This window comes from Streptomyces sp. NBC_01017, from assembly GCF_045162795.1.
GTDB lineage: Bacteria > Actinomycetota > Actinomycetes > Streptomycetales > Streptomycetaceae > Streptomyces > Streptomyces machairae.
Genome location: NZ_CP108683.1, coordinates 10,185,265 through 10,242,935, shown reverse-complemented (window position 1 = coordinate 10,242,935; position 57,671 = coordinate 10,185,265). Strand labels below are relative to the sequence as shown.

The 57,671-nt window shown below is 69.6% G+C and carries 42 protein-coding genes and 3 pseudogenes (2 of these 45 only partly in view); 26 read left to right on the top strand and 19 right to left on the bottom strand.

Annotation, left to right across the window (positions count from 1 at the left end; all coding sequences use genetic code 11):
- From OG331_RS46755 to OG331_RS46740, 4 genes and pseudogenes are all read left to right on the top strand, one after another.
- Positions 1-240 carry the 3' portion of a TraR/DksA family transcriptional regulator gene (locus OG331_RS46755; protein ID WP_406209166.1) on the top strand. It extends 135 nt beyond the left edge of the window, so only the last 240 of its 375 coding nucleotides appear in the window; its start codon lies beyond the left edge, outside the window; it ends in the stop codon at positions 238-240.
- A pseudogene (locus OG331_RS46750) lies at positions 237-776 on the top strand (rod shape-determining protein); the annotation flags it as partial. The gene OG331_RS46755 and the pseudogene OG331_RS46750, both read left to right, overlap by 4 nt.
- Before the next feature lie 83 nt (positions 777-859).
- Positions 860-1,237, top strand: coding sequence for a PadR family transcriptional regulator (locus OG331_RS46745; RefSeq protein ID WP_406209164.1), 378 nt, complete (start codon positions 860-862; stop codon positions 1,235-1,237).
- A 17-nt stretch (positions 1,238-1,254) separates the two neighbouring features.
- Entirely contained in the window at positions 1,255-1,821 is a 567-nt protein-coding gene (locus OG331_RS46740; protein WP_406209161.1) for a hypothetical protein, read from the top strand.
- Between the two features lie 15 nt (positions 1,822-1,836).
- On the opposite strand, the pseudogene OG331_RS46735 reads toward OG331_RS46740, so the two are convergent.
- Positions 1,837-2,371: pseudogene (locus tag OG331_RS46735) on the bottom strand (IS5 family transposase).
- 268 nt (positions 2,372-2,639) lie between these two features.
- On the opposite strand from OG331_RS46735, the gene OG331_RS46730 reads away from it, so the two are divergent.
- The 4 genes and pseudogenes from OG331_RS46730 to OG331_RS46715 all read left to right on the top strand — a co-directional run bounded on the left by OG331_RS46730 (position 2,640) and on the right by OG331_RS46715 (position 5,006).
- Positions 2,640-3,413, top strand: coding sequence for a maleylpyruvate isomerase N-terminal domain-containing protein (locus OG331_RS46730; protein ID WP_406209159.1), 774 nt, complete (start codon positions 2,640-2,642; stop codon positions 3,411-3,413).
- Positions 3,414-3,506: 93 nt separating this feature from the next.
- Positions 3,507-3,791 (top strand): annotated as a pseudogene (locus OG331_RS46725) (transposase); the annotation flags it as partial.
- 83 nt (positions 3,792-3,874) lie between these two features.
- Entirely contained in the window at positions 3,875-4,036 is a 162-nt protein-coding gene (locus tag OG331_RS46720; RefSeq protein ID WP_406210946.1) for a hypothetical protein, read from the top strand.
- Positions 4,037-4,274: 238 nt separating this feature from the next.
- Entirely contained in the window at positions 4,275-5,006 is a 732-nt protein-coding gene (locus tag OG331_RS46715; protein ID WP_406209156.1) for a dienelactone hydrolase family protein, read from the top strand.
- A gap of 368 nt (positions 5,007-5,374) precedes the next feature.
- Here the strand turns inward: OG331_RS46715 and OG331_RS46710 are convergent, their stop codons facing one another.
- Positions 5,375-5,665, bottom strand: a complete 291-nt coding sequence (locus OG331_RS46710; protein WP_406209154.1) for an Atu4866 domain-containing protein — start codon at positions 5,663-5,665, stop codon at positions 5,375-5,377.
- Positions 5,666-6,015: 350 nt separating this feature from the next.
- On the opposite strand from OG331_RS46710, the gene OG331_RS46705 reads away from it, so the two are divergent.
- From OG331_RS46705 to OG331_RS46685, 5 genes are all read left to right on the top strand, one after another.
- Entirely contained in the window at positions 6,016-6,771 is a 756-nt protein-coding gene (locus OG331_RS46705; RefSeq protein WP_406209151.1) for an Atu4866 domain-containing protein, read from the top strand.
- A 113-nt stretch (positions 6,772-6,884) separates the two neighbouring features.
- The gene (locus tag OG331_RS46700) at positions 6,885-8,276 is read left to right on the top strand and encodes an amidohydrolase family protein (protein ID WP_406209149.1); all 1,392 of its coding nucleotides are present in this window, start codon (positions 6,885-6,887) and stop codon (positions 8,274-8,276) included.
- An 84-nt stretch (positions 8,277-8,360) separates the two neighbouring features.
- A complete protein-coding gene (locus OG331_RS46695) occupies positions 8,361-9,185 on the top strand; it encodes a helix-turn-helix transcriptional regulator (protein WP_406209146.1) in 825 nt (274 codons plus the stop codon).
- 81 nt (positions 9,186-9,266) lie between these two features.
- Positions 9,267-10,082 carry an SAM-dependent methyltransferase gene (locus OG331_RS46690; RefSeq protein WP_406209143.1) on the top strand — a complete coding sequence of 272 codons (816 nt, stop codon included), beginning with the start codon at positions 9,267-9,269 and terminating at the stop codon, positions 10,080-10,082.
- 304 nt (positions 10,083-10,386) lie between these two features.
- A complete protein-coding gene (locus tag OG331_RS46685) occupies positions 10,387-11,889 on the top strand; it encodes a SpoIIE family protein phosphatase (RefSeq protein WP_406209140.1) in 1,503 nt (500 codons plus the stop codon).
- Here the strand turns inward: OG331_RS46685 and OG331_RS46680 are convergent.
- The 3 genes from OG331_RS46680 to OG331_RS46670 form a co-directional block, all read right to left on the bottom strand.
- The gene (locus OG331_RS46680; protein ID WP_406209137.1) at positions 11,868-12,383 is read right to left on the bottom strand and encodes a hypothetical protein; all 516 of its coding nucleotides are present in this window, start codon (positions 12,381-12,383) and stop codon (positions 11,868-11,870) included. The two genes, OG331_RS46685 and OG331_RS46680, sit on opposite strands and share 22 nt — an antisense overlap.
- Positions 12,384-12,577: 194 nt before the next feature.
- A complete protein-coding gene (locus OG331_RS46675; protein WP_406209135.1) occupies positions 12,578-13,705 on the bottom strand; it encodes a hypothetical protein in 1,128 nt (375 codons plus the stop codon).
- A gap of 96 nt (positions 13,706-13,801) precedes the next feature.
- Positions 13,802-14,659 (bottom strand): calcium-binding protein, encoded by an 858-nt coding sequence (locus tag OG331_RS46670; RefSeq protein ID WP_406209132.1) that lies wholly within the window; start codon positions 14,657-14,659, stop codon positions 13,802-13,804.
- A gap of 441 nt (positions 14,660-15,100) precedes the next feature.
- Here OG331_RS46670 and OG331_RS46665 point away from each other — a divergent pair, with 441 nt between their 5' ends.
- A complete protein-coding gene (locus OG331_RS46665; RefSeq protein WP_406209129.1) occupies positions 15,101-18,376 on the top strand; it encodes a LamG-like jellyroll fold domain-containing protein in 3,276 nt (1,091 codons plus the stop codon).
- A gap of 64 nt (positions 18,377-18,440) precedes the next feature.
- On the opposite strand, the gene OG331_RS46660 is transcribed toward OG331_RS46665, so the two are convergent.
- The 7 genes from OG331_RS46660 to OG331_RS46630 all read right to left on the bottom strand — a co-directional run bounded on the left by OG331_RS46660 (position 18,441) and on the right by OG331_RS46630 (position 26,345).
- Entirely contained in the window at positions 18,441-18,686 is a 246-nt protein-coding gene (locus tag OG331_RS46660; RefSeq protein ID WP_406210799.1) for an AbfB domain-containing protein, read from the bottom strand.
- Positions 18,659-19,882 carry an RNA-guided endonuclease InsQ/TnpB family protein gene (locus OG331_RS46655; RefSeq protein ID WP_406209126.1) on the bottom strand — a complete coding sequence of 408 codons (1,224 nt, stop codon included), beginning with the start codon at positions 19,880-19,882 and terminating at the stop codon, positions 18,659-18,661. The genes OG331_RS46660 and OG331_RS46655 overlap by 28 nt, the downstream gene beginning before the upstream one ends.
- A gap of 99 nt (positions 19,883-19,981) precedes the next feature.
- The gene (locus tag OG331_RS46650; RefSeq protein ID WP_406209123.1) at positions 19,982-21,016 is read right to left on the bottom strand and encodes an ABC transporter permease; all 1,035 of its coding nucleotides are present in this window, start codon (positions 21,014-21,016) and stop codon (positions 19,982-19,984) included.
- Positions 21,013-21,975: an ABC transporter permease gene (locus OG331_RS46645; RefSeq protein ID WP_406209120.1), complete on the bottom strand. Its 963-nt coding sequence runs from the start codon at positions 21,973-21,975 to the stop codon at positions 21,013-21,015. Before OG331_RS46645 ends, OG331_RS46650 begins: the two co-directional genes overlap by 4 nt.
- Complete coding sequence (locus OG331_RS46640; protein ID WP_406209117.1) at positions 21,968-23,527, bottom strand: sugar ABC transporter ATP-binding protein; 1,560 nt, start codon at positions 23,525-23,527, stop codon at positions 21,968-21,970. The genes OG331_RS46645 and OG331_RS46640 overlap by 8 nt, the downstream gene beginning before the upstream one ends.
- 77 nt (positions 23,528-23,604) lie before the next feature.
- Complete coding sequence (locus OG331_RS46635; RefSeq protein ID WP_406209114.1) at positions 23,605-24,699, bottom strand: ABC transporter substrate-binding protein; 1,095 nt, start codon at positions 24,697-24,699, stop codon at positions 23,605-23,607.
- 614 nt (positions 24,700-25,313) lie between these two features.
- Positions 25,314-26,345, bottom strand: a complete 1,032-nt coding sequence (locus OG331_RS46630; protein WP_406209112.1) for a LacI family DNA-binding transcriptional regulator — start codon at positions 26,343-26,345, stop codon at positions 25,314-25,316.
- A gap of 330 nt (positions 26,346-26,675) precedes the next feature.
- Here OG331_RS46630 and OG331_RS46625 point away from each other — a divergent pair, with 330 nt between their 5' ends.
- Positions 26,676-26,972 (top strand): hypothetical protein, encoded by a 297-nt coding sequence (locus OG331_RS46625; protein ID WP_406209109.1) that lies wholly within the window; start codon positions 26,676-26,678, stop codon positions 26,970-26,972.
- A 169-nt stretch (positions 26,973-27,141) separates the two neighbouring features.
- A complete protein-coding gene (uppS, locus tag OG331_RS46620; protein WP_406209106.1) occupies positions 27,142-28,911 on the top strand; it encodes a polyprenyl diphosphate synthase in 1,770 nt (589 codons plus the stop codon).
- 29 nt (positions 28,912-28,940) lie between these two features.
- Here the strand turns inward: uppS and OG331_RS46615 are convergent, their stop codons facing one another.
- On the bottom strand, positions 28,941-29,645 hold the full coding sequence (locus OG331_RS46615; protein WP_406210796.1) for a nucleotidyltransferase domain-containing protein: 705 nt from the start codon (positions 29,643-29,645) through the stop codon (positions 28,941-28,943).
- A gap of 296 nt (positions 29,646-29,941) precedes the next feature.
- Between OG331_RS46615 and OG331_RS46610 the strand changes: the two genes are divergently transcribed.
- From OG331_RS46610 to OG331_RS46585, 6 genes are all read left to right on the top strand, one after another.
- On the top strand, positions 29,942-32,809 hold the full coding sequence (locus tag OG331_RS46610; RefSeq protein ID WP_406209103.1) for a carbohydrate-binding protein: 2,868 nt from the start codon (positions 29,942-29,944) through the stop codon (positions 32,807-32,809).
- 14 nt (positions 32,810-32,823) lie between these two features.
- Positions 32,824-34,956, top strand: a complete 2,133-nt coding sequence (locus OG331_RS46605) for a ThuA domain-containing protein (protein ID WP_406210793.1) — start codon at positions 32,824-32,826, stop codon at positions 34,954-34,956.
- A 336-nt stretch (positions 34,957-35,292) separates the two neighbouring features.
- On the top strand, positions 35,293-36,633 hold the full coding sequence (locus OG331_RS46600; RefSeq protein WP_406209100.1) for an MFS transporter: 1,341 nt from the start codon (positions 35,293-35,295) through the stop codon (positions 36,631-36,633).
- A gap of 206 nt (positions 36,634-36,839) precedes the next feature.
- Positions 36,840-38,501, top strand: a complete 1,662-nt coding sequence (locus OG331_RS46595; RefSeq protein ID WP_406209098.1) for an IclR family transcriptional regulator C-terminal domain-containing protein — start codon at positions 36,840-36,842, stop codon at positions 38,499-38,501.
- 153 nt (positions 38,502-38,654) lie between these two features.
- Entirely contained in the window at positions 38,655-40,136 is a 1,482-nt protein-coding gene (locus OG331_RS46590; protein WP_406209095.1) for a S1 RNA-binding domain-containing protein, read from the top strand.
- A 53-nt stretch (positions 40,137-40,189) separates the two neighbouring features.
- A complete protein-coding gene (locus OG331_RS46585) occupies positions 40,190-40,573 on the top strand; it encodes a VOC family protein (RefSeq protein WP_406209092.1) in 384 nt (127 codons plus the stop codon).
- Positions 40,574-40,824: 251 nt separating this feature from the next.
- On the opposite strand, the gene OG331_RS46580 is transcribed toward OG331_RS46585, so the two are convergent.
- Together OG331_RS46580 and OG331_RS46575 are read right to left on the bottom strand one after the other, a co-directional pair.
- Positions 40,825-41,568 carry a class I SAM-dependent methyltransferase gene (locus tag OG331_RS46580; protein WP_406209089.1) on the bottom strand — a complete coding sequence of 248 codons (744 nt, stop codon included), beginning with the start codon at positions 41,566-41,568 and terminating at the stop codon, positions 40,825-40,827.
- A gap of 618 nt (positions 41,569-42,186) precedes the next feature.
- On the bottom strand, positions 42,187-42,417 hold the full coding sequence (locus OG331_RS46575) for a hypothetical protein (protein WP_406209087.1): 231 nt from the start codon (positions 42,415-42,417) through the stop codon (positions 42,187-42,189).
- Between the two features lie 320 nt (positions 42,418-42,737).
- Between OG331_RS46575 and OG331_RS46570 the strand changes: the two genes are divergently transcribed.
- The 3 genes from OG331_RS46570 to OG331_RS46560 all read left to right on the top strand — a co-directional run bounded on the left by OG331_RS46570 (position 42,738) and on the right by OG331_RS46560 (position 50,225).
- Positions 42,738-47,009 (top strand): HAMP domain-containing protein, encoded by a 4,272-nt coding sequence (locus OG331_RS46570; protein WP_406209084.1) that lies wholly within the window; start codon positions 42,738-42,740, stop codon positions 47,007-47,009.
- A 76-nt stretch (positions 47,010-47,085) separates the two neighbouring features.
- Positions 47,086-49,506, top strand: coding sequence for a SpoIIE family protein phosphatase (locus tag OG331_RS46565; RefSeq protein WP_406209081.1), 2,421 nt, complete (start codon positions 47,086-47,088; stop codon positions 49,504-49,506).
- A 146-nt stretch (positions 49,507-49,652) separates the two neighbouring features.
- The gene (locus OG331_RS46560) at positions 49,653-50,225 is read left to right on the top strand and encodes a hypothetical protein (RefSeq protein WP_406209078.1); all 573 of its coding nucleotides are present in this window, start codon (positions 49,653-49,655) and stop codon (positions 50,223-50,225) included.
- A gap of 44 nt (positions 50,226-50,269) precedes the next feature.
- Here OG331_RS46560 and OG331_RS46555 read toward each other — a convergent pair whose 3' ends face one another.
- Positions 50,270-52,390 carry a SpoIIE family protein phosphatase gene (locus OG331_RS46555; protein ID WP_406209075.1) on the bottom strand — a complete coding sequence of 707 codons (2,121 nt, stop codon included), beginning with the start codon at positions 52,388-52,390 and terminating at the stop codon, positions 50,270-50,272.
- Between the two features lie 116 nt (positions 52,391-52,506).
- On the opposite strand from OG331_RS46555, the gene OG331_RS46550 reads away from it, so the two are divergent.
- Positions 52,507-53,139 (top strand): hypothetical protein, encoded by a 633-nt coding sequence (locus OG331_RS46550; protein ID WP_406209072.1) that lies wholly within the window; start codon positions 52,507-52,509, stop codon positions 53,137-53,139.
- 7 nt (positions 53,140-53,146) lie between these two features.
- On the opposite strand, the gene OG331_RS46545 is transcribed toward OG331_RS46550, so the two are convergent.
- The 3 genes from OG331_RS46545 to OG331_RS46535 all read right to left on the bottom strand — a co-directional run.
- Positions 53,147-55,390 (bottom strand): S9 family peptidase, encoded by a 2,244-nt coding sequence (locus tag OG331_RS46545; RefSeq protein WP_406209069.1) that lies wholly within the window; start codon positions 55,388-55,390, stop codon positions 53,147-53,149.
- Positions 55,363-57,147: an N-acetylglutaminylglutamine amidotransferase gene (locus tag OG331_RS46540; RefSeq protein WP_406209066.1), complete on the bottom strand. Its 1,785-nt coding sequence runs from the start codon at positions 57,145-57,147 to the stop codon at positions 55,363-55,365. The genes OG331_RS46545 and OG331_RS46540 overlap by 28 nt, the downstream gene beginning before the upstream one ends.
- Positions 57,148-57,342: 195 nt before the next feature.
- A protein-coding gene (locus tag OG331_RS46535; protein WP_406210790.1) for a glutamate--cysteine ligase crosses the window boundary here: on the bottom strand, positions 57,343-57,671 show its 3' portion. It continues 853 nt past the right edge of the window; 329 of the gene's 1,182 nt are visible here — the last part of the coding sequence; the start codon falls outside the window, past its right edge; its stop codon occupies positions 57,343-57,345.

Here is a 57,671-nt window from a genome sequence, read left to right as displayed (position 1 = left end):
AGCCGCACCGAGGCGCTGCTCGACCGGCGGGCCGCTTCTCAGCTCGAAGTGCACGTCAAGCTCGCCGCCTCCGCCCGCATGGTGCTCGCCGACGTGGAAGCGGCCCTGACGCGCATGGATCAGGGCCGCTACGGCCCCTGCCACCTGTGCCGCAGGCCCATTGCCCGCGAGCGTCTGATGATCGTGCCGCAGGCCCGCTACTGCGCCCGCTGCCAGCAGGTCAGAGAGGCCGGACGATGACGACACCAGCCCGACCCCGTACCGCGACCGCCCCGAACCGTACCTGGCCCTTGTACCGCCAGTGTTCCGGCATCGCCCTCGACCTCGGCAGCGCCCGAACGCGCGCCTGGGTGTCGCACGCCGAACAATCCTCGACGTGCCCACGGTGACCTTGCCCGTCGACGGCACGATCCACCCCATCCTGCGCGGCACCATCGTCGACACCCCGCCACCGCCCGGATGCTCGACCGCCTGCTCGGCCACCTCCTGCCGCGATTCGGCAGTCGCCTGATCGTCCTGACCACGCCCGTCCAGGGTGGAGTCACCTCCCGGAGGGATGCCGCACCGCACTGGAGCCCCTGCGGCCGCACACCGTGCTGACCGTCCGCTCCGCACGAGCCGTGGCCACGGCCGCCGGTGCCGATCTGACCCGGCCGCTGCTCGTGGTGGACATCGGCGCCGACATCACCGAGGTCGTCCTGCTCGCCGACGGCACCGTGACCGATGCCCGCCACGCCGTCCTGGGCACCAGCGACCTGGACAGTCTCACCCCGCCCACACACGACGTACCGTGCGATCTCATTGCCATGCACTACAAGTATCTTGCGACGCATGGCAATGGCTGACTATCTTGTACCGCATGACAAAGGGGCGGCCCGCCGGCGGTGACCAGCGTCGTAGCCAGATGCTGCGTGGAGTGCTCGATCTGTGCCTGCTGTCGCTGATCGCCGAACGGCCGCGCTACGGCTTTGAGTTCGTGACGGCACTCACCGACAGCGGGCTCGATCTCGTGAGCGAAGGCAGTATCTATCCGTTGCTCGCCCGGATGGAGCGGGAGGGGCTCATCTCCTCGTACAGCGCCCCGTCGGCCAGCGGTGGCGCCCCACGCAAGTACTACCGCCTGACCGAAGCGGGACGTACCGAACTGACCAGTGGCCGGGCCGTGTGGCACGCCTTCAGCGGGCGTGTGGGGCGGATCCTGACCGACACCGAACCCACGGGGGGAAGCGCACCATGACGGAGGACCAGCGAACCATGACGAACCAGCAGGTACTCGCGGTCTGCCGCAGCAACTGGGAGTACCGGGGCATCGACGACGGATCCGTCAGGGAGATGCTCGACGAGCTCTCCGCGCATCTGGAGGACGCGGCGGCCGCAGGGCGCACGCCTCAGGACGTCGTGGGCGACGACGTCAAGGAGTTCGCCGCGTCCTGGGCGCGGGCCCGAACTCCCTTCCCCCGACGGCTGTTGCGCACGGCGGCGATGGTCTGCTTCGTGATCGGCTGGCTGCTGCTGGCCACGTGCCTGGTCCGGTGGACCACCGAACGGGTCGTGAGCATTGACGAGGTCGCTTTCTGGGCCGTCGTCGCAGCGGTCACGGTCGCCTGGGAACTGCGGCGCGGCCGCCTGGGGCTCGGTAGGAATCTTGCGGTCGCCCTGGTCGCCGGCTTGGGCGCAGTGCTGCTCTCCCAGTGGCTGGTCGGCGACGGGGCGCTGTTCACATTGCCACTGTGGGTCGCCCCGGCGCTGCTCCTTCCCGGACTGCCGTACGCCGTCGCCGATGCGCGGGGCAAAAGGAACACCGCACCCGGCGCCTCCTAGGGGCTGTCCTGGCGATCATGAGCGGAGCCAGATGACGAGTGCTGCGGCGGTGACGGTGCCGAGGTGGACGTAGGCGCGTTTGTCGTAGCTGGTCACCCCCACGCGGAACTGTTTCAGCTCGTTGATCGCCCGCTCGACAGTGTTGCGCTTGGCGTACCGCTCCTTTTCGAAGCCGGGCAGTCCTGACTGCCTGGGAGGAGCCCCCTTTGACGCGCGGGGGCGGCGAGTGTCGGGCACCGGCCGCGTGCTGGTGAGCGCGCACGGAGGTGGAGTCCACGGACACGTCCCAGTGGATGTCCCCGGCCGCGTCCGCCTCGGCCTGCACCCGCTGGAGCAGCCGCTCCCACGTTCCATCCGCCGACCAACGCCAATGCCGCTCGTGAACGGTCTTCCAGGGACCGTAGCGCTCCGGCAGGTCACGCCACTGCACACCGGTGCGGATCCGGAAAAGCACCCCGTTCAGCACCTGGCGGTGATCCCGCCACTGGCCACACCGCCCGTTGCTCACCGGGAGGAACGGCGCAAGCGGCTCCCACTGAGCATCCGTCAGATCACCCCTATGCCCCGCAGTCCTATCAACGGCTCAACCTGATCGCCAGGCCACGGCCTAGCTCTCGTTTCGCTCCTCTGGCGCCGGCGCCGCCGGGCCGCACACACTACTCAGGCCGCTGTATGTCCAGTGGCGGTCGAAGTCGCCGTTGGCTAGCAGTGCGCGGATTTTCAGGACGGCTTCGGCGCCGGCGCCCCGCCCGGCCGTTGACGCGTTCGTCCGACAAATTCGCTACCCGGCGGCCGGAGCGCCGTGGTACACAGCCGCAGTGCAAAACATCTTGGAGTTCCCCGAGGTCCTGCGGCTGATCGAAGACCGCTCGGCCGCGTTCCGCGCTGCGATCGCGTCCGCCCCCGACCTTGACATCCAGGTCCCGACCTGCCCGGACTGGACGCTGCGCGAACTGGCGCAGCACCTCGGTGACGGCCGCCGCCGCCAGGCCGCCATCGTCGCGGCGGGCCCGGGGGCTGAGCCCCCGGCGAGGACGGACCCGAAGGGCGCCCCGACCGCGCCCCGCGACCGCGAAGCCCTGGACGCCTGGCTCGCCGAGTCGACGGACCTCATGCTCGACGCGATGCGCGAGGCCGGCCCGGACCGCGGCTGCTGGACCTGGTGGGGCCGCTCGCAGGCCCCGGAGACCAGCGGAGCCGTGGCCCGGCACCAGATCCAGGAGATCGCCGTCCACACCTACGACGCCCAGCTCACCCAGGGCGCCGCACAGCCGCTGCCGACGGACGTCGCGGTCGAGGGCGTCGACGAGTTCCTGACGACCGTCTCGGCGACGACCGTCCCCTGGCCGTTCAAGCCGGCAACCATCGACCTGCACACGACCGAGGGCCGCTCCTGGCGCCTGACCCTCAACGCCGACGGCGTCCGCTGCGACGACCTCGCCGCCGACGCGGAGCCGGGCGACATGGCGATGCGAGGCGCAGCGAGCGAACTCGTCCTCTACTTCTACGAGCGCGTCCCGCTCGACGGCCTGGAGACCACCGGCGACACCGAGCCGATGGAGCAGCTCGCAGACTGGGACCCGAACGCGTAGAACGCGCACTTGTGACGCATCTGTCGGTGGTGCACGCGCTCCTGCGGGCGCCACTGGGCCCGGGGTTGCGGACATCGCGCGGCTGCGGGCAGGTTGCGGGCCTGCTGTTCAAGGGCGAAAGGCGCACCTGCGGGCGGCTGCCGCTGCACTGGGGGACACTGCGCGGCGCCGGTGCTGCTGTTCAAGGGCGAAGGGCTCTCGGTCGTCCTGACGCCCGGTCAGCGGGCCGACTGCACCCAGTTCGAGGCTGTCATGGAACGGATCCGGGTGTCCCGCCTGGCCATCGGCCGGCCTCGCACGACACCCGACAGCGTCAGCGCCGACAAGGGCCACAGCAACCGTCACACCCGCGCCTACCTGCGTGGACACGGTATCCGGCACGTCATCCCGGACGCGAACCGACCAAGCGGGTCGGCCGTCTGCGGCGCGGGAGCACCGGTGGCCGGCTACCCGGCTTCGACATGGAGCGGTACGCCAAGCGCAACACTGTCGAGCGGGCGATCAACAAGCCGAAACAGTTCCGCGCGGTCGCGACCAGCTACGACAAACGCGCCTACTTCCACCTCGGCACCGTCACCGCCGCAGCACTCGTCGCCGTGACCACACAGGCCCGAAGCCCTTGACTACACGACCTTGACCTCAAGGCGAGTGACCCCGTGATACCCGGCAACGGAGCCTCCGCGAAAACCCGTTGGTGGACCACGGCGCCCACCGCTACTTTTCCGGAGGCCGTGCGAGAGAACGAGGAGGTGGTACCCGTGAACGCAGTATCGACATGGGTGCTCCCCTCCGGGGTCACGGTCGGGCGATAGGCAGGTCGTCCGGGAGCGCCGTTCAAGCGCACTCCCGAAAGGCACGACCATGCAATTCACTTCCGAACAGCGCCTCGACGACGGCGTCCTCGAGCGCGAATTCACCCTCGGCGAGATCCCCGGCACCCTGTGGACACCGGAATCTGCCGCACCGGCCACACCGGTCCCTTTGATCCTGATGGCCCACAACAACGGCCTGCCCCGGCGGCAATCGCGGCTGGTGGCCCGGGCCCGGCACTCCGCGGCGTACGGCTACGCGGTGGCCACCATCGACGCCGCCGGGTGCGGTGACCGGCCCCGTTCCGCCGCCGACGAGAAGGCCCGCGCCGACCTCCGCCGGGCGATGCAAACCGGCGAGCCGGTCGACGAGATCTTCGAGTCCGTCGTCGGCCCGCTGGTCGCACATGCGGTCCCGGATTGGCAGACCACCCTGGACGCCCTCCTTTCGCTGCCCGAGATCGGCGGCCCGGTCGGGTACTCGGGGTGGACCGCCGTCGGCATTCGGCTGGCGGTGGTCGAGCCGCGTATCGCAGCCGCCGGTTTCTTCGCCGGGGGCTATGTGCCCACCGCTCAGCGCGAGGAGGCCCGACAGGTCACCATTCCGCTGCTGTTCCTGCTGCAGTGGGACGACGAAGGGAACCCCCGGCAGCGGGCCCTGGACCTGTTCGAGGCTTTCGGAGCCAAGGAGAAGACACTGCACGCCAATTTGGGCGGGCACACGGGTACCCCGTGGTTCGAGGTGGACGACGGGAACCGGTTCTTCGGCCGGCACCTGAAGTGAGGCCGGGCGGTCAGGCCGGTAGCCGTGGGTAGGGCGAACCGGCCCGCCAAGGGCCCCATTTGACCGTCGACTGCTTCCTCCAACGGGCGGGATCCATGGCCGTGATCCGCTTGAGGCCACGGTGGGCATCCGATGCCGCCGCTCCTCAAGCGGATCCCTCTCGGTCACAAGCGGACGACCATGAGGGCAATGTCGTCGGGAGCGCCCCTTGCAACGCCGAGGCGGGTCAACAGTTCGTCGGCGACCTGGTCACGGGCGCGAGAGCTGACCTGGGCCAGGGCCGTCGTCAGGCGGGGCCGCCGGCGTCCGGAGTCGCCGCAGTCGGACGCGTCCCGAGGCCAGTGCGGTTTCCAGCCTGTGGATCCTGGCTACGGTCGAGGTGCCCGCCGGGTCTGCTCGTCGCCCTCGCGGTAGAGCACCAGGTGCTCATGGAAGAGGACGCCGTCGCGGACGTCGCCGGTGGCGGTGAAGCCGGTGTCGTCGACGTAGTCGATGTGGTTGCCGGTGACCGTATAGCTGCCGGTGTAGGCGCTGCGGCGGTTGCCGCGGGCTTCGTCGTAGCGGCCGTCGGGCAGGAGTTCCTGGCGGATGAAGCCGTCCGCTGTCACCCACATCCCGACGTAGGGGTGAGGGTCGCGGGGTGTGTCGGTGCTGGTCATGACTCTACGGTCACCGGGGCGGCCGGCGGCAACCAGGCCGCAGTCTCCCCAGGTGGGAGCTTCCTGGGTGTCGCGCACCCAGGATCCTGAACGACGAGTCCCACGGTCCGGCCGGTCCGGTGCGGTGCGGCAGTGGCGTGGGCCGAGGCCCATGCCCCATTTTCGCGGGCGGGGACGGATCGTGGGTGCCCGACACCCAGGTACAGCGCGGCCTGGTTCCGGATCCACCGCGCGCCGAACCTGGTGGTCGGGCGGCCCCCGCAGCTGCCGAACTCTCGCCTCGGACCTGCACCGGCGCTCATCTCGCGCAGCGGGGAAACCGACGCGGCGACCCCACTGAGGAGCAGGCGATGAGCACCACCGATACCGACAACGTGAGCTGGAACTCCGAGTCCCTCAAGGAGATCCTGTCGAATGACAAGGGGCGTCCCGTCCTCTTCGCCCACGCCCGCATCCTGACGATGGACCCGCTGATCGGAACCATGAGCGGCGCCGACCTCCTGTTCGTCGGCTCCCTGCTCGTGGGGGTCGGCCCGGGCATCATCACCGCGGCGGGGGACGACGACGCCATCGTCGTCGACTGCACCGGCCTGACCATCGCGCCAGCCGTCGTGGACACCGTCGCACTGTCCGGTGGCCGCGGCCACCGCTCCGAGTACGTCGCGACACTGGCCCCGGGCAACACCCCCGACTTTCTGGTGCTGCCAGACGAACTCGCCGCCGACGTGCCGAGCGCGGTGGCCACCCTCATGACCCGGCCCGGGCAGGTCCGCGCACTCGTCGCAGCCGGCCGCCCTGTCCTGTGGGCCGGCACCGACGTTCCGGGTCGGGCCACCGCCCCCGAGGCGGGCATCCCGGCCGCCGCGGACCTGACCGGCAGCCCGCGCGTAGGCGTCTGGATCGACAGGAACGACTTCCTGCACCAGGAACTCACTGCCGACGGCCGCTACGACGAGACCCGGGGCGGGCGCCCGCACGCCTACCAGGGCCGGTACTGGATCGACGGCGACCGCATCGACTACCTGGACAACCTCGGCTTCTGGGCCTACGGCGAGTTCCAGGGCGCCGAACTGCACCACGCGGGCTATGTCATGAAGCTCGGCTGACCCTCCCCCCTCCCTCTCCATCCCACGGCCCACGGCCCACGGCGCCCACGGCGCCCACGGCGCCCACGGCCCAACCTCACGGCCCCGTCCGCCGTACCAAAGGAAGACCTCTCATGAACGTCAACGACACCACCAGCGCCGCCGTCCTCGAAGAGCTCCGGCGCCGGCCGGCCGACCGGCGGCGCATCCTCTTCACCGGCGCGACCATCGTCACCATGGACCCTGACCTCGGCGTCATCAACGGCGGCGACCTGCTCGTCGAGGGCGACACGATCACCGCCGTCGGCCGTCACCTCGACGCGGACGGTGCCGTGGTCGTCGACGCCACCGGCACGATCCTCACCCCCGGATTCGTCGACACCCACCGCCACGCCTGGCAGGCCCAGCTGCGTCGGATCATGCCGGACGTCGACGACCTCGGCGGCTACGTCATGTCCACCCTGGCCGGATACGCCACCGTCTACCGGCCCGAGGACATGTACATCGGTACCCGGCTGGCCGCCCTGACCGCGATCGACAGCGGCATCACGACGATGCTCGACTTCTCCCACAACTCCCGCACCCGCGAGCACTCCGACGCCGCCATCGAGGCCCTCGTCGACACCGGCATCCGCGGCGTGCACGCCGCCATGGGGCCGCACTTCGGCGAGTGGGACCGGCAGTGGCCCGGCGACCTGACCCGCCTCAAGGACCAGTACTTCCGCAGCAGCGAGCAGTTGCTCACGCTGCGCCTGGCGACGCTGGCCACCGACGAGATCGCCGGCCCGGTTCTCGCCTACGGCCCCGAACTCGCGCGCGTTGCAGAGGAGTTGGGCATCGGCGTGAGCGTGGATGCCGTCTTCGGCACGTCCTCCTCCGAGGCGGTCCTGCGCTGGGCCAAGGACGGCATCCTCAGCCCCGACGTCACGCTCATCCACTCCACGGGACTGACCTCCGAGGCGTGGAAAGCCATGGGAGGGACTGGTACCACGGTCGCCCTCGCCCCCACCTCCGACGCCCAGATCGGACTGGAGACCGCGATACCGGCCGTCGACGAGGCCCTCGCCGTCGGCATCCGCCCCGGACTGAGCATCGACGTCGAAGTCGCCCTGGCCAGCGACATGTTCACGCAGATGCGGGCACTGCACGCCATCCAGCGGATGCGCGCGGTCCACGCCGCCTACGGCACCGACAATCAGCTCTTGCGCATCACCACTCACGACGTCCTGGACTTCGCCACCCTCCAGGGCGCCCACACCAACGGCCTGGCCGGCGTCACCGGCTCGCTCACTCCGGGCAAGAAGGCCGACCTGCTGGTCATCCAGGCCGAGGACCTCAACAACATGCCGCTCAACGACCCGATCGGCACGATCGTGCTGGGCTCCGACGCCCGCAACATCAGCGCCGTTCTCATCAACGGCGAGCCCCGTAAGTGGGACGGACACGTCCTCGACATCGACCTGAACGCCCTGCGCAATGAGGTGCACGCCTCACGCGAGTACGTACTGAACGCCTCGGCCACCTGAACATCCCCGCCGCCCCGGCATTGCCTCCATCGTTCCCCTACGACTGCTTGTTCTGGTCGGCCGCAAAACGCCTAGTCTTGCCCCATGAGCAGTGGGACACCTTTGGGTGCTTTCCTCAGAGCCCGCCGAGAAGCCATCAAGCCACACGATGTCGGTCTTCCCGAACACGGGCGACGCCGGGTGCCGGGACTGCGCAGAGAGGAAGTCGCGCAGCTCGCCGGGGTCAGCGCCGACTACTACATCAGGCTGGAACAGGGGCGCGAGAACGGCCCGTCCCCGCAGGTCCTCGATGCCGTGGCACGGGCCCTGAAACTGAATGCAGAAGCCACCGACCATCTCAACCGCCTCTGCCTCACCGCCTCGCAGCGACCACGCGACTGGGGCGAGACGGACGTCAGCGAGCAGTTGTTGCAGCTGATGAACGGATGGGAGCACACTCCGGCCTTCGTCATCGGCCCGGCCCTCGACGTCATGGCGGCCAACTCTCTCGCCACAGCCCTCCACAGCGGGTTCGAGAAGTTCGACAACCTCGCCCGCATGATGTTCGTCGACCCCGCAGGACGCGAGTTCTACCAGGAATGGGAGCGAGCCGCGCACTCCTGCGTGGGTGAAATCAGGGCCGCGTACGGACACGACCCCGGATCGCCCCGCATCGCCGACGTCGTAGCGGAACTGTCCTCCCAGAGCGTGGAGTTCGCCGAAATCTGGCGGATGCACGACGTGAAGGCGAAGGCCCAAGAGGGCAAGCACCTCAAACACCCCGATGTCGGAGATCTGCACATCAAGTTCGCGACTTTCACCGTCAACGGGGCCTCGCACCAGCAACTGGTCGTTTATCAGGCCGAACCGGCCGGCCCGACAGCGGCAGCCTTCGAGACGCTGAGGGCCATGGCCACCGGGAAAGTGTGAACTGCTGCGGATACACAGGGCGTTCGGACGTAGGTTGTGCCGTGAAACATCCACACTGCGGTTCAAGAACGGACACGACTTATGACCGACCCCGTGACGACGCCGGAACCGGCGAACCATCAGAAGATCGACACTTCGGTTCCGCACTCCGCCCGCATCTGGAACTACTGGCTCGGCGGCAAGGACAACTACCCCGTCGACGAAGAAGCAGGCGACGCGTACACCGCGGTCTTCCCCGGCATCGTCACCATCGCCCGCTCCAGCCGCGCCTTCCTGCGCCGCAACATCACGTATCTCGTCTCCGAGGCGGGCATCCGGCAATTCCTGGACATAGGCACCGGTCTTCCAACCGCCCAGAACACCCATGAGGTCGCCCAGCAGCTGGCCCCCGAGACACGGATCGTTTACGTCGACAACGATCCGATGGTGCTCGCCCACGCTCGCGCCCTGCTCTACTCCACCCACGAGGGTGCGACCGCCTACATCGACGCCAACGTGACGGACCCGGACCGCATCCTGGCAGCCGCCGCCGAGACACTGGACTTCGGCCGCCCCACCGCGCTCATCCTCAGCAACATCCTGGGCCACGTCCCCGACTACGATCAGGCCCGCTCCATCGTCACCCGGCTGATGAGCGCCCTGCCCTCGGGCAGCTACCTCTCCATCAACGACGGATCGCGCGGCATCGACCCGGTCTTCGAGCAGGCCCAGGACGCCTACAACAGCAGCGGCGCCGTCCCTTACAACCTGCGCACGGTCGATGAGATCACCACGTTCTTCGACGGTCTGGACCTCATCGCACCTGGCGTCGTCTCGGTGACGCAGTGGCGACCGGAGCCGGGTTCGCCCACCGGGGAGGTCGTCGCCGAGCACGGCGGTCTTGCCCGGAAGGCGTAGGACCGGGCGTCTGCCGGCAGCTCCGAGAAGGTCGTCCGCGTTGGCATGCCGCTGCCCACGAAGACCGGTCGTCCGATCCGTCGATCCTTCCGGCGGGCCTGCCCCCGGCGAAGTGCAGGCCCGCCGCCGTGACCAGCGCCGCCGACGAACCCGGCGAGATGAGCGTCCGGCACGCTCTGCTCCTCGTCGGTGCTGGCGTGCACGCGTCGGCCGCGGTGGAGGACGATGGGAGGGCAGGCACTTGCGCCGGAACACTTCCGACCAGCGGCACGGCAGCCCGATGCGGCGGGGAAGGAGGTCGGGTATGGGGCCGACCGAACCCTTCCGGGGTGATCCCGGCACGTCGGGTGTGGTTGCGTCCCGGCCGGGCGGCCTGCTGGATGTGCTGAACGTGGCAGCAGTCCTCCTCAACGCCGAGGGCAGGATCGATCTCTGGAGCCCGCAGGCCGAGATCCTCTTCGGCTACACCGCCGAGGAGGCACTGGGCCAGTACGCGGCCCGGCTGTTGATCGACAGAGAGCACCTCGACACGGTGCTGGCACTGTTCGCCCAGGTCATGGAGGACGGCGAGAGCTGGGCCGGGATCTTTCCCGTGCGGCACAAGGACGGCAGCAGGCGCTTGGTGGAGTTCCGCAACATGCGGTTGCAGGACGAACACCGTGAGTACTGGGCTCTGGGTCTGGCCACGGACCAGGCAACGCTACGGCAGATGGAGCGGAACCTGGCGCTGTCCGCCCAGCTGGTGTCCCAGTCACCGATCGGGCTCGGCATGCTGGACACCGATCTTCGGTATATCTCCGTCAACCCCGCGGAGGAACGGATGAACGGCGTGCCGGCCACCGAGCACATCGGCCGCCACGTCCACGAGGTGGTGCCCTACCTGGACGACTCCTTCGAAGGTGTCATGCGTGAAGTCCTCGCCTCCGGGACACCGATTGTCGACCACTACATCGTCGGCCGCACGGCGGCCGACCCGGACAACGATCACGCCTGGTCGATCTCGTTCTACCGGCTCGAATCCCCCAACGGAAAAGTGCTGGGCGTGGCCACCTCCAGCGTCGATGTCACCGACCGACACCGCGCCGTGGAAGAACAGCGGCGGACCGCCCTCACTCTCCAACGCAGCCTGCTGCCCCACCCCCCTCCGCAGCGGCCTGGTCTCGATGTCGCCTTCCGCTACCGCCCCGCCCAGGCCACCATCGAGATCGGCGGCGACTGGTTCGACGTCATCCCCCTGAACGGCGACAAGACCGCTCTCGTCGTCGGCGACGTCATGGGCAGCGGCGTCACAGCCGCCGCCAGCATGGGACAGCTGCGCACCGCGACCAGAACACTGGCCGACCTCGATCTACCCCCCGACCAGGTCCTCCACCACCTCGACCACATCACGGACGACCTCGGCACCATAGCGACCTGCGTCTACGCCGTCTTCGACCCCCACACCGCGCAATGCCGCGTCGCCCTCGCCGGACACCTACCGCCCGTACTCCTCCGCCCGGACGCCACACGTGAGCTACTCGACCTGCCCACTGGCGCGCCTTTGGGCGGCTGCGGTATCTCCTTCGACTCCACCTCGATCGACTTCGGGCCCGGCAACCAACTCGTCCTGTACACCGACGGCCTCATCGAGACCCGCGACCAGCCGATCGACGCACGCCTGGACGCCCTCCTCGCCGTCCTGGACGACCCCGACCGCTCCATCGACGCCACCTGCGACGTTCTCCTGCACACCCTGCGTGACGATCACGACCACGACGACGTAGCCCTGCTGATCGCTCGGGCAGGTCAGCAGCCGCCGCAGTTGTAGTAGAGGACGTCCCAGTGGTTGCCCTCGTCGGCGTAGATGTTGCCCGAGCCGGAACGCCACTGGGGAGCCCCGTCGCCGCGCGGGCCGATGTAGGTGAAGTTGTTCTTGATGTAGTTCCCGAGACAGGCGTACTTGCCGAAGTCGAGCTTGTAGCCGTTCCAGTGCGAGTACGTGCCGGAGGCGTGTCCGGTCTCGGTGCCGCCCGTGATGTTCAGGGCACAGCCGCTGGCACGCTTGAGCGTCTGTGCGCCTTGGGCGGTGGCGAGGTTGAGCTGCTCGAAGGACGTACAGGTGGGGTTGTTGCGGTTGGAGCAGTTCCCGGACGACGACCAGGTGATGCCGACCTGCTGGAACATGGAGGTCGCGGTGGCGTGACTGATCTTGGTGACGGCGAACGCTTCGCCGGCGGTGCCAATGACGACGGCGCCGGGGGCGATGACGAGGGCGAGAGCGGTCAGGACCGAGCGAAGCTTCAAGGCCTGGGTGACCTTCATACGGGGACCTTCCTGCGGTGGGCCACGGTTCCTGTGGGGCGGCTGTGCAGGTGGTGCAGGAAGAATGGTGCCCGCGGTCTACGCGCGTTGGCCAGAGGACAAAGCGGAACACGTGGCCTCATGCCACCGGTACCCCGGCCATGTGAGCGGCACCCACACGACCTCCCGCGGCTCGGCGAACGTCGCCATCCGCGCTATGTGTGGCGCCGCCAAGCACGGCCGCCGTCACGAGAGATCCACAGCCCTTCGCCCTTCACCAGGCTGTACGTCGCTGTCGTCGCGTCCGCGATGCCGTAGAGCGTGTTGCCGTGGACGGTGAGCGACGTGAATGCGGTCGGCGTCTTCAGTTGGTGGAAGGCGCTGTTGGTGTGGTCGTCGGCGAGCCAGTAGCGGCCGCCCTCCTCGCCGAGGAGGAGTCGCCCGTCGTCGAGGACCTCAAGGTCCAATGCCTCCGGGCCGCGCTTCAGGTCCCTCCAGGCAACGCCGCCGCCGAGTACCGTCCGCCAGTGCGTGCCGCTGTCCGTCGTCACCAGCAGACCGCCCACACTCTCGCCCCGGGTGAGGGACAGCGCGGCGGTGCCATCGCGCGCGACGAGGACGCCACCCGCGTAGGGCTTCGGGACCGCCGTGGAGCCCTGGGTGCGGCCGTCGCGCTGCCACAGGACGCGGTCGGGGTCCTCGGTCAGTGACTGGTCCAGGCTCCAGATCGTGCCCCGCTCGTCGACGGCGAGGCGGACGGCGTCTTGCGGCACGCCGGCCGGTGGCGCCACCGTGCGCGTGGCGGGGCGGTAGATGAGGGTCGGTTCGAGTTCGGCGAGCAGGACGTCACCGGGGCGGCTGCGCAACGGGGTCCCGGTGATGACGACCTTCTGCCGCTTGCCGCGTACGTCGAGGGCGTAGGCTCCCCCGGCTCCTTCACCCGGCGGCACCCGCACGAAGCCGCCGGGCACTCCCTTGTACGCGGCCCGTGCCGCCTCCGCGTCGGTGTGTTCCGCGTGCTGGGCGACCGTAGCGCCGTTCGGGCCGATGATGCGCCACGCGGACGCGGCCGGCCCTTCGTCGTCCTCGACATTGCCGGCGTCGTACGTCAGAAGCAGCGAGCCGTCGCCCGCGCGGACCACTGCGGTGGGTGCGCCGGCCATCTCGATGACGTCGGCCGGGCGCGGGCGAGGATCTTCGATGACGCGCTTGTACTTCGCCTCACGGTCCCCCGAGGACGCGTCATCGGGTCCCCCCGGTCCGCAGGCGGTCAGCGCCAGCACCGCACCGGCCGCGGCCACGAGCCCGACCGCCCGTCTCCCGGGTTTCCTCAGCGACGACATTCGCACATCCTCACATGCCGCAGCAGTGGCCCGAGCGGGAACCATTCGGCGCGTCGGCGCCCGGTCGGCGCAGAGAGGTGTGACGTCGTAAGCGGATCAGGGGCGTACATCGACGTAGTCACCGGTGGCCTTGGCCGGGCCGGTGGTGGTCGTGCCGGTGAAGTTCCAACGCCAGTAGCCGTCCTCGACCGCCTTGACCGTGGCGCGCAGTGTGCCGGTGCTGCTGCTCCTTACGGCGACCACCGTGGTGTAGGTGCTGCTGCCCTTCGGGCGGAATTGCAGTTGCACGGTCCGACCCGCGTATCCGGCATACCGATAGGTGTCCCAGTTGGCCCGCACGAGCTTGCCGGTGACGGTGATACGCGCGCCCTTGGTCACCGGCTCCGGGGCCGCGTTGACGGTGAGCTGCGCCGCACGCTTGAGGCTGAACGACCCCACGCGCGGGGCGAAGACGGATTCGCCGTCGTTGGCGTCGGCCAAGGCGTCGACAGACCACGTTCCCGCGTTGGCGTTGGCCAGGTCCACCGGATCGTCGCTGCCTGGAGCAGGGTGGGCGTTGACGGTGAACGCCGTCGTACAGGCCGTCGCACTCTCGCAGAACGCGTCGGTGGTGTAGAAGCCGCCATGCGGTCCTTTCAGATCCACGTCTACGAAGGACAGGCCCGAGTCGTCCGATCCGCCGACCGTGACCGGGAACACCACGTCGTGCGTGATACCCACGACGACGTCCCGTCCGGAGTTGACGGTGGCACCGCTGACCACCGGTTCACCGGCCGCGGCATCGGCCGGGGCGCCAACACCAGCCAGCAGAACGACGACGGCCCCCAGCACGACACCGCGGCCCACCCCGCGACCGACGGGCCTGCCCTGCGGGGCGCGTGCGCCGGCGGTGGGCGCAGCGATGTCGTGCCCGCCGCTCGGTCTGTCGCCGAGCGGTGCGGCGTAGCGGCTCATGAACCCTCCCAGAGGTGACAGGCCCTGCTGCCATCCACCGGAAGGGGAACGGTAGTTGGCAGAGGATGCCGGAGACGGGAAGTCCGTCACTCCCTACGACTGCCGAGACGGCCCGATCGTTGCCCCGGAGGTGAGGGGCACCTCGTGCGACCTGGAAACAGCTCTCCAGCCGCATCGTTACGAGTCGCCAGCAGGTCAACGCCAAGGAGGGCCCAGTGCCACAAGTCGCCTGCCGCAGAAGCCTGGTGAGGGTGAGCGACACAGTGGTGCGCGAGGTCTGGACAGAGGTCGAGGGCCGTGTTGTCATTTCGGCTGTCGCAAGAATTTCCAACGTTGAAAGAGCTGCCCGACCGCGTCCGTACCGGTCTTCCGTCATTCCTGCGGCCTGGTCTTTCCATGTGACCGGCCCCGGTCCGCGGCCTCTGTGCGAGGAAAGGTTCGATGACAAGACAACACATCCGCCCACGGGCCAGACTCTGGGCGCTGCTGGCTACGGCCGCTCTCGTTGTGCCCCCGAGCGGTCTGGCCGCCACCGCGTCGGCAGTTGAGCCGACCGGCAGCGCCTCAGTGCGTTCCACCGAAGCAGCCGACGTCGAGGTGCACGGCCTGAAGGGCGAGTACTTCAGCATGTCGGCCCCGGGCGCACGGGACTTCGCCGAACTCGGTGGCACGCTGCTCGATCCGCAGATCAACTTCTCGGGCCTGACCAGCACCTTCCAAGAGCTGACCGGCAAGACGGCGCACACGACCGCCCGTTGGACGGGCCAGATCGAGGCACCGGCCACCGGCGAGTACACCTTCTACGCCATCGGCGACAACGGCTTCCGGCTCTACATCGACGGCGAGCCTGTCATCGACCACTGGGAGCCGGACTGGGACAAGGAGCAGACCAGCTCCGCGATCCGGCTCACCGGCGGCGAGAAGCACGACTTCCGTCTGGAGATGTTCCAGGACTTCGGCGGCTCCAACATGTTCCTGCGTTGGGCCGGCCCGGGCCTGTCCAAGCAGCTCGTGCCGATGTCGGCGTTCACTCCGCCCGAGGGCTTCGAGGTCTACCCGGTGGAGATGTCCGTGGCCGCGGACGGACGCCGGCTGCGGGCCCGGTTCGAGGGCAGGGTCGGCGACCTTCGGGCCGTGCAGGACCATCTGAAGGTCGAGGCCGACACCACGGCCATGCCCCTGAAGTCGGTCACCGTCGATCCCGGGGACCGCAACTCCCTGCTCGTGACGCTCGCCGAACCCGTGCAGAAGAACCAGCAGGTGCGGGTCACCTACGACGGCGAGGGCGGCCTGACGTCGGGCGGCGAAACCGTACCGAAGGTCATCCGCTATGCCGACAACGCCTCCACCCACCGGCTGACCACCAAGTGGGGCGACAGAGTCGACGAGAAGAACCCGCTGCCGGAGTATCCGCGTCCGCAGCAGGTGCGCTCCAAGTGGAAGAATCTCAACGGCCCTTGGCAGTTCAGCGGCGCCGAGGCGGGCGAGCAGCCGGTGTTCGGCAAGGACCTCGACGAGAAGATCGTCGTTCCGTACCCGGTGGAGTCGCAGCTCTCCGGGCTGGAGCGGCACGAGGACCACATGTTCTACCGCAGGCTGGTGAACGTCCCCAAGGACTGGAAGGTCGGCAAGGACGGCAAGGACAACCGGCTGAAGCTGAACTTCGGGGCCGTGGACTACCAGGCCCGCGTCTTCGTCAACGGCACCAAGGTCGCCGAACACACCGGTGGCTACGACGCCTTCAGCGCCGACATCACCGACGCGCTGAAGGGCAACGGGCCGCAGGAGGTCGTGGTCGCGGTCACCGACACCGGGGGCGCCGACCAGCCGATGGGCAAGCAGTCCACCAACCCGGGCGGCATCTTCTACACCCAGTCGTCGGGCATCTGGCAGACCGTCTGGATGGAGCCGGTCGCCGTCGCAGCGATCGATAACGTTGTCTCCACCCCCGACATCGACACGAGCAGCCTCGCGGTGACGGTCGAGTCCGGCAAGGCGTCCGCCGGGGCCCGGGTCGAGGCGGTCGCCCGCGACAAGCGCGGCAAGGTCGTCGGCAAGGTGAGCGGGCCGGCGAACAAGAAGCTGCGCCTGCCGGTCTCGAACCAGCGCCTGTGGAGCCCGGACGACCCCTACCTCTACGACCTCGACGTAAAGCTCACCGACGGCAGATCCACCGACAAGGTCGGCAGCTACTTCGGCATGCGCGAGACAGGCGTCGCGAAGGTGGGCGGTTTCCAGAAGCTCGTGCTCAACGGGAAACCGGTCTTCTCCCTGGCCACCCTCGACCAGGGCTTCTGGCCCGACGGCCTGTACACCGCGCCCAGTGACGAGGCCCTCGCGTTCGACCTGAAGGCACACAAGGAGCTCGGCTTCAACGCCGTGCGCAAGCACATCAAGGTGGAGCCCGCGCGCTGGTTCTACCACGCGGACCGGCTCGGCCTGCTGGTCTGGCAGGACTTCGTCTCCGGCAACATCACGAACGAGACCGGGCAGCGTGCTTTCGTCGACCAGGGCCGGGAGATGATGCGCGAGCACCACAACGCGCCTTCCGTGATCGGCTGGATCGTCTTCAACGAGGGCTGGGGCGAGTGGGACCGCACCGAGACCGGCAGGATCGCCGAGTCCGTGAAGGCGGCCGACCCGTCCCGTGTCGTCAACGCCCACAGCGGTGTCAACTGCTGCAACTCCAAGGGTGATTCGGGCAAGGGCGACATCATCGACCACCACGACTACAACAACGAGGACCCGCCGTTCCCCGACGACAAGCGGGCCGCGATGGACGGTGAGCACGGCGGCTTCACCCTGCGCACCCCCGGGCACATGTGGCCGGGCGCTCCGACGGTGATCTACAGCGGTGTCGACGACAAGGAGGCATTGACCCGCAAGTACGTCGAGAACACCGAGAAGTTCTATCTCGACCAGGCCGGAGCAGAGCTGTCCGGTTCGGTCTACACGCAGATCTCCGACCTGGAGAACGAGCTCAACGGCTTGTACACGTACGACCGTCGGGAGATCAAGGTCGACCCGGTCCGGGTCCGTGAGGTCAACCGCAAGGTCATCGCGGCCGGTGCCGCCGCGGGCGAACGGCAGACGCTCAAGGGCGGCGGGCACTGGGCCCTCGACGAGGGCACCGGGGGCTCGGCGAAGGACGCCGGTCCGAACGCCAAGGCCATGACGCTCAGCGAGGGCACCACCTGGACGCCCGGTGTCAGCGGCAGCGCGCTGAAGTTCGACGGCAACGGCCAGCACGCCGAGACCGATGGACCGGTGCTCGACACCACCGGAAGCTACTCGGTGTCCGCGTGGGTCCGGCTGGACGAAATCCCCGGCAACTACGCCACCGCGGTCAGCCAGGACACCCGGCGCCAGGCCAGCCCGTTCTACCTCCAGTACGGACAGGGCGCGTTCGCCTTCAGCACCCCGAGCGAGAGCCGTGCCCGCCTGGTCACCACCCCGGAGAAGGGCCGCTGGTACCACCTGGTCGGCGTCCGCGACAGCGCCGACAACACGATCAAGCTGTACGTCGACGGAAAGCCGGCGGCGAGCGCCACCGGCGGTGCGGCCTATCCGAGCACCGGCGCCCTGGCCGTCGGCCGCGCCCAGTGGGGCGGCAACGACACCGACTTCTGGAACGGCGCGGTCGACGAGGTTCACGCCTACGACAAGGCCCTCACCGCCGAGGAGGTGAGCGCGCTCTACACGGACGAGAAGCCGTAGCAGAAGCGGCACCGAACGGGCCCGGGCGGGGACACCACTCCCCCGCCGGGGCTCAATCGGTTCGCTATCCTCCGGTCACGGCGGCCATCGGGCCTCCACGGTCCGTGTGGCCTCCGTGAAGGGGGTGGGGTTGTCCCAGGTTGGGTACCACCCGGGTGGCGAGCCGCAACTCGACGTTGTAGTGACGCAGGTACCCGCCGGGGTAGTTGCGCGACTCGAAGCTTTGACTTGCTCCCCAGGCTGAAGCCCAGGGATTCTGGCCTTCCCTCCCCTGCCGTGCCGCTAGGCGGAACGCGCTTGGGAAGGGTATCCCTGGCTTCCTGCTTCATTGCGCTGTGCCAGAACGGATTCTGGTCTTATCGGCGCTCCACAGGCTGATACCGCCAGTCCGGCGGCCTTTTTGACGTTGCGTGCGGAGTTGATGTCCCGGTCGAGGAGAGCTCCGCAAGCGGGGCAGGTCCATTCCAGGATGTGGAGGGGCTTGGGTCCATCCACATGATCACAGTACGAGCAGGTCTGACTGGTCGGCACGAACCGGCCGACCTTGATCAGCGTGCGTCCGTACCGGTCAGCCTTGTAGACGAGCATGGCCACGAACTGTGACCAGCCCGCATCGTGCACACTCTTAGCCAGTCTCGTGCGTGCCAGTCCGCTCACCGCCAGGTCTTCCACGCCGATGGCTTGGTTCTCGCGAATCAGCTTGGTGGAGAGCTGGTGGTGAAATTCGCGGCGCGCGTCGGCAACTTGGGCATGCGCGCGGGCGACCTTCACGCGTGCCTTCTGCCGGTTCTTGGACCCCTTCTGCTTGCGGGACAACTCCCGCTGGGTCTTCTTCAGCTTCTTCTCCGCGCGGCGCAAGAATCGCGGAGAGTCGATCTTCGTGCCGTCGTCGAGGATCGCGAAGTGCCTCAGACCCAGGTCGATGCCGACCCGCTGGTGGCTGTCGGGCGTCTTGGCGGCGTCGGCAGCCTGGTCGGTGTCAATGACAAAAGATGCGAAGTATCTCCCGGCCCCGTCCTTGATCACGGTAACGGAGGTAGGGGTGGTGGGCAGGGCCCGCGACCACTTCACCTTGACAGTCCCGATCTTCGGCAGGCTCAATCGCCTGCCGTCGGTGACCGACCAGCGGGCGTTGGCAGTGAACCGGATTGACTGCCGGGCATCCTTCCGGGACTTGAACCTCGGCGCCCCCAGTTTGGGACCCTTGCGGTCGCCCTTGAGGGAGGCGAAGAAGTTCTTGTAGGCCGTCTCGGCATCACGCAGAGACTGCTGGAGCACGACCGCGGAGACCTCGCCCAGCCAGGAGCGGGCCTCGGTCTGCTTGGCCTGCGTGATAAGGCGCGTGGACAACTCCCCGGCTTTCGGGAACGGGCGTCCCGCTGCTCTGGCCTCCTCGCGGGCCCGCACGGCGTCGTTGAACACGACGCGCGCACACCCGAATGCCCGCGCCAACGCGCCGCGTTGGGTGTGATTCGGGTACAGGCGAAAGCTGTACCGAAGCTGCATGAAAGCCACCGTACACACGTGGGCTACAGCAGAGATGCCGGAGACCAGAACTGGTCGGCGGCCGGGCCGTGGAGGCTCGGCCGCCGGGGCCGGGGCTTGTCACATGAGTTGCCGTCTGCGGCCGAGCCACGTCTGGGCGATGACGACGACGGCGAGGAAGCCGCCACTGACGACCTGTTGGTACGAGGAGTCGAGGGAGCCGATCTGGTTGATGACGTTCTGGATGACCTTCAGCAGCAGCACGCCGACGAGTGAGCCGCTGACGTAACCGAGGCCGCCGGACAGCAGGGTCCCGCCGATGACCACGGCGGAGATGGCCTCCAGTTCCATGCCGTTGCCGAGGATGGTGACGCCGGAGGCCAGCCAGGCGGCGTTGAGTGCGCCGGCCAGGCCGGCGAGGAGGCCCGAGAGGGTGTAGACGAGGATCTTCGTGCGGGCCACGGGGGCGCCCATCAGGGCTGCCGCGTCCTCGTTGCCGCCGACCGCGTAGACGTGCTGTCCGAAGCGGGTGCGGCGCAGGACCACGGCGCCCACGACGAACAACGCCAAGGTGATCCACACCGGGTTGCCGAGGCCCAGGGTGGTGCCCTGGCCCAGTTCGGCGAGGAACGAGCCCTTGCCGATGAGGAAGGTGTCCGCGCCTTCGTCGGTGATGGCGAGCAGCAGGCCGCGCGCGCCCAGCATGGCGGCGAGCGTGACGATGAACGGGGCGAGGCGGGAACGGGCGACCAGCAGGCCGTTGACGACACCGATCAGCCCGCACACCGCCAGCGGCAGCAGCAGGGCCACCAGAGTGCCGTGCCGTGACCCCCAGGCCGCGAGAACGCCGCCGAGGGCGAACAGGGAGCCGACGGACAGGTCGATGCCACCGGTGATGATCACGAAGGTCATACCGAGGGCGACGATCGCCAGGAAGGCCGAACTGGTCGCCATGTTGCCGATGTTGTCGCCGGTGGCGAAGGCGTCGAAGGAGAACGACGCCACCAGGGAGACCAGTACCAGCACGGCAAGCGCGCCGTGCTGCTGGATCAGGGCGCTCAGCCTCTCGGAGCGCGCGGAGCCGACCGGTTCGGTCTCCCCCGTCGGCTCATTGCTCGCGGTGGTCACGGGTGCGTCCGCTTTCGTGACGGTCATCGCTTCCCCCGTCCCCGTGCCGCGTAGACCGCGGCGACGATCACTATGGCCTGGGCGATCTGGGTCCAGGAGGGCGGCAGATCGTGCTTGATGAGGGTGGCGGTGAGCAGTTGGATGAGTACGGCTCCCGCCACGGTGCCGGCGATGTTGACCCGGCCGCCGGTCAGCGGAGTGCCACCGACGACGACGGCCGTGATCGCCGAGAGCTCCATCAGGTTGCCGAGCGAGGTCGGGTCGCTGGCCTGGAGGCGGGCGGTCGCCAGCACCCCTGCCACGGCGGCGAGCAGCGCGCACACGACGTACACGGTGATCAGCACGCGTCGCACCGGCAGCCCGGCGAGCTGCGCGGCCGGGCGGCTGTCACCGATGGCGAGCAGTTGGCGTCCGAAGGTGGTGCGGCGCACCACGAAGGCCACCAGCAGGGCCAGGACGGCGGCGATCAGGATCAGGTAGGGGATGCCGAGGATGTCGCCGGAACCCAGGGAGGCCAGGGAGGGGTTGCGCAGGTCCTCCAGCTGGGGCAGCAGCACCAGGGCGAGGCCCCGGCCGCCGACCATGAGCGCCAGGGTCGCCACGATGGGCTGTACGCCGACGAGCGCGACCAGCGCACCGTTGGCCAGTCCGACCCCGGCGGCGAAGAGCGCGACCACGAGCAGCGCGGGCAGCAGTCCGTAGCCGAGGTAGAGCGCGGTGACGGAGGCGGCCAGCGCCATGACGGCACCGACCGACAGGTCGACGCCCTCCGTGCCGATGACCAGGGCCATGCCGAGGGCGACGATGATGACGGGGGCGATCTGGACGGCCTGAGTGCGGAAGTTCTCCGCGGAGAGGAAGTGCGGCGTGATGACGGTGTTGACGACGAGCAACGCCGCCACGCCCGCGTAGACGCCGTAGGTCTGAAGCCATTGGAGCGCGCGGGCCTTGTCCAGCGGGGCGGTGCGGAGGGTGGCCTCAGCCATCGGTGGCCACCTCCTTGGCCAGGTGCTCCACCGCGGCGTCCCCGGCGATGGTGCGCATCAGCTTGTCCTCGGTGACGTCGTCGCCGGACAACTCGCCCACGACGGCACCGTCCTTCAGTACGACCACGCGGTCGGACCCTTCGATCAGTTCCTCCAGGTCGGAGGAGATGAGCAGGACGCCCAGGCCGTCGGCGGCCAGCTCGTCCACGAGTTTCTGCACCTCGGCCTTGGCGCCGACGTCGATGCCGCGCGTGGGCTCGTCGAGCAGCAGCACCTTGGGGTTCATGGCGAGCCAGCGGGCGAGCAGCACCTTCTGCTGGTTGCCGCCGGACAGTTCACCGACCTTCTGGTGGGGCGAGGACGCCTTGATCCGCAGCCGCTTGATGAAGGTGTCGACGACGCTGTCGACGCGGGCCTCCGAGACGAGGCCGAAGCGGGACAGGCGGGGCAGGACGGCGAGCGCGATGTTCTCCCGGACCGACAGGCCGGGGACGATGCCCTCGCTCTTGCGATCCTCCGGCAGCAGGCTGACGCCCGCCCGGATGGCGGCCGGTGCCGAACCGCCACGCAGCGGGACGCCGGCCACGGTGACGCGGCCCGAACGGACGGGCAGAGCACCGGAGATGGCCTTCGCCGTCTCGGTGCGTCCGGAGCCGAGCAGTCCTCCCAGGCCGACGACCTCGCCGGGCCGGATGCTCAGGGACACTCCGTGCAGTTTGTGCGGCACCGTCAGTTCCTCGGCGTCGAGCACCGGTTCGGTGTCGGCGGCCTGGTGGTCCCCGGTGAACTTCGTGAGGCCTTCCTCGCGGACCTCGCCCAGGTCCCGGCCGAGCATCGTGGACACCAGGGCGAGGCGGTCGAGGTCGGCCAGGCGGCCGTGGTGGACGCGCCGGCCGTCGCGGAGCACGGTGACCGTGCTGCACACGGCGTAGAGCTCGTCCAGGCGGTGGCTGACGTAGACGACGGCGATGCCCGCCTCGCGCAGCCGCCGGATCACCGAGAACAGGGTCTCGACCTCGCGCGGTTCGAGGGATGAGGTCGGCTCGTCCATGATGACGATGCGTGCGTCGGTGGCGACGGCACGGGCCAGGGCCACCATCTGCTGGGCGCCGACCCCGAGGGTGCGCAGCGGTCGGCGGACGTCGACGCGGACGCCGTAGCCGCGAAGGGTCTCCTCGGCCTCCCGGTTCATGCGGGCGATGTCCAGGACACCGAAGCGGTTGCGCGGTTCGCGTCCCAGGAAGAGGTTGCGGGCCACGCTGAGCAGCGGGATCAGGTTGACCTCTTGGTAGATGGTCGAGATGCCCGCCTTCTGCGCCTCCAGGGGCGTGGCGAAGGAGACTCTGCGGCCCTGGAAGGTGATCTCGCCGGCGTCGGGTCGGTACACGCCGGTGAGGAGCTTGATGAGGGTCGACTTGCCGGCGCCGTTCTCGCCGATCAGGGCGTGGACCTCACCGGCGTGCAGGGTGAGGTCCACGTCGTCCAGTGCCCGGACGCCGGGGAAGGTCTTGCTGAGTCCACGGACGGCGAGGACTTCGGCGGGGGGTGCCACCTGTGCCTCCAGGAAGAGTGGTGCGGAACGTGGTGCGGGGAAGGCGAGGGGGCACGGTTGCCCGTGCCCCCGGTGGGTCAGTACGCCTTGCCGATCTCCGTCTTCGCGTTGTCCGCGTCGTAGGCGCTGTCCTGGATGATGACGTCCTGCGGGACTTCCTCGCCCTTGGTGAAGGTGTCCAGGGTCTGGAACGCCAGGGGGCCGAACCGGGGGCTGGACTCGATGACGCCGCTGATCCAGCCGTCCACGATGCCCTGGACGGCGTTGCGAGTGCCGTCGACCGTCACGATCTTGACGTCGCCCGCCTTCTTGCCCGCGCCCTTCAGCGCGGCCACCGCACCGAGCCCCATCTCGTCGTTCTCGGCGTAGATGCCCTTGATGCCGGGCTTCGACTGGATGAGCTGCTCGGTGACCTGCTGGCCCTTCTCACGGGCGAAGTCACCGGTCTGCTCGAACACGACCTTCAAGTCCGGTGCCTTCTCGGCGATCCGCTCCTTGAAGCCCTTGGTGCGCTCGGTGGTGACGTTGTTCCCGGCCGAGCCGAGGAGGATGGCGACCTCGCCCTTGCCGCCGGTCGCCTCGATCATCCGGTCGGCGGCGCGCCGGCCCTGCTCGACGAAGTCGGAGGCTATGAAGGAGACATAGTCCTTGCAGGCGGTGGCGTTGATCTTGCGGTCGATCGTGACGATCGGGACCTTCTTGGCGGCCGCGGCCTGAAGGACCGGGTCCCAGCCGTCTGAGTTGAGCGGGGCGATCACCAGCAGGTCGGCGCCCTTGGCGAGCAGGTCCTGGACGTCGCTGATCTGCTTGGAGAACTGCGACTGGGCGTTGGCGGTGAGCAACTTGACGCCCCGTTTCTTCGCCTCGTCCTTGATGGACTGGGTCTCGGCTATGCGGAACGGGTTGGCCTCCTTCTCCGACTGGGAGAAGCCCACGGTCGCGTTCTTCAGATCCAGCTTCTCGGCGCCGTAGGCGTCGATGGCGCAGGTCTTGCTGCCCGGCTTCGGTGTGACGACCTTCTGTTCGGCCCCGGCGGCCGCCGGGGACTTGGTGTCCTTCGACGCGTCGTCCTCCGACTTCGCGCAGGCGCCGGCGGTCAGGGCGACCGCGGCGGCCAAGGCCACGGCCCCGGGGCGGGCGAGGAGGCGAGGACGGTGAGTGGTGCGCTGCATGGTGACCCCGATCCGGGCGACGCTGAAAGGGAACTGGGGAGCTGACGCATGAGCGGAAACGGTGCATCTCCCCCGGCGGGCAACGTTGTCGGGCCCGCTGCAAGGAGGTTTTTACATCGTTGGAAGGATGCTGTAAACCCCCTGTGCGCACACCTGTGTGCATCACGAGGAGGCGGGGGTACGGGGGAAGCGCTTGCCACATGGCCGCCCTTCGCGGCGCTTGTCAACTCCCGTACGGCGTTGGGACCTAGGGCGGCCAGGGTCTTTCGCCGCTACTGGGAGGGATGTGACGCACGCGGGGCTTGGCCGCCGACGCGCCGAAGGGGCACGAGCATCTGAACGCCGGGGCCGGCCTTGGCGTATCGGGGATATCGGGGGTATCGGTGGGCCGTCGGCCTCGGTGGGTGCGGTGCAGGGCCCTGCCGTGTGCTGGGCCCTGCGGAGGCGGAGGCGGAGGCGGAGGCGGAGGCGGAGGCGGAGCGAACGGCGAAGACGGGGCACCCGAAGTCGCCTGACGCGGCACCCAAACCCGCCTGACGGCGGCACGGCCGATTGGCCCCGCCGGGTGGGTCGACCGACTGACGGGGTTCGCGGCGTAGTTGACTACGGGCGGGTCAGGCTTGGGGCCCGTCCTTCGCCGACCCGCGTCCGACGGTGCTCTCCCGCTCGACCAGGCGGTAGTCCGCCCAGACACGGCGGGGTTCGGGAGCATCATCGCCAAGACGGGCGAGCACCGACTCCACGGCAAGTCGGCCGATGGCCTCCTTGTCCGGCGAGACGGAGGTGAGCGTCACCGCGCCGAAACGCCCCTCGACGACGTCGTCGAAGCCGACGACCGCGATGTCCTCGGGGACGCGCAGTCCGCGCTCGTGCAGGACGCGCATCGCGCCGATGGCCATGGGGTCGTTGTAGGCGAAGATCGCGTCGGGGCGCCGGCCGGAGTCGAGGATGCGGGTCATGGCCGCCGCGCCGTCCGCATGTCCCCAGCCGTCGGTGGCGGCGACAAGCCCGTCGTCGGCGGGTAGTCCGGCTGCGGTGAGTTCCTCTCGCCAGCCGCGTACGCGCAACTGTGCGGGCTCGCTGCGGCCGCGTCGGTCGCCGATGAACGCCACCTCCCGGCGTCCGAGGCCCACCAGGTGCCGGACGGCGGCGCGGGCCGCGGCGACGTTGTCGATGGCGATGTGGTCGTACGGCAGGTCGTAGTCACGCTCGCCGAGCAGCACCAGCGGGACGTTCTCCGCTCGGTCGCGCAGGTCTTCGGTCTCCAACTCGATGGGGCTGAGGATGAGTCCGTCGATGACGCGTGCGCGGAAGCCCTGGCTGACCAGGAGTTCCTGTTCGCGGCGTCCCCCGGTGTGATCCAGCAGCACGATGTAGTCGTGGGCGGCTGCGGCATCGATGACGGCGGCGGCGAGTTCGGCGAAGTAGGGGTTGCCGAGTTCGGGCAGGGCGAGGGCGATCATGCCCGTGCGGCCTTTGCGCAGGTGCCGGGCGGCCAGATTGGGCCGATAGCCGAGCGCGTCGATGGACCGCTGGACGCGTTCGCGCATGGCGGGGGTGACGTGCTGGTAGTTGTTCACCACGTTCGAGACGGTCTTGATGGAGACCCCCGCGTGGGCGGCGACGTCCTTGAGGCTGACCCGCACGGCATTCCCTTTCGAAGCGGCCCGACTCGGGTGGTCGGTGCGGGTACGGTGTGGTCACCGTGAGCCTGGCGCCGAGTCCCAGTGCTTGACTTTTACAACGTTATACATCCGCCCTCTTCGCGCTGACAAGGCGTCGGACGAGCGCCTGGTGTAGGCACCGTACCTGCGCGTTCGGCAGGCCGAACCCGATCTGGACGCGGTTGCCGCGGGCGACGGGGGCGCAACGGGCGCTCCGGAAGCGGTGTGGTGGTTGCCGCTCGAAGCCTGCCGAGGCGATCCGTCGTCTCCGTGATCCGGGCCGGGGAAATCTGAGCGACCTTGCCGAGCTCCGTGACGGCCCCTGTGCCGGCCACTTCACCGCTTACGCAGCAGTCGCTCGCGGGCTTCTTCATCGAGCGAGCCACCCGCCAGGACTGGGACGATCTCCAGGGCCTCGTATCCCGCATGTTCGCCGGCGTCATGACCAGCATCGTCGACCTCGCACTGCAGAACCCGTCACGAGCTCCGGAGCCGACACCCCGATCACCCGCTACCTTGCCCTCCTACGGCGCCATGCTTCCGTCGGCGGACCCGAAGTGCCCTGGCGGCGGCCGCCAGTGGACGAGCCTCAGTGCCTGCACCACGTGACCCACGGCCCACAGCGGATCTTTGGCCTGCTGAAACGGCCTGTCGACCCGCGGAACCCGGATGCAGTGCTCTCGTTGTGCGCGGTATGTCCCCCACCAACCCCGCATCAGCGCAACAGCCAACCACCGCCGCGCGGCCCGTGTATCGCTCCCTGTCGGGGCGGGCGGTGATGAGTGATGACCCATCGCTGCAGTCGGCCTATCGGCTGTGCCGGCGACAGACCAAGCAGCAGGACCCGGCACAGTACGCGTTGATCCAGCTGGTGCCCGCCGCCCTGCGCCCGGCGTGCTGGGCGCTGTGGGCAGCAGCCAACGCCATCGACGACCTGGCCGACGACCGCACGGCCACCGCAGTTGAGCGGGCTGCCCTGGTCGAGGAGTGGATCACCGCACTGGATCAGGAACTGGACGACGGAACAAGCTCGGACCCGATCCGCCATGCCCTGGTGGACACCGCCCTGCGCTGGCGCCTGGACCTGAGCCGGTTGCACGGGGCGATGCTCCTGGTCCGCGACGACGCTCACGGCCGGCACTTTCCCGACTGGCCTGCGTGGCGAGGCTGGGCACGTGACAACTTGCTGCCGTGGTTCGACCTGCTCCGCGACCTGTTCGACCGGGCCGGCGTGCCCGTGGCCCTGCGCATGGACAACCAGGAGGTCTACGAGCAGTTCCTGGACGGCCTCCGGCTCACCGACACCCTCACGGACCTGTCGGCCGACCTCGCCCAGCACGACCTCCTCCTGCCCGACGAAGTTCTCGACCAGCACCCCGGGGCCGCGGACGATCTGATGCACGGGCGCTGGAGCCCCCCTGTCGCCGAGATGATCAGCCACCTGACCGGGCTGGCCCGCCAATGGGTGAACCAGCCCTTGCTCACTCGTGGAATGCACCCCGCTCCCGCCACCATCTGCCACACGATGGCCGCCCTGCTGCGCTCCCAGCTCGACGCCGTCACCAGCGCCGGCCCCACCGTCCTGCACACCCCGCCCCGGCCCCCGCTCCTCACCAGCGCCCGCATCCTCGCCCCCGCCCAAGTCCGCGCAGCCCTGGCCTGGAGCCTGACCCCGGTGACCGTGCCGCCCCCGAACGGTGCCGTGCAGCGAAGACCGCCCGGCCTGCACCGGGGTGTCCCACGGTCAACGTTCCGTACGCCGCCATCGCACCCCAGCGGCGAGCGGCCCCCGAAGATCCCGGCCGGGCAGATGCCCACCCACGTTGCCGTGATCATGGACGGTAACGGCCGCTGGGCCCAGCAACGCGGTCTCCCCCGGCACGAAGGCCATCGCGCCGGCGCCACCGCCGTACGCGAGACGGTTTACGGCGCCCTGGAAATCGGCCTGCGCCACCTGACCCTCTACGCCCTCTCCACCGAGAACTGGAAACGCGGCGCAGAAGAGATCCACGCGATCCTCGACCTCCTCCACGGCGAGGTGAGTGCCAACCCGTTCCAGGACCTCGACGTCCGCCTGCGCTGGCACGGCGGCGCCGACCGCCTGCCCGCCGACCTGGTCGATCTCCTGCGGCTTCGCGAGCGCACCACCCGCACCCGCAGCGCTCTGACCCTGACCATGTGCATCAACTACGGCGGCCGCGACGAAATCACCCGCACCGCCGCCGCCCTGGCCCGCTCGACAGCAAGGGGTCAGCTCGATCCCGACCTGATCAGCGAGAAGGACTTCGCACAGCACCTGCCCCACCCCGACATGCCCGACGTCGACCTGCTGTGGCGCACCGGGAACGAACAGCGCACGTCCAACTTCCTGCCCTGGCACACCACCTACGCCGAGCTGTACTTCACACCGGCCCTCTGGCCCGACACCGACCGACGCGATCTGTGGCACGCCGTCACGGAATTCAGCCGCCGCCAGCGCCGCCACGGCGCAGCACCGCACCTGCCCGAGCGTGCCTCCCATGCCGAGGAAGACCCACGCGACGGCTAGCGGCAAGGGGTGCTGCTTCCGATCACAGGTCACGTGCGGCTGGGAGGAAGGTACGTTGCCCAGGCCAGGGCCTGCGTCGCCTGGCTCAGCTGCGGCAGGGCCCCGTCGAAGTCCGCCTGATCCTTGGGTCGTGCCGCCTTCGCTTTGAACAACAGCACCAGCTCCGGCACCAGATAAGGGATGCCTTCTGCAGTCCGCTCGACGATCGCGTCGTACGGCAGCCGCAAGCTCTCGTCCCGACGACAGATCCATGTTCCGCCGTCGTGCGGTTCGCGGAAGACGTCGAACAGGAACTGACCGCTCACCGGATCCCGCAGCCAGGTCCGGTGCGTGGCCGCGAGCACCTCGGCGTCTGCATTCGCCCAGACCCGTCCCGAGCCCACCGCGTCAAACGCGTACTCGGGGAAGCGCTCCCGAATCTCCGTGAACCCCGCCGAGGGCACCGCGATCTCCAGATCACCGTGCGGCCGAGACTGCCGTCCGCGGAACAGATCCAGCGCCCATCCTGCCGCGATGCACCAGGGCGCACTGACCCCGGCCAACCGCTCCGCGACCTGTTCCGAAAGGCAGCGGGCCGCCGACCAGTTCGGCGCAGGCTCGGCCAGACCAACACACCGAGCTCCGCGTGCCCGATCCCGGGCGGACGAGCCTGGACGAGCAGTTCGGAGGCGTTCTGAGCGGTCGCAGAGCTGATGCGCCACCCTCAAGGCAGGCACCACGCGCCCTCTGGCCATCACCCTCGGGCGTACCGGTACCCGGCAGGCCGACACTTTGACGCCGGAGCCCACCGTGGGCGGCGAGTCGGTTCCGACCAGCATTTTGACAGGGCCTTGACATATTCGATCGGGGCCACCAGCATGCAAAATGCCATCAGAGGGGCGCAATTCCCTTTGCCTACAGCGCAATTCACGTACAGCGCTCCCACGCGGTGGTCCGACAGGTCCGTCGTCGTGCCCCGCACCCCACCCGGCAAGCGCGGCCGGCGCGCGCCTTGCCTGACATCTCTCACCGTCAGGAAGGACAACCCCCCATGCTTTGGCGCCCTCGCGCGGGGCTGAGAACGCTCACCGCGCTCGCGCTCATGCTGGCCGGCGTCGCCACGGCGACTCCCACGGCCACCACCACCGCCTCCGCCGCCTCCGCCGCCCCGGCAGATCTTCCGCCCGGCGATTACCAGCAGGTGCAACTCGCCACCGGCGCGGCCGAGATGGGCGAACCCATGTCCCTGGCCGTACTGCCCGACCGGTCGGTCCTGCACACCGCCCGTGACGGCACGATCCGCCTCACGGACGCCGCGGGCAACACGAAGCAGGCCGGGAAACTGGACGTCTACACGCACGACGAGGAGGGCCTGCAAGGGATCGCCGCAGATCCCGCCTTCGCCTCCAACCGGTATGTGTACGTCTACTACTCCCCCAAGCTCAGCACACCGGCAGGCGACGCCCCCACGACCGGTACGGCCGCCGACTTCGAGCCCTGGAAGGGCCATCTCAACCTGTCGCGGTTCACGCTGCGCACCGACGGCACTCTGGACATGGCCAGTGAGAAGGTCGTCCTGGAGGTGCCCAACGACCGCGGCCAGTGCTGCCATGTCGGCGGCGACATCGACTTCGATGCGGCCGGGAACCTCTATCTGACGACCGGCGACGACACCAACCCGTTCGACTCGTCCGGGTACGCGCCGATCGACGAACGCACCAACCGCAACCCCCAGTTCGACGCCCAGCGCAGCTCCGGCAACACCAACGACCTGCGGGGCAAGGTGCTGAGGATCAAGCCGACCGCGGCCGGCGGGTTCACCATCCCCTCGGGCAACCTCTTCGCACCGGGCACCGCCGGCACGAGACCCGAGATCTACGCGATGGGCTTCCGCAACCCGTTCCGGATGTCCGTCGACCGGCCCACCGGCACGGTCTATCTCGGTGACTACGGCCCCGACGCAGGCGGCACCGACCCCAACCGGGGACCGGGCGGTCAGGTCGAGTTCAACCGCATCACCTCGCCCGGCAATTACGGCTGGCCGTACTGCACCGGCACGAACACCACGGGTGAGACGTACAACGAGTACACCTTCCCGAGCGGTCCCTCCGGCGCCAAGTACAACTGCGCGGGCGGGCCCGCCAACAACTCCTTCCGCAACACCGGGCAGGCCCAGCTGCCCCCGGCCAGGCCGAGCTGGATCAAGTACGGGCTGGACGGCTCGCCGCCCGAGTTCGGCGGGGGCTCGGAGTCCCCGATGGGCGGCGAGGTCTACCGCTACGACCCCAACTCGACCTCCCAGGTGAAGTTCCCGCAGTCCCTCGACGGCCGCTACTTCGCCGCCGAGTACGGCCGCCAGTGGATCAAGGCCATCGAGGTCAAGAGCGACGGCTCCTACGGGGCGATCGAGGACGTCCCCTGGAACGGCACCCAGGTGATGGACACCGACTTCGGGCCCGACGGCGCGCTGTATGTCCTGGACTACGGCACCGGCAGCAACAACTCGGCGCTGTACCGCATCGAGTACATCGCGGGCAGCAACCGCAATCCTGTCGCCCAGGCCTCCGCCGACCGCACCTCCGGCACCCTGCCGCTGACCGTGCGGTTCTCCTCCCAGGGCAGCTCCGACCCGGAGGGCGGGGCGCTGACCTACTCCTGGAACTTCGGCGACGGCACCACCTCCACGCAGGCCCACCCCAGCCACACGTACACCGGCGCGGGCACCTATCGGCCCACCCTCACGGTCCGTGACCCGGAAGGTCTGACCGGCACCGCGAGCCTGGTGGTGACCGCCGGCAACACCGCACCGACGGTGACCCTGCAACAGCCCCTGGACGGGCAGCCGTTCGCCTTCGGTGACACCGTGCCGTTCAGGGTGCAGGTCAGCGACCCCGAGGACGGCAACGTCGACTGCTCCAAGGTGAAGGTCACCTATCTCATCGGCCATGACAGCCACACCCACGCCATCACCTCCACCAACGGCTGCGAGGGCAACCTCACCGTCCCCGCCGACGGTGAACACGACAGCGCCGCCAATCTGTACGGTGTCTTCGACGCCGAGTACACCGACGCCGGCGGCCTGACCACGCACTCCGTGCGCACCCTGCAACCACGTCATCGGCAGGGCGAGCACTTCGGCGCCCAGTCCGGCATCCAGATCGCCGATCACGCCACGGCGGAGGGCGGCAGGACGGTCGGGTTCACCGATGACGGCGACTGGATCTCGTTCAAGCCGTATGTCCTCGCGGGCGCCACGAAGTTCACCGCCCGGGTGGCATCCGGCGGCGCGGGCGGCACCCTCCAGGTACGCGCAGGTTCCGCCACCGGCGCCCTCCTCGGCACCGCGACCGTGCCGGTGACCGGCGGCTGGGACACCTTCACCGACGTGACCGCCAACCTCTCCGGCGCGCCCGCGGGTACCACCGAGCTGTTCCTGGTGTTCCGGGGGCCGACCGGGCAGGGCAATCTGTTCGACGTCGACGCCTTCACGCTCGGCTCCGGCTCCACCACGACCACGCCGTGGGAGGCGGAGTCGTACAGCTCCGCCTCGGGCGTACAGTCCGCGGCGCATGGCACGGCGAGCGGGGGTCTGACGCTCGGCTACATCGAGAACGGCGACTGGGCGGGCTACGCCTCCGTCTCCACCGCCGGCGCGGCCTCGGTGTCCGCCCGGATCTCGTCCGCCGGTGCGGGTGGCACCCTGCAGTTCCGCTCCGGTTCGCAGACCGGGCCCCTGCTGGGCTCCGTGACCGTGCCAGTGACCGGCGGCTGGGACACCTTCACCACCGTCAGCACCGCACTCAACGGCGCTGGATCGGGCCCGCTGTTCCTCACCTTCACCGGAGGCTCCGGGTCCCTGTTCGACGTCGACACCTTCACGCTCGCCTCGTCCGCCTCCGCCGCGCGAAAGGGGCGATGACCATGAGCATCCTGATGCGACGACTGCGCCACGGCACCGCGGCCCTGGCCCTGGGCCTGCTCGGCGCCCTGCTCGCACCGGCCGGCACCGCACACGCGGCCGCCTTCGAGGTCCTGGTGTTCTCCAAGACGGCCGGATTCCGGCACGACGCGATCCCGGCCGGCATCGACGCCCTGCGCACACTCGGCGGGCAGAACGACTTCACCGTGACGGCCACCGAGGACGCCGGGGCCTTCACCGCGTCGAACCTCGCGAGCTACGAGGCCGTGGTGTTCCTCAACACCACCGGCGACGTCCTCGACTCCGCACAGCAGAACGCCTTGCAGTCCTACGTCGACTCCGGCGGCGGTTATGTCGGCGTGCACGCGGCGGCCGACACCGAGTACGACTGGCCCTACTACGGACAGCTCGTCGGCGCCTGGTTCCAGAGCCACCCGGCGATCCAGCAGGCCACGATCCGCAACGAGGACCGGACCCACCCGGCCACCGCCCACCTGGGCGCGACCTGGACCCGCACCGACGAGTGGTACAACTACCGCATCAACCCCCGCCCCAACGTGCGTGTCCTGCAAACACTGGACGAAGGCACCTACAGCGGCGGCTCGATGGGCGCCGACCATCCCATCACCTGGTGCCACGGCCAGGGCACGGGGCGATCCTTCTACACCGGGCTCGGCCACACCGTCGAGTCCTACGCCGACCCCGCCTTCCGTTCCCTGCTGTTGGGCGGAGTCCGGTACGCGGCCGGGCAGGCGACGGCCAACTGCTCGGCTCCGGCCGGCAACGGGCAGATCGAGGCGGAGTCGTACAGCTCCGGCTCCGGTGTGCAGGTGGCCGCGCATGCCCCGGCCAGCGGCGGACAGACGCTCGGCTACATCGAGAACGGGGACTGGGCGGGCTACTCCAATGTCACCACCGCGGGGGCGAAGACCTTCACGGCGAAGGTGTCCTCCGCGGGCGCGGGCGGCACCATCGAGATCCGGTCCGGCTCGGCCGGCGGCACTCCGCTCGGTTCGGTGACGGTACCGGTCACCGGAGGCTGGGAAACCTTCACGACCGTCACCACAACCCTGACCGGCTCCGCGTCAGGCCCGCTCTTCCTGCGCTTCACCGGAGGCGGCGGAGCCCTGTTCGACATCGACACCTTCAGCCTCGGCGCCGAACCCAACGCCGGGCCCCTGTCCGACGACGTCCACCTCTTCTACTACCCCTGGTACGGGAGCCCGGCGGTGAACGGCGGCTGGCGGCACTGGCAGCAGGGCGGGCACACTCCACCCGAAGCCATCGGTGCCGACCTCTACCCGGCACTCGGCCCGTACGACTCCGGTGACTTCGACGGCGCAGTCGACCAGCACATGAAGTGGGTCGCCCGGTCGGGCGCCGGCGTGATCGTCTACAGCTGGTGGGGCCGGGACGGCTACGAGGACCGGCTCGCGCGCGGTGTCCTCGACGCGGCGCAGGAGCAGGGCATCCAGGTGGCCTGGCATCTGGAGCCGTACTCGGGCCGCACCGGGGCGTCGACGGCCGCCGACATCGAGTACATCAACCGCACCTACGGCAGCCACCCCGCCTTCCACCGCTCGGCGGACCACGGAGGCAAGGGCGCGTTCTACGTCTTCCAGAGCCTCGACATCACCGACTGGACGGCACTGGACCAGGTCACCGACACGAGCATCGTCCTCGCCCAGACCACGGACACCACCAAGATCGCGCACTTCTCCGGCATGTACACCTACGACGGCATCGCGGGTGCCACGGCCCCCGGTTGGAAGCAGGCCGGCGACTACGCCCGCGCCCATGGCCTGATCTGGGCCCCGTCCGTCGCGCCGGGCTACATCGACGACCGGGCGGTGCCGGGCAACGCAACGCCCACCGTGGAGCGCGCCGACGGCGCGGCGTACGACCGGCAGTGGTCCAACGCCCTGGATCCGGCGATCGGCGGGTCGCCGACCTGGGTGTCGGTCACTTCGTTCAACGAGTGGCACGAAGGGAGCTCCATCGAGCCGGCCGACTCCACCCCGCCGGCCGGCCACGGCTACCGGACGTACAACGGGGCGTACGGCCGGACGGGAGAGGCGGCACAGACGGCGTACCTGGACCGCACCGCGTACTGGGTCGGGCGCTTCCAGGGGTCGGCCGCCGACTGAGGCCGCACCGGCGAGATGCCCGGTCGCAGCCATCGGCTCGACCGGGCATTTCGCTGCATCACTCGGTCACCTCATTCGCTCTCCACCTCTCGGGCGGAGCGGCCACATCCACTCGTCTGCGCCCCGAACCGGTTGACAGGCCACCGAGCCAACCGCAGACTCCTCCGCACCAAAACTGAACCAATTTTCACCAGGCGGGCAACTAGTCGCACACAACCGCGGCGGTGAGCGCCTCCGGCCCCACCGGGCCGCGGGCCGTAGCGGATCGCCCGCACCTGAGCCGAGACACGTCCCCGCCTCGCTCATCACGATGATGTGACAGAAAGTGAGCAACCCGTGGCACCTCCCGCGTCCCCGCCGACCCGCTCGTTCAAAGCCGTGGCCCCGGTCATCGCACTGTGCTGGCTCGCCGTCTTCTTCGACGGCATGGACGTGAATATCTACGGCGCGGTCATGCCGCACCTCCTCGATGACCCGGCCCTCGGCTTCTCCCCCTCGACAGCGGGCACCGTGGGCAGCTGGACCACCTTCGGCATGCTGATCGGCGCTCTCGCGACCGGCACGCTCACCGACTGGCTGGGCCGCAAGCCCCTGGTCACGGGCAGCATCCTGCTGTTCTCACTGGGGTCGGCGCTGTGCGCGGTCGCGCCCGACGCCACGGTGTTCGGCGCAGGTCGCTTCATATCGGGTCTGGGGCTGGGCGGCCTGATGCCCATCGGGCTGGCCCTCGTGGCGGAGTTCGCTCCGCCGAGTCGGGCGGCGCTGGCCACCGGCGTGATGATGACCTCGTACCACGCGGGCGGCATGGCCGCCACGGGCATCGGCCTGGTCGTCGCCCCCGATCACGGTTGGCGCTGGGTCTTCTGGGCGGGCGCGCTCCCCGCCGTCATCGCGCTGCCGCTGGTGGTGAGGTGGCTGCCCGAGTCCCCGGGTGTGCTCTTCGCGAAGGGCCGCTCGGAGCAGGCATACGCCGTCGCCGACCGGTACGGTCTGGAGCGCCCGGGTGCCGCCGAGTCGCCTCTCGCCGGAGCCAAGGGACGGATGGCCGCGATCGGCGCCCTCTTCGCTCCCGGCACCCGTCTGGCGACGCCGCTGCTGTGGATCGCGTCCTTCGCCGGCCTGTTGCTGGTCTACGGCGTCTCCACCTGGCTGCCCGAACTGATGCGCGCCTCCGGCTACTCGCTCTCCTCCTCCATCACGTTCCTCATGGTGATCAACGCCGGCGGCATCGTCGGGATGCTGATCGCGGGCCGTACGGCCGACCGCTTCGGACCGGTCAAGATCTCGGCGATCTGGTTCCTCCTCACCGCCGCGGGCGCCTTCCTGCTGCGCGCCCAACTGCCGCTGAACGTTGCCTACGTGGTCGTCTTCATCACCGGTGTGTGGCTCTTCAGCGCCCAGGTGATGGTCTACGCCTCCACGGCACGGTTGTACGCGCCGGGCGAGCGCGCCACCGGTCTCGGCTGGGTCACCGGAGTGGGCCGAACCGGCGCCGTCGTCGGCCCCTGGCTCGGCGGCATGGTGATCGCGGGCGGCAACGCGGAGCTCGGCTTCACCACCTTCGCCGTGGCCGCCGTGCTCGCCGCAGCCGCGATCTCGCTGGTCCCGCTGGCTCAGCGGGGCAGGCCGGACAGGGCAGCCAACCGCGAACCGGCACTGGCGGGTTCCGCGGACTGACCTGTGCCGCGAGGCCCCCGGGTGGATCCGGCCACCGCCGGCGGACGAACCCGGGCCCTGCGGCACACCGGCTGAGGGACTCTCAGGCTCATCACCCGGAGAGGGATTCTCAGGCTCATCAGTCGGCCCGGCCCACCCGTCGGCCGGGCCGTTAGGGTCGCTGCCATCAGCCCCGTACCCATCCGCCATCGACCCACGGAGCGCCCATGACCAGCCTCATCAGCTCACCCTCCGCCCCGGTGGCACCGGCCGAGGCCATCACCCCGCTGGTCCGCGGGGTGGTCGTACTGCGGACGCTGACCGAGGCAGGCGGCACACTGAGCCTTCGCGACCTCTCGTACTCCACCGGGCTGGCCCGGTCCACGGTGGACCGGATCGCGGCAACGCTGGCCCACATGGGATACGTACGGCTCGACGGCCGTGACGTGACGGTCCTGCCCGGCGTGATGGAACTGGGCAACGCCTATCTCGACGCCATACACATCCCCAAGGTCCTCGGCCCGCACGTGCGCGAACTCGCCGACCAGCTCGACGAGTCGGTGTCACTGACCGTTCCGGACGGCACCGGCCTGCGGATGATCCACCAGGTCAAACACCGCCGGGCGAGAATCTTCAGCTTCGGCATCGGAGACCTGCTGCCGGTGGAACGGGCCGCGCCCGGGGCGCTGATGGCAGCCGACTGGTCCCCCGAGACCTGGGCCGAGTGGCACGCGGAACCTGCCCTGCCGACGATCCACGGATTCCCGGCCGAACCTCCCGGAGGCGATCCGCGGGCACTCTTCTCCCCGGACGTCTGCACCGAGGCCGCGCAGCGTGGCTGGGCCGAGGACGACCAGCGGATCGCCGGGGGTCTGCTCGCGCTCGGCGTCGCCGTACGCGACCCGTGCGGACGCCGGGTCTGCGGCGTCAGCGTGGTCAGCCACACCAGTCGGCACACCATGGCCTCTCTGCGTGACGCCACCCTGCCCGGGCTTCAGCGAACGGTGGCGCGGATGGAGGAGGCCCTGCGCCGCATCCCCGTCCCCAGGTCGGAACCGCCGGTCGGGACAGCGACCTGGACCGGTACGTCGAAACAGGTCATCGGGCGGGAGTTCGTCGAGTCGCTGGCCCGCGGCCTCGCTGCAATCACAGCCTTCGGCTCGGGCCACGAGTCCCTGTCGACCACCGGCGTGGCCGAGGCGACGGGGTTGCCCCGGGCCACGGCCCGGCGCGTACTGATCACGCTGGAACACCTCGGCTACGTTGTCGCCGAAGACCGCCGATACCGGCTCACCCCCCGGGTCCTGGAGCTGGGTTTCCCACCGATGTCCCGCACCTCCCTCGCCCAGCTCACCGAGCCCCACATCGGCGCCCTGGCAGCCCGAGTGCAGGATTCCGCCTCCATGGCGGTGCTGGAGGGCAGCGACATCCGGTACACCGCTCGCGTCCCCGCGTACCGCGTCATGAGTGTCAACATCACCGTGGGCACCCGGTTTCCCGCCTACGCCACCTCTATGGGACGCGTGCTCCTCGCCGGGCTGCCGGTTGCCGAGCGCCGGGATGTCCTGGATCGCGTCGGCCCGTTGGAGCAACTGACGGGCCGTACGGTCACCGATCGCGGACGGCTGGAGGGGCTGCTGGACCAGGTGGCTGAGCAGGGTTACGCGCTGAACGAAGGTGAACTGGACGAGGGGCTGCGCTCGATCGCCGTACCCGTGCACGACCGCGACCGGAAGGTGGTGGCAGCCGTCAACGTCGCGATGCACAACAGCCGCCGCACCCCGGAAGAGTGCACCACCGACCTCCTCCCCCACCTCCGTGCCACGGCGGCCCGCATCGAGACGGAGTTCGCGACGGCAACACGCTTCGTGAAGATCCCAGTGATCTGATCACCGACCGGCAGCCGTGCTTGCAACCACCCCCCATGACGACCAGTTGACGAGCTTGCCCCACTCCTCCGTCTCACCTCGCCCGGTAATTCCTGGCGGGGTGGCAGGAGCGCGCTGGATGATGGAGCGGTGCAACTCCCCTACGTCTACCGCGTGACCAAGTTCGACCCCGCCGACCGTGACGAACACGGGCATTACATCGGCACCGAGGACACCGTCAGCGATCACGGCGAGGTCGAGGCGGCCTATCTCCAGGCGGTCGCGGCCTTCGCCAGGTCCACCGGCGTCGACCACCTGGCCGTACGTGAACCGCAGGTGCCCTCCCTCACGCACTTCGGCCTGGAGCCCCCGGTGGACGGCTTCGGGCTGGACGGACTCTTCCCCGCCGACCCGACCGGCTTTCACGACGGAGCTCAGGTACCGCTCGAAGTCGCGCTGGAGCTCGTGCGTGTCATGTTGCGCGACGAAGGCGCCTCGTGCCGGCTGGAGGTGGAAGGCGCGTTCGCGGTCCACGTGGGATGGGACCAGTACCTCTACATCAGCAGCGTCCAACCCTGCGAGCAGGCAGTGGCCCGAACCCGCGCGTTGGGGCTGTTCCCGGAACGCTTGGACTCCTCTCCCTACGAGATGGACACCGATGGCGAAGGGATCCAGCGGCCTGGTGACGACGACTTCTGGGCCTGTCTGCGCTGGGCAGTCGCCTCATGCCGTGCAGGGCTCCTGGAAGAGACACACCTTGAGGGCGCCTCAAGGTGGCACCGTCTAACGCGCGACACTATGGACACGGTGCGCGCCGGGATCGCTCCCCGCGCCCGCTTGGCCGTGTGGCCAGACCTGTCCTCCGATATCGACGCGGTCCTGGGTGCCCTACCGGCCGAGGGCCTCGTCGAAGGTGTCTGGCAGGACAGTGATGGCCGGATCCACAGCGCCCTCGCTGACGAGGATGCCTTCCCGGAGTTGGCCGCTCGGATTTCCAGCGCCGCCGCGGCAGCGCTCCTGCCCGTATACGCCGATGAGTGTGCGCCCCTGTTCACCGCCGTCATGCCTGACAGCGACGGGGTGGTCCGAGCGCGATGGCGGACCGAGCCGACGCCGAGCGACCGGAACTGGGCATTCCTCAAGACCCTTCACCGAGGCGAAATCGTCACCGGCACGGTCACTCATATCGCGAGCTTCGGCGTCACCTTCGTGGACATCGGCGGGTTCATCGCGATCATCAATATCCCCGAACTGTCATGGCGCCGCATCGACCATCCCTCCGACATCGTCACCGTTGGTCAGGAAATCAGCGCCGAGATTCTCGATGTCGACCCCATCGGCGAACGCGTATCGCTCTCCCTCAAGGCTTTGCAGGAAGATCCGATGGCGCTGCTGATCGGACAGATCGGCCAGACGATCACCGGTCGTGTCACCAGACTCGTACCCTTCGGCGTATTCGTACGCATCGAGGAGGCGGAGGACGGCTTCGAGGGGCTGGTTCACAACTCCGAACTCACCGGCCGCAATCCGGACGCCCCTCAACTCGGCATCCAGGCCGGTGACACTCTCCTGGTAAAGGTCCTGGACATCGACACTGTCAGCCGCCAGATCACGCTCTCCCACAGGCGAGCTGCAGCAGTGGGCACGGAACCCTGATGGGACGACCTCATGGATGGCGTTCGGCGTGGAGATCAGGAAGGCTCGCGCGCATGGTCTCGATGTTGCAGAACGTGGCGATTGACTGTGCGGATGCCTACGAGCTGGCTCGGTTCTGGAGCGGTGTGACAGGACGTCCGCTGCATCCGGAGGACAAACCCGGTGACCGGGAGACTCAGGTGCTGCTGGCGGAGGGCCCGGTGCTGCACTTCAATCAGGTGCCCGAGGCCAAGACGATCAAGAACCGGATCCATCTGTGTCTGCGCCCTGAGACGTCGCGCGATGAGGAGGTGGGCCGACTGCTGGACCTCGGTGCCGCCTTTGTCGCCGATCACCGGAATCCCGATGGTTCGGGCTGGGCAATCCTTGCTGATCCCGAAGGCAACGAATTCTGCGTGCTGCGCAGCGAGTCCGATCGGGCGACCATGAATTCCTGACGCGGACGGCGAGCCTGTCATACCTGACGGCCAGTGGCCGGGCCGGCATGACAGGCTCGGGGTCGTCCGGGGCCTTACGGTCGGTGGGAAAGCCCGGTCCGTGGGTGCGGCCGGGGCTGAGCCAGGCCAGGAGTTGGGCGGCGCCCGACTGCCGGTGGATCCAGTCGACGGCGCCGCCCTTGCAGACGGTACGGCCGTCGTTCAATCCTTTCGGGACAACCCCAGGCCTGGCCAGTCAGCCGGTCGGTCCGTCAGGCGCAGCAGCGCAGCATCTCCAGCGGCGGGTAGGCGAGGAGGTCAGCCCAGAAATCCTCGCCGAACTCACGGATGCCCGCGTCGGCCACCTGCACTGGAACCCACTCCACCTCACTGAATCCGGCCGCCCGCAGACAGTGCTCGTAGACCTCGCGGCGCGGTGCCGTGGCCACGATGCTGACGGGCTGCGGGTCGAGGAGAGCCGTGACCCGCACCCCCGGACCCGTCTCCCTTTCCTCGCCGGTCGGTTCGCAGCGGAACCCGTACTTCTCCAGCGAGGGACAGTCGAACCGGTAGTCGGGCTTCTGCGCGAACACGAAGAACTCTCCACCCGGCACCAGGCTCCGGTGGATGTTGCGGCACATCCGCTCCATCGCCGCGATGTCCTCGGCATAGTTGAGGCACTGCACTCCCACCGCGATGTCGAAGCGCCGCTCGAAAGGCCGCAGTTCAGCCACGTCACCGACCTCGTAACGCACACCCAGCGGGTCACGCTGCTCGAACTCCCGCGCGGCGGCGATCATCTCGACGGAGATGTCGACACCGAGCACATCCGTGGCGCCGCGCCGCTTGAACTCCCTGCTGTAGAAACCGGTGCCGCACGCAAGGTCAAGGATCGACCTGCCGCTCACTTCCCCGACCAATCCCAGAAAGCTCGGCACTTCCCCATAGCGCGTCAACGGCAGGGACTTGAACCCCTCGAATGCCTCGCCGATCTCGTCGTACTGCTGCACACTCACGGCTGCGCTCCCCTGTTCGTCGTCCTGTACACGGCCGCGCCGGCCCACCCGATCCACAGGCTTGCCGGGTCGCGGTCGTGACAGACAGTCTCGTGCGCGGCTGCTCGGCTGCCGTACAGACCGATGACACAAAGAAGTCAGCCCGTGACCGGGCAAACACCGGACACTCCTCCAGCAGACAGGCCCAGCGCGCCGGGGTTCGACTACAGGCTCAGTACCGCGTCAGGTTGTTGAACAGGGCCCGTGGCGGCAGACGCCGCCGGCGTCATCGGGCCGAACCCGAGTGTGCCCGCCATGGTCGGTGTCACGGCCGTCGTGGTGGCCCGGCGGCGCCCACCGGCGGTAGTCGCCAGGCTGGCGGCTGTCAGTCGGCGGATACGGTTCACGTCATCGCCCTTCGATGGGTTCCAGTGCCCGCCCGGCTGTTCAGTAAGCCGCTCCCTCACCCTGAACAACCCGCGGCGCACCGAGAAGACGCGGCGCCGCAGGAACGGCCCTGTCAACCTGGCTCGGCGGATCCACCCGCGGTGCTGTGGTGCCGGTCCGCCAAGGCGGTGATGCCTCCCGTTGCTGAGCAGGCCGAGCGAGTCTCCACGTACGCCTTGGCGACCGCAGGCCTCAGCGGCGGCGCTCCTCAGGCCACGGTCGGAACCTCCGTCGTCCCCACTCCTGTGCCTGCTCCGTCATGCGACGGCGCAACCAGATCATCCACAGGCCCAGCGGCGTCGCCACGAGCGCACCCAGCAAGGCATGGCCCCAGCCGACTCCCGTACCTCCGAACCGGATCACCACGGCCAGCAGCGCAAAGAACACCAGGACAAAACCTGCATACTTCACCCTCTTCGGCATGCGGTCCCGGGTACCCCCGAAGCGGGTGCGTACGACACCCCGAGGGAGACCACTTCGCCGTTCTCGAAGTCCGAGCGAATCCTTCCGAGTACCTCGGATCCCGTCGAACATGCCTCCAGGAAGGGCGGGTTTCCGTCCAGCCGGAACCTCTGCGTCAGGCTTTTGTTGTCGCCTGGCAACTGAGCTAATCTTCACGGGATTTTCTCATCCGGTCGAGACCTGTGAACAGCGGAAACCGGACGGTGAGGGGGCCTTCACAGGCCCGGCGCGGTTCCGAGTCCTCGGGGTGAGGGCTCTTGGGGAGCGGAACGAGGGTGCCCATGACCAGCAAGATGATCGAGGCCGTCGACGGACCCCCGGGCGAGCAGGAGCTGCGGCAGCTGCTGGCCGGACTGACCGCCGTACGGGACGGTGACTTCGGCACCCGGCTGCCGTCCGACGGCGAGGGTCTCCTGGGCGACATCGCCACGGTCTTCAACGGCATGGTGGACCAGCTGTCCGTGTTCACGTCGGAAGTGACGCGAGTGGCGCGGGAGGTGGGTACCGAAGGCACGCTGGGCGGCCAGGCAGAGGTGCCGGGCGTCTCGGGGACCTGGGCCGATCTGACCGACTCGGTCAACGCCATGGCGGGCAATCTGACCACGCAGGTGCGTGACATCGCGCAGGTGGCGACCGCGGTGGCCAAGGGCGACCTGTCGCAGAAGGTCGACGTCCCCGCACGCGGCGAGATCCTGGAGCTGAAGGAGACCGTCAACACGATGGTCGACCAGCTCTCCGCCTTCGCCGACGAAGTCACCCGCGTCGCCCGCGAGGTCGGCAGCGAGGGACGCCTCGGCGGACAGGCCCGGGTGCCCGGTGTCGGTGGTGTGTGGCGCGACCTCACCGATTCGGTCAACTTCATGGCCGGTAACCTCACTTCCCAGGTCCGCAATATCGCCCAGGTGACGACCGCGGTCGCGCAGGGCGACCTGTCGCAGAAGATCACCGTGGACGCCCGCGGCGAGATCCTCCAGCTGAAGAACACCATCAACACGATGGTCGACCAGCTCTCCGCCTTCGGCGACGAAGTCACCCGCGTCGCCCGCGAAGTCGGTACCGAGGGACGCCTCGGCGGACAGGCGGACGTCAAGGGCGTGAAGGGCACCTGGCGCGACCTCACGGACTCCGTGAACTTCATGGCGGGCAACCTGACCGCGCAGGTCCGCAACGTCGCCCAGGTGGCCACTGCCGTCGCGAAGGGCGATCTCTCCCAGAAGATCACCGTGGACGCCCGCGGCGAGATCCTGGAGCTCAAGACCACCATCAACACGATGGTCGACCAGCTCTCCGCCTTCGCCGACGAAGTCACCCGCGTCGCGCGCGAAGTGGGCACGGAGGGCAATCTGGGCGGCCAGGCGACCGTCCGAGGGGTGTCGGGGACGTGGAAGGACCTCACGGACAACGTCAATGTGATGGCGTCCAACCTGACCGGCCAGGTCCGCTCGATCGCCAAGGTCGCCACGGCCGTCGCGCGCGGCGACCTCTCTCAGAAGATCACGGTGGAGGCCAAGGGCGAGGTCGCTGCCCTGGCGGACGTCATCAACACGATGGTCGACACGCTCTCCGCGTTCGCGGACGAGGTCACGCGTGTCGCCCGCGAAGTCGGTACCGAGGGACGCCTCGGGGGTCAGGCGCACGTGCCGAACGTGGCGGGCACGTGGAAGGACCTCACCGACAACGTCAACTCCATGGCCAACAACCTGACCGGACAGGTCCGCAACATCGCCCTGGTCACGACCGCGGTGGCCAACGGTGATCTGTCGAAGAAGATCGACGTGGACGCCCGCGGCGAGATCCTGGAGCTCAAGACCACCATCAACACGATGGTCGACCAGCTGTCGTCGTTCGCCGCCGAGGTCACCCGCGTGGCCCGTGAGGTCGGCAGCGAGGGGCGGCTCGGCGGACAGGCGGAGGTGGAGGGGGTCGAGGGCACCTGGAAACGGCTGACGGAGAACGTCAACGAACTGGCCGGGAACCTCACCCGCCAGGTCCGTGCGATCGCCGAGGTCGCGAGCGCCGTCGCCGAGGGCGACCTGACCCGCTCCATCACGGTGGAGGCATCGGGCGAAGTCGCCGAGCTCAAGGACAACATCAACTCCATGGTGGGGTCCCTGCGTGAGACCACACGGGCCAACCAGGAGCAGGACTGGCTCAAGACCCACCTCGCCCGGATCTCCGCACTGATGCAGGGCCACCGCGACCTGCCCGTCGTCGCCGAGCTCGTCATGGACGAACTCGCGCCACTGGTCTCGGCGCAGTACGGCGCCTTCTACCTCGCCGAGGACACCGAGCGTGGCTCCGACCTGCGGCTCGTGGGCTCGTACGGCTATCCCGACGACACCGGCCGGCCCGAGCGCATCCGCGTCGGGCGCTCCCTGGTCGGGCAGGCCGCACGCAACCACCGTCCCATCAGCGTGGAGGAACTGCCGCCGGGCTATGTGACGATCTCCTCCAGTCTCGGGCAGGCCGTGCCCAGCGCCCTGGTGGTCCTGCCCATCGTCGTCGAGGACCAGGTGCTCGGTGTCATCGAGCTGGCGTCCCTCGCTCGCTTCACCCAGATCCACCAGGACTTCCTCGCCCAGCTGATGCCGACCATCGGCGTCAGCCTCAACACCATCGTGGCCAACGCCCGCACGGACGAGCTGCTGGACGAGTCCCAGCGGCTGACTGCCGAACTCCAGGCGCGGTCCGAGGAGTTGCAGGTCCAGCAGGACGAACTCCAGCGCTCCAACGAGGAACTGGAGGAGAAAGCGTCCCTGCTGGCCTCGCAGAACCGCGACATCGAGGCCAAGAACCTGCAGATCGAGCAGGCGCGACAGGAACTGGAGACCCGTGCGCAGGAGCTGGCGCTGGCGTCGAAGTACAAGTCGGAGTTCCTGGCGAACATGAGCCACGAGCTTCGTACGCCGCTCAACAGCCTGCTGATCCTGGCTCAGTTGCTGGCGCAGAACCCATCGCGCAACCTCACCCCGAAGCAGGTCGAGTACGCGGGCATCATCCACTCGGCGGGCTCGGACCTGTTGCAGCTGATCAACGACATCCTCGACCTGTCGAAGGTCGAGGCCGGCAAGATGGACGTCGCCCCCGAGCGCATCCCGCTGCGCCGGCTCCTGGAGTACGTCGAGGCGACGTTCCGGCCGATGACGACGCAGAAGAGCCTGGCCTTCACGGTGGCGACCGCGCCGGGCACCCCGGCCGATCTGCTCACCGACGGATCCCGGTTGCGTCAGATCCTGCGCAACCTGCTGTCGAACGCGGTGAAGTTCACCGAACAGGGCGGCGTCGAGCTGCGTATCGAACCCGCAGCGGACCGGGAGGTGCCCGTGGGCGTCCTGCGCGGCGCCCCCGTGGCGGCCTTCCGGGTGAAGGACACCGGCATCGGCATCCCGCAGCAGCAGCTGGAGACGATCTTCGGGGCGTTCCAGCAGGCGGACGGCACGACCAGCCGCAAGTACGGCGGCACCGGCCTCGGCCTGTCGATCACCCGGGAGATCGCCCATCTGCTCGGCGGCGCCGTCACGGTCGACAGTACGCCGGGCCAGGGCAGCACCTTCACTCTCTACCTTCCGGTGACGCGGGCCGACTTCGAGGATCTGCTCGACGGCGGCGGACTCGGGGCGGACCAGCCGCATGCCAACCCCGCCGAGCTTCTGCCGGCCTCCCCGTCGGAGGCCGCTGCCATCAAGGCTCCCGAGCAGCGCAGGCGCCGCCTGCTCGTCGTCGAGGGCCGTCCTCGCGGGCTGCTGACCCTGGTCGCCGAGCGCGCGGTGGCGGACATCGCCACCGACCCCCACAACCCGCTCGGGGCGATCGACGTGATCACGGCGGTCGGGGCGCAGGAAGCGGCGAGCACCCTGGCCGCCGAACCCTGCCACTGCGTCGTGCTGGAGCTCGACATGCCCGACGACGAGGGCGCCCGTCTGCTGCAGGCCATGGAGGGGGACTCGGCGCTGGCCAGCGTGCCGGTGCTCGTGCACACCGGTCATCACGTGGACCTGGCGCAGGAGCAGCTGTTGCGCTCCCGCGCGGACGGCCGCCCGCTGGACTTCCTGTCCAGCCTGGACGATCTGCGCGAACGCATCACCCTGCACCTGTCCGCCGAGGAACCGGGGGACGTGCTGTCGCTGGTACGCGTCGAGGAACCCCAGCGACCGATCGCGCAGGTCGTCGACAAGGCCTTCGTCGGCAGCACGGTGCTCGTGGTCGACGACGACGCGCGCAACCTCTTCGCACTCAGCGGGGCGCTGGAGCTCCACGGCTTCCGCGTCCTGCACGCCGACAACGGCCGCAAGGGCATCGAGACACTCCTCGCCCATACGGACATCTCGCTGGTCCTGATGGACGTGATGATGCCGGAGATGGACGGTTACGCCGCCACCGCGGAGATCCGCGCGATGCCCCGGTACGCGAACCTGCCCATCATCACGGTCACCGCGAAGGCCATGCCCGGGGACCAGGAGAAGAGTCTCGCGTCCGGCGCGAACGACTACGTCACCAAGCCTGTCGACACCAACGAGCTCATCGGCCGCGTCCAGCACTGGCTGTCCATGTGACGGGCTGTCATGCCGCCGCCCGAACCAGCCGCCCACCCGGCGTCCCTGGACGTCCGAGCCGAGGAACAGGTCAACCGTGACCCATCCCCACCAGCCGGCAGAGCCCGAATCCGCCCGTGTTCCGGCGGGCAGGCCACCCGCCGGAACACCGAACCCCTCCCCCGTCGGCAGGCTCGCGGCGACCGTGGATCGGTTGCGCCGGGAGGTACGGGCGGCCCAGGCGGAGGCGGACGGGCGTGCCCTGATCGAGCTGGCCAAGGGCATCCTCGTCGAGCGGCTCCGGTGCGGGCCGGCACAGGCGGCCCGGCAGCTCGCCGAGCTGACCGAGCAGGCGGGCATGACACCGCTCGAATTCGCGGTCGAGGTCATCAACCAGGCCTCGCGTGACCGGCTTTCCGAAGTGACCTCCGCCTTCCTCGCGGCCACGGCGGGCGGCGCCGAGGTCACCGGCGCGCCGAGGAGCGGCTCCTCCGCCGTACGGCTACGGGCCGCCGAGAGCGGTGCGCTGGCCGCCCGCGACGCCCAAGCCGTGGCCGACTCACTGATGGAGCACGCGCTGAGGCCCCTCGGCGCGGAGGCGGTGGCCATCTGGGCGCTGGGCGGCGACGGGTCGCTCACGTTGGCGGGCAGCGCGGGATTCTCGCTCGCGGAGGCGGGGCGCTGGCGATATGTGCCGCCCGGTGTGGCGACCGTGGCGCGCCGTGGGCTCGGTGAGCGAACGGGCCAGTGGATCGGTTGTCTGTCGGAGACCGGGCTGCCCTCCATCGGCGGGCATCACCACCCGGACGGCGGCCGGGTCGCCCTGCCTGCGGGCACCGGCGGCCGGATCCACGGCGTACTGGAGATCGTCTGGCCCGCACCGCTCGAACCTCAGCCGCCGCAGATCGTCCGTCAGGTCGAGGCCCTGGCCGAGCTGTGTGCGCACACCCTGGAGACCTCCGCCCCGCACCACCCCGACGGCGCCGCGCGGCCCGCCGTCCTGCCGGACGTCGCCGAGCTGACGGACCTGGCCGACGGCCTCCACGACCCTGCTCTGGTGCTCGTCCCCCGGCTGGACGCCGCCGGGGAACTCGTCGACTTCCACATCCACCATGTCAACAGCCGCTTCCTGGACCCGACGGGCCGGCCGCGGGGTGTCGTCAACGGCTCCCTGCTGCTGGAGGCGTACCCGATGGTCGCCGGGGAGAGCGAGCTGTTCGAGCAGATCGAGCGGGTCTACGCCACGGGCGAGCCGTTCCGCGCCCAGCGTATGCGGCTCACGTCACTGGTCGACGAGGTCCCGCTGGCGGCGGTCGCCGACATCAACATCAGCCGGCATGGCGGCAGCGTCCTGCTCCTGTGGCGCATAGAGGACGAAACGGCGCGGTTGGCGAGCCTGCTGCAGCACGCTCAGCGCCTGGGCCGCATCGGCGGCTTCGAGGAGAACCTCCTCACCGGCGAGATCACCTGGAACGTTCAGCTCTACAGCCTCTACGGCAAGCCCGCAGCGAGCGGTCCGATTCCGTTGGAGGACCTGCCCGCTCATGCCCACCCCGACGACGCGGTCGCCATCGGCAGATTTCTGCGCACCCTGCTGCACCGCCGCCGTCCCGCGTCCACGGCCTTCCGGCTCCAGCGGCCGGACGGGGTGACTCGGCACATCCGCGTGGTCGCCGAGCCGGAACTCGACTCCGACGGCCGGCTGTTCGTCGTACGGGGCGCCTACCAGGACATCTCCGCCCACCACTGGACGGAGGTCGCGCTCGCCGCCACGCGTGACCAGCTCGCCCACACCGAGCAGCAGGCCATCGAACGCGCTCGGCTCACCCTCCAGTTGCAGCACGCGATCATGCCCCCGGAGCAGGCCCCGCTGGAGGCCCCCGGCCTGCGCGTGGCCGTGCGCTACCGGCCCGCGGAGACCCAGCAGCTCGTCGGCGGTGACTGGTACGACGCGGTCGTGCTGCCGTCCCGGCTGGTGCTGCTGTGCGTGGGAGACGTCGCCGGGCACGGGACCGAGGCGGCCACCAGCATGGTCGTCCTGCGCAACGCGCTGCGCGGACTCGCCGTGACGGGTGCCGGACCGGCCCAGTTGCTGGCCTGGCTCAACATGGTGGCCCACCACCTGACGGGCGCCGTCACCGCCACGGCGGTCTGCGGCCTGTACGACCCCGAGCGCCGTACGCTGCGCTGGGCCAGGGCCGGTCATCTGCCGCCGGTACTGGTGCGCGGCAGCGAGGCGACGCCGCTTCCCCTGGTGAAGGGCATGCTGCTCGGTGCCGTACCCGAAGCGGCGTACCAGGAACACGAGGTCCAACTGGCCGTCGACGACACGCTGTTGATGTACACGGACGGTCTGATCGAACGCCGTGACCGTACCGTGGAGGAATCGCTGGCCCAGCTGCTTGCGGCTGCCCGCACGGTCCCGCCCACGCTCGAACAGCAGCTGGACCGTCTGCTCACCTACAGCAGGTCCGACACGGACGACGACACCTGCATCGTGGGCGTCCGGGTGGACTGAGCCATGAGCAGTCTGTCGCAGCGGAGGGATCACTGAGCGTGCCTGGTCAGGGCATCATTCGTACAAACCTCCTGAACACCGGATAGGCGGTGTGAGAGTGGAAACCCGGGGCGAAGACCCTTGGAGACCTGCGGAGGGAGTTCGAGATGAGCCAGGTCAGGACGAGTCCGTCGGATCTGCCTTTCCCGTTGCGGGTCGTCGGTTCCGGGCTCCGGCGCCTGCCCGGCGCCGAGCAGGTGAGCAAGGTCGCCGGCAGTGCCCTGGACCGGATCGGGGCGGTTTCTCCTCGTGGCCGCCGGATCGCGGTCTACACCGGAGCCGGAGTACTCGGCGTGGCCGGGGTGGTGGAGTGGCCCCTGGCCGTGACCGGCGCCGCTGTCGCGTGGCTGACCCAGCCGCGTCCGCCACACGGCGGGCAGGGCGAGGCGGCCGAGGACGGCAGGGCCCCGAACGCCGAGGCCGGTGCGGCACAGGAGGGCAGGCAGGGCCGTGCGGCCGACTCCGGCCATATCCCCTTGGACGCCGACGACGCCCGTCCGGAGCCCCACGGTCCCGGCAACACGCTGGCTTCCTCCCACTTCCACCAGGACCGTCCTGCGGGCCCCGTGCACGACGAGCCCGCCAAGGTCGGGGACCCGGCCACGGCATCGGGGCTCAAGCGGGTCGCGGAGGCCTCCGCCCACCACGACGAACCGGGCTTCTCCGACGAGCGTTCCTGAGGAGGCCGGCGGGGCGGCCGGGCAGGCGCTGTCACCCTCTGTCGTCAGTGGTGCGTTTCGTGCCGCAGGACGAGCAGGGCGATGTCGTCGGTGCGCTGTGCGGTGGTGGCGGCCTTCCTCAGCAGCGTGTCGATGAGGCCGTCCAGGTCTCGGTCGTCGGCGGCGGCGAGATGGTGTGCGAGCTGGGTGATGGAGTCGTCGAGGTCGGTGCCCGGTGTTTCGACGAGGCCGTCGGTGTAGAAGGCGAGCAGCGTCCCGGCGGTGAGCGGGATCTTTGTCACGGGGAAGTCGGCGTCGGGGTCGATGCCGAGGAGGGGCCCCGGCGGGACGGCGACGGGTCGTGTGTCCCCGTCGGGGCGGCGCAGCAGGGGTGGCGGGTGGCCGGCGCTGGCGAGGGTCACGCGTCCGCGGGCGAAGTCGAGGTGGGCGTAGAGGCAGCTGGTGAACAGGTCGGGGGCGAGGTCGGTGAGGACCCGGTTGATCCGGTGGAGGACCTGGTCGGGAGGCGTGCCGAGGGTCGCGTGGGCGTGCACACCGGTGCGTACCTGACCCATCAGGGCGGCGGCTGCGACGTTGTGGCCCTGGACGTCGCCGATGACGGCCGCGGCCGCGGTGTCGCCGAGCCGGATCAGATCGTAGAAGTCCCCGCCGATCTCCATGCCGCGCGTGGCGGGCAGGTAGCGGGCGGCGACGCGCAGGCCGGCGATGGCGGGCAGGCTGCGCGGGAGCAGCGCCTGCTGGAGGCCGTGGGCGAGCTCGTGTTTGATGTCGTACAGGCGGGCGCGGTCGAAGGCCTGGGCGATGAGTCCGGCCAGGGAGGTCATGACGGCCCGTTCCTCGGCGGGGAAGTCGTGAGGGCTGTCGTAGGACAGGATGCACACACCGACGGGCCTGCCGGAGATGATCAGTGGCAGGAACGCCCAGGCCTGTTTGCCGCTGATCAGGGGTGCCTCGGGGTATTCGCGCCGCATCTCGTCCACGGTGGCGAAGAACGCGGGGATGCCGCTGCTGAGCACCTTGCCGGCCGGGGTGAAGGACGTGTCGAGGGGGAGGCCGTCGAGCCGCCTGATGGTGTCGGCGGGGTAGCCGCGGTGACCGGTGATACGGAGCCGGCCGGCGTCAGCCGTGGACATGACCAGGCCCTGGGCGCCGTAGGCGGGCATGATCTGGTCGGCGACCAGGTCGACGACGTCCTGGACGCCGACGACCTCGGTCAGCGCGGCGGCGAGGTGGGTGAGTTGGTACAGCTGTCCGCCGCGGGCCGGCGTGGCGGTGCGCATGGACCGGCGGGGCGCCGGTGAGGGCGGCGCGGGCCCGCCGGTGGGAACGATGCGGACACTGATGCCGCTGGCGTCCGGGTAAAGGTGTATGTCCAGCCATTGGTCCGGCGGCCGGCACGCGGTGAAGGAAACGGGTTCCCGGCTGATCAGCGCGGCGCGGTAGCCGTCCTCGTAGGCGGGGTCGTCGAGCCAGCGAAGGGACTGCCAGGGCCGTGTGCCCAGCAGACGGCCGGCCTCGCAGCCCAGCAGTTCACAGGCACCGGAGCTGACGTAGGTGAAGCGCCCTTCCAGGTCCAGGGCGCAGCTTCCGCCGGGCAGGCGCTCGACGAAGTCGGCGACGGCCGGATCGGTGCTCACGATTCGGCGACCGGTGCCGACGGGGACGACGCGTGGCTGTTCGCGGTGGGCTGGGGATCCGGGCTTCTCGGCGGCCTCCTCCAGCAGCCGGGCCAGCCGTCGGCAGCTGGACGTGATGTTGCCTCGCTCCCGTTGGGTCATGTACGGCGGGCGCGTGGCCGGCCACATCAGCAGCAGGGACCCCAGCGGCCGTACGCCGGTGACCGGCGCGGCGACCAGCGCCAGCGGGTACGGGAGCACCACCGCGGTGCGCGGGTAGGAGCGGACCATCTCGTCCTGGCTGCCGACCCACACCAGGCGGTCCTCACGGACGGCGTCGGCCACGGGTGCCGGGGAGGCGAGCGGAACCCTGGCCCACGGTGCGGCGAACTCGATCGGCACCCCGCACAGGACGTCCAGACACAGCAGCCGCTGGTCCGGTGCGAGCAGGTACAGCGCGCCGATGGACGCGCCGGTTCGGCGCACCGTTTCCGCGAACGCGGCATCCGGTGCATCGTCGTCCGGGGCCGGATCACCCGTACCGGTCATGCCGACTGCTCCCCTCGGGGCGCGGCATTCGGACGTCGCACGTAGCCGTGCTAGCCCATATGAGGACGCTACGCCCATGCGGGGCCGTCTGTCCCGCCCGTTTCCTGTGACCCTGTGTGGGGGACTCGCCTGCTGTGGTGGCGCCGCGGCTGCGTTTCGACGGCTGGATCGCCGGTCTGGGCACGTCCTCCGGAACGCGGATCGTGCTCGGACGCTGGCAGCGGTCGCCGTTCGGGCGGTTCAGCGACGTGATGCTGGAGCGGGCCGACGGGGAACGGTTCCTGTTGGCGCCCACACCGGAGACGGCCGGCTTCATCAGCGGCACCTACACCTTCGACGCCGTACGCGTCACCCCGGTGGACGTACGCGTGGCCGACGGCACCTGGACCGTCGCGGCGGGGCCTCTCGACCTGTGTTTCACCACCGGCCGACGAGGGCCGCTGGGGCTCTTGTTGTGCGCCGTACCCGGTTTCCTCGCCCGCCGTCCGGGATGGAGCGCGCTGACGGACCGGCCTGCCGGTGTGCTGCTGCCCGGCGTGCGGACACGGGGCAGTGCCGGTGCGGGCCGCCGCGAGTGGTACGGCGCACGGGATCTGCGGCCGGTCTCCGCTGCGTCGGCCGCATGGGAGGGTCAGGACCTCGGTGAGCTGGCGCCCGTCGAACCGCCGGTGCGCTTCGGGTTCGGTTCTGTGCCGGCCAGGCCCGCCGTCACACGGGTCACGACCACGGTGGAGCTGGGCCCCGCATGAGGCCGGTTCACAAGTGGAGGTGGCCTTCCAGCCAGTCCGCCGCGGCCCGGCGGAACAGTCGCCGGTTGTCCGCGCGCAGGAAGTCGTGGCCCTCGTCGCGCAGAGTCAGCAGTTCGGCTTCGATGCCGCGTTCCTGCGCGGCGCGTACGAACTGCCGGGACTCCCCCGGCGGCACATTGGTGTCGTGTTCGCCGTGGACGGCGAGCAGCGGGACCCGCAGTGCGTCGATGCGGCTCATGGGCGACAGGGTGCGCAGGAGCTCGCGGTCGCGGTCCGGGTGGCCGTACTTGTGAGCGGCCGATTCCGCGATCCAGGGCTCCGTGCCGGCGAAGAAGGTGAGGAAGTCCGACATGCCGCAGACCGCGACCGCGGTGCGGAACAGATCGGGGTGCCATACGACTGAGGCGAAGGTCAGATAGCCGCCGTACGAGCGGCCCATGACCGCCAGCCGCGTCGGATCGGCGGGGCCTGCCATGACCGCGTGGCCCGCGCAGTCGGCGACGTCGTCGAACGCCGCGAAGCGCCCTGCTCCCAGGTCGGCGTCGACGAACGACCGGCCGTGGCCCAGGGAGCCTCGGACGTCGGGGGCGAAGACGTCCAGGCCGCGCCCGACCAGCTCGTGGTAGAGCGGGTTGAACACCGGCCGTTCCTGTTCTTCGGGACCGCCGTGAAGGTGGATCACGCAGGGCGCCGGTTCGTCCGGGGCCCGGCCCGGCGCCCGGTAGTACCAACCGCTCAGGGGCAGCCCGTCCCTCGCCGTGAGACGCAGCGGGACGGGGCGTACCGGAGGGCGGCCCGGCGGGACGGCGTCCTCGTCCTTGGAGGACCAGGGAGTGCGCTGCATGGACACGCCCTCGTGGGCCCGCCAGAGGCCCGGTCGGCGTTGCGAGCCGGACAGCGCCAGGAGCAGGCCCCCGGCGCCGGCGGCGGTCACGCGGGTGGCGACCTCGTGAGGCAGGGGGACGGGCCGTGCCGGGCCCGTGTCGTCGGGGGGCTGTCGGGTCGGGTGGGTCTCGACGAGTTCCAGTTCGGTCGCGCCCTGGACGTTCCATGCCAGCGCGGCCGTGCGGCCGTCTTGCGCCAGTGTCAGGAGTTCGAGGTCGACGCCCTCGCGTTCCGCCGCGAGGGACACACCGCGTGAGCCGCCGTCGGCATCCAGTGCGACCGCGAGGAGCGCCGCGTACTCCCGGTCGGCGTTGCTGCGCAGCCACAGTGTCCGCCCGTCGGGAGAGAACCGGCCGATCCAAGGGTCGCCGTCGGCGACCGGCATGGCGAAGGTGCTCTCCGAGTCGGCGGTGCGTCGGACGACCGCCTCCCTGCGTCCGCGCGGTCCGCGGCGCAGCAGTGCGAGGCTGCCGTCTCGGCTGAGATCGCACACGCGGAGGGAGGCGGCGTGGGTCTCCGTGGTGAGCAGGGCGGGGGAAGCCAGGCCGTCGGGATCGATCAGGTAGACGGAGAGGCCCCCGTCGGGACGTACCGTGGGCGCCGCCGGAGTCCGCAGATCACTTGCCGTTCGGCTCGGTTGCTCCCCTGGTGCCCCGTCGTACGCGGCTGGGCCGAGGAGTGTCGCGCGACGGTCGCGGTCCGCCCAGTCGGGGGGCGGACCGATGCCGTCGGGGCGGCCGTCGGCAAGGTCCGGGTCCCTCACGGCGGTCCCCGTGATGATCCCGTACTGCTGGGTGGCCGGGGCCGCGAACGTGACGGCGACGGACGAGCCGTCGTGGGCCCAGCAGCCCAGATAGGCGGAACTGGCCGGATCGGCCCCTGCCAGGAGGCGCCGGCCGGTGCCGTCGGGCCGCACGCACAGGACCCGGGTGTGCTCTCCGCCGCCCGGCGCGGTGGTGTACGCGATCCACTGTCCGTTCGGTGACCAGGACACCTCTTTCACAGGGTCCGGTGAGGAGTCGAGCAGCCGCACGTCGTCACTGTCGACGGAGCCGGCCCACAGCTGGGGGACGCCGCCTCGGTCGCAGATGAACGCCACCTCGGTGCCGTCGGCGTTGGCCGAGGGGTACCAGCAGCCGTGGGCGCGCAGCCGGGTCACGGCGTCACGGGGGCCGCCTGCCTCGGGCAACGGGAGGGGCGCGGGAGCGGCGGCGCGGGCCGCACCGTACAGGTCCCCCGTCCGGCTGTCCGGGGGTTCCACGGTGGCCGAAGTGAGTGGCCCGGCTCCCGCGAACGCGGGTGCCGGGCCGTGCGCCACCCGCATGCCCCCGGCGTCGGTCACTTGATTCCGTGGGTCTGCAGCCATATCTCCAGCAAAGCAATCTGCCACAGGGCGTTCGCACCCCGATGGGTCCGGTGCTCGTCGGGCGCCGCGAGGAGCTCGGTCACGTACGACTCCTGGAACAGGCCGCGTTGCTTCGCCTCCGGCGCCTGGAGCGCTTCACGTACGCGTTCCAGGACGGGGCCCGCCATGTGCCGGATGGCCGGCACGGGGAAGTAGCCCTTGGGCCGGTCGACGACCTCGCGAGGCAGGAGCTTGCGGCCCGCCTCCTTCAGCACACCCTTGCCGCCGTCGGCCAGTTTCAGCTCCGGCGGGCAGGCCGCCGCCAGCTCGACCAGCTCGTGGTCGAGGAACGGAACCCGTGCCTCCAGGCCCCAGGCCATGGTCATGTTGTCGACCCGCTTCACGGGGTCGTCGACGAGCATGACGTGGGTGTCGAGCCGAAGAGCCGCGTCGAGCGCGGTCTCCGCCCCCGGGACCGCCATGTGGCTGCGGACGAAGCTGCCCGATACGTCGTCGCGCGGCAGCATGTCCGGTTGCAGGACCCTGGCGAGGTCGGCATGCGGCCGGTCGAAGTAGGTCTCGGCGTACCGCTCCGGTTCGTCCTCGCGGGAGACCTCCGCCAGCTGCGGGTACCAGTGGTAGCCGGCGAAGACCTCGTCGGCTCCCTGGCCGCTCTGCACGACCTTGACCTCCTTGGAGACCTGCTCGGACAGCAGGTAGAAGGCGACCACGTCGTGGCTGATCATCGGCTCGCTCATGGCCGCGACCGCCCCGTCCAGAGCCATCGACACCCGGTCGGAGGGAACCATCAGCTGTCGGTGGTCGGTCCCGAACTCGCGGGCGACCAAATCCGAGTACTCGAACTCGTCGCCCTTCTCGCCGCCCTCCGTCTCGAACCCGACGCTGAACGTCATCAGGTCGTGCCGGCCCTCGTCGGCCAGCAACGCGACGATCAGACTGGAGTCGAGGCCGCCGGAGAGCAGGACACCGACCTCCACGTCGGACACCATCCTGCGGCGCACGGCCGTGCGCAGCGCGTCCAGCACCGCGTCACGCCATTCGTCCGCACCCATGCCGGCGAACTCGGGCCGGCGTGTGTACGACGGCTGCCAGTAGCAGTGATCCCGATGAGTGCCGTCCGGTTCGACGACCCGCACGGTGGCGGGCGGGAGCTTGTGCACCCCGTTGAGGACGGTGCGCGGCGCCGCGACGGTGGCGTGCCAGCTCAGGTACTGGTGGACGGCGACCGGATCGAGCGAGGTGTCCACGTCTCCGCCGGCGAGGAGAGCGGGCAGCGTCGAGGCGAACCGCAGCCGGTCCGGTGTCCGCGCCAGGTACAGGGGCTTGATGCCGAGCCGGTCCCGGGCGAGGACGACACGGCCGGTCCGGTGCTCGACGAGCGCGAAGGCGAACATGCCGAGGAAGTGCTCGACGCAGGCGGTGCCCCACTGCTGGTAGGCCTTGAGCACGACCTCCGTGTCCGACGTCGACTCGAATCGGTGCCCGAGGCCGCGCAGCTCTTCGCGCAGCTCAGGGTGGTTGTACACGCAGCCGTTGAAGACGCCGGTGACCTGACCGCGGGGGTCGGTCATCGGCTGGGCTCCCCGGTCCGAGAGGTCGATGATCTTCAGTCGCCGGTGTCCCAGTGCGACCGGACCCCGCGCCCAGGTGCCCTGCCCGTCGGGTCCACGGGCGGCGAGCCGGTCGGCCATGCGTTCGACGGCCGCCTCGTCGGCTCGCCTGCCGTCGAAGCGGACCTCTCCGGTCAGACCGCACATGACGTCCCGCCTCCCTTCCTCGCGTCGACGTCGGCGCGCCTGCACGGGGGTGCCGGTGCACGGGCGCCGGTCAGGAGGGTCTGGGCGGTGCTGCGAGACATCACGAGACCTTTCTGCGCGGGGATGAGAACTTCGCCGTGGCCGCCGGGCGGCCACTGGCGGGCCGGCGGCCGATGCCGTCCGCTGCCCCGGGGGCTATGGCGGAGGTGGGCCGCCCGGGACGACGGAGGAGGCTGAGCCGTCCTGGACGACGGCACGGGCGGGGCGGCGGTCGGACAGTGGCGGCCTGCGGCGGCCGTGTTCGCCGCGGGTCTCGGCGATCAGCATGTCTACGCAGCCCAGCAGGTCCTCGTCCTGTGCCGCACGGCGCATCCGCCGGGCAGCGCTTCCGTTCGCGAGGGCCGACTCGGTGAGCTCCCGGACGGTGTGCCAGTCCCCGTGGGCTTCCAGCGCGGGCCGCAGCCGGACGAGCAGCTTGCGCACCACCGTGTGCGCGGGTGCCTCCTCGTGGGTCTCGGGGTCCA

Coding starts and splice junctions, on each gene's coding strand:
- OG331_RS46615 (WP_406210796.1), bottom strand. CDS start 29,645: ATGGCCAGAGGGCGCGTGGTGCCTGCCTTGAGGGTGGCGCATCAGCTC.
- OG331_RS46675 (WP_406209135.1), bottom strand. CDS start 13,705: ATGTCGTCGCTGAGGAAACCCGGGAGACGGGCGGTCGGGCTCGTGGCC.
- OG331_RS46710 (WP_406209154.1), bottom strand. CDS start 5,665: ATGACCAGCACCGACACACCCCGCGACCCTCACCCCTACGTCGGGATG.
- uppS (WP_406209106.1), top strand. CDS start 27,142: ATGAGTGATGACCCATCGCTGCAGTCGGCCTATCGGCTGTGCCGGCGA.
- OG331_RS46605 (WP_406210793.1), top strand. CDS start 32,824: ATGCGACGACTGCGCCACGGCACCGCGGCCCTGGCCCTGGGCCTGCTC.
- OG331_RS46685 (WP_406209140.1), top strand. CDS start 10,387: ATGGGGCCGACCGAACCCTTCCGGGGTGATCCCGGCACGTCGGGTGTG.
- OG331_RS46645 (WP_406209120.1), bottom strand. CDS start 21,975: ATGGCTGAGGCCACCCTCCGCACCGCCCCGCTGGACAAGGCCCGCGCG.
- OG331_RS46665 (WP_406209129.1), top strand. CDS start 15,101: ATGACAAGACAACACATCCGCCCACGGGCCAGACTCTGGGCGCTGCTG.
- OG331_RS46695 (WP_406209146.1), top strand. CDS start 8,361: ATGAGCAGTGGGACACCTTTGGGTGCTTTCCTCAGAGCCCGCCGAGAA.
- OG331_RS46595 (WP_406209098.1), top strand. CDS start 36,840: ATGACCAGCCTCATCAGCTCACCCTCCGCCCCGGTGGCACCGGCCGAG.
- OG331_RS46690 (WP_406209143.1), top strand. CDS start 9,267: ATGACCGACCCCGTGACGACGCCGGAACCGGCGAACCATCAGAAGATC.
- OG331_RS46715 (WP_406209156.1), top strand. CDS start 4,275: ATGCAATTCACTTCCGAACAGCGCCTCGACGACGGCGTCCTCGAGCGC.
- OG331_RS46740 (WP_406209161.1), top strand. CDS start 1,255: ATGACGAACCAGCAGGTACTCGCGGTCTGCCGCAGCAACTGGGAGTAC.
- OG331_RS46745 (WP_406209164.1), top strand. CDS start 860: ATGACAAAGGGGCGGCCCGCCGGCGGTGACCAGCGTCGTAGCCAGATG.
- OG331_RS46610 (WP_406209103.1), top strand. CDS start 29,942: ATGCTTTGGCGCCCTCGCGCGGGGCTGAGAACGCTCACCGCGCTCGCG.
- OG331_RS46670 (WP_406209132.1), bottom strand. CDS start 14,659: ATGAGCCGCTACGCCGCACCGCTCGGCGACAGACCGAGCGGCGGGCAC.
- OG331_RS46680 (WP_406209137.1), bottom strand. CDS start 12,383: ATGAAGGTCACCCAGGCCTTGAAGCTTCGCTCGGTCCTGACCGCTCTC.
- OG331_RS46720 (WP_406210946.1), top strand. CDS start 3,875: ATGGAGCGGTACGCCAAGCGCAACACTGTCGAGCGGGCGATCAACAAG.
- OG331_RS46650 (WP_406209123.1), bottom strand. CDS start 21,016: ATGACCGTCACGAAAGCGGACGCACCCGTGACCACCGCGAGCAATGAG.
- OG331_RS46655 (WP_406209126.1), bottom strand. CDS start 19,882: ATGCAGCTTCGGTACAGCTTTCGCCTGTACCCGAATCACACCCAACGC.
- OG331_RS46585 (WP_406209092.1), top strand. CDS start 40,190: ATGGTCTCGATGTTGCAGAACGTGGCGATTGACTGTGCGGATGCCTAC.
- OG331_RS46545 (WP_406209069.1), bottom strand. CDS start 55,390: ATGGCTGCAGACCCACGGAATCAAGTGACCGACGCCGGGGGCATGCGG.
- OG331_RS46700 (WP_406209149.1), top strand. CDS start 6,885: ATGAACGTCAACGACACCACCAGCGCCGCCGTCCTCGAAGAGCTCCGG.
- OG331_RS46570 (WP_406209084.1), top strand. CDS start 42,738: ATGACCAGCAAGATGATCGAGGCCGTCGACGGACCCCCGGGCGAGCAG.
- OG331_RS46575 (WP_406209087.1), bottom strand. CDS start 42,417: ATGCCGAAGAGGGTGAAGTATGCAGGTTTTGTCCTGGTGTTCTTTGCG.
- OG331_RS46705 (WP_406209151.1), top strand. CDS start 6,016: ATGAGCACCACCGATACCGACAACGTGAGCTGGAACTCCGAGTCCCTC.
- OG331_RS46540 (WP_406209066.1), bottom strand. CDS start 57,147: ATGTGCGGTCTGACCGGAGAGGTCCGCTTCGACGGCAGGCGAGCCGAC.
- OG331_RS46555 (WP_406209075.1), bottom strand. CDS start 52,390: ATGACCGGTACGGGTGATCCGGCCCCGGACGACGATGCACCGGATGCC.
- OG331_RS46635 (WP_406209114.1), bottom strand. CDS start 24,699: ATGCAGCGCACCACTCACCGTCCTCGCCTCCTCGCCCGCCCCGGGGCC.
- OG331_RS46560 (WP_406209078.1), top strand. CDS start 49,653: ATGAGCCAGGTCAGGACGAGTCCGTCGGATCTGCCTTTCCCGTTGCGG.